The organism is Mycobacterium sp. E1386, assembly GCF_001672745.1.
GTDB lineage: Bacteria > Actinomycetota > Actinomycetes > Mycobacteriales > Mycobacteriaceae > Mycobacterium.
This window is the reverse complement of record NZ_LZKH01000017.1, coordinates 57672-106603: the sequence shown is the minus strand read 5'-3', so window position 1 is coordinate 106603 and position 48932 is coordinate 57672. Positions and strand designations below refer to the sequence as shown.

The 48932-nt window shown below is 68.2% G+C and carries 45 protein-coding genes, 2 pseudogenes and 1 riboswitch (1 of these 48 only partly in view); of the genes and pseudogenes, 27 read left to right on the top strand and 20 right to left on the bottom strand.

Going from position 1 to position 48932, the window contains the following annotated elements; all coding sequences use genetic code 11:
• Positions 1-40: 40 nt before the first annotated feature.
• Positions 41-190: pseudogene (locus A5709_RS27145) on the top strand (MFS transporter); the annotation flags it as partial.
• Here the strand turns inward: A5709_RS27145 and A5709_RS02175 are convergent.
• Together A5709_RS02175 and bfr are read right to left on the bottom strand one after the other, a co-directional pair.
• Positions 184-639 (bottom strand): annotated as a pseudogene (locus tag A5709_RS02175) (MFS transporter); the annotation flags it as partial. The pseudogenes A5709_RS27145 and A5709_RS02175 sit on opposite strands and share 7 nt — an antisense overlap.
• Before the next feature lie 83 nt (positions 640-722).
• The gene (gene bfr, locus A5709_RS02170) at positions 723-1202 is read right to left on the bottom strand and encodes a bacterioferritin (protein ID WP_055405255.1); all 480 of its coding nucleotides are present in this window, start codon (positions 1200-1202) and stop codon (positions 723-725) included.
• Positions 1203-1560: 358 nt separating this feature from the next.
• Here bfr and A5709_RS27140 point away from each other — a divergent pair, with 358 nt between their 5' ends.
• Positions 1561-1746 carry a bacterioferritin-associated ferredoxin gene (locus tag A5709_RS27140; protein WP_066954279.1) on the top strand — a complete coding sequence of 62 codons (186 nt, stop codon included), beginning with the start codon at positions 1561-1563 and terminating at the stop codon, positions 1744-1746.
• Here A5709_RS27140 and A5709_RS02165 read toward each other — a convergent pair.
• From A5709_RS02165 to A5709_RS02150, 4 genes are read right to left on the bottom strand one after another with little or no spacing between them, the layout of a single operon-like run.
• Positions 1743-2498 carry an enoyl-CoA hydratase/isomerase family protein gene (locus A5709_RS02165; protein WP_067950492.1) on the bottom strand — a complete coding sequence of 252 codons (756 nt, stop codon included), beginning with the start codon at positions 2496-2498 and terminating at the stop codon, positions 1743-1745. The genes A5709_RS27140 and A5709_RS02165 overlap by 4 nt on opposite strands.
• 18 nt (positions 2499-2516) lie before the next feature.
• Positions 2517-2960 (bottom strand): TIGR03618 family F420-dependent PPOX class oxidoreductase, encoded by a 444-nt coding sequence (locus tag A5709_RS02160; RefSeq protein WP_067950490.1) that lies wholly within the window; start codon positions 2958-2960, stop codon positions 2517-2519.
• Positions 2957-3667 carry an EthD domain-containing protein gene (locus A5709_RS02155; RefSeq protein ID WP_067950488.1) on the bottom strand — a complete coding sequence of 237 codons (711 nt, stop codon included), beginning with the start codon at positions 3665-3667 and terminating at the stop codon, positions 2957-2959. The genes A5709_RS02160 and A5709_RS02155 overlap by 4 nt, the downstream gene beginning before the upstream one ends.
• 27 nt (positions 3668-3694) lie before the next feature.
• Entirely contained in the window at positions 3695-4630 is a 936-nt protein-coding gene (locus A5709_RS02150; protein ID WP_067950486.1) for a hydrogen peroxide-inducible genes activator, read from the bottom strand.
• A gap of 102 nt (positions 4631-4732) precedes the next feature.
• On the opposite strand from A5709_RS02150, the gene A5709_RS02145 reads away from it, so the two are divergent.
• From A5709_RS02145 to A5709_RS02135, 3 genes are read left to right on the top strand one after another with little or no spacing between them, the layout of a single operon-like run.
• Positions 4733-5320 (top strand): peroxiredoxin, encoded by a 588-nt coding sequence (locus tag A5709_RS02145; RefSeq protein ID WP_067950484.1) that lies wholly within the window; start codon positions 4733-4735, stop codon positions 5318-5320.
• A gap of 28 nt (positions 5321-5348) precedes the next feature.
• Complete coding sequence (locus A5709_RS02140; RefSeq protein WP_068010186.1) at positions 5349-5885, top strand: alkyl hydroperoxide reductase; 537 nt, start codon at positions 5349-5351, stop codon at positions 5883-5885.
• Between the two features lie 4 nt (positions 5886-5889).
• On the top strand, positions 5890-7197 hold the full coding sequence (locus A5709_RS02135; RefSeq protein WP_068117613.1) for an alpha-amylase family glycosyl hydrolase: 1308 nt from the start codon (positions 5890-5892) through the stop codon (positions 7195-7197).
• Here A5709_RS02135 and A5709_RS02130 read toward each other — a convergent pair.
• Positions 7183-7620, bottom strand: a complete 438-nt coding sequence (locus A5709_RS02130) for a DUF1810 domain-containing protein (RefSeq protein WP_068117610.1) — start codon at positions 7618-7620, stop codon at positions 7183-7185. The two genes, A5709_RS02135 and A5709_RS02130, sit on opposite strands and share 15 nt — an antisense overlap.
• Positions 7621-7639: 19 nt before the next feature.
• Here A5709_RS02130 and A5709_RS02125 point away from each other — a divergent pair, with 19 nt between their 5' ends.
• Positions 7640-8902 carry an alpha-hydroxy acid oxidase gene (locus tag A5709_RS02125; RefSeq protein WP_068117607.1) on the top strand — a complete coding sequence of 421 codons (1263 nt, stop codon included), beginning with the start codon at positions 7640-7642 and terminating at the stop codon, positions 8900-8902.
• Between the two features lie 5 nt (positions 8903-8907).
• Here A5709_RS02125 and A5709_RS02120 read toward each other — a convergent pair whose 3' ends face one another.
• Complete coding sequence (locus tag A5709_RS02120) at positions 8908-10146, bottom strand: phytanoyl-CoA dioxygenase family protein (RefSeq protein ID WP_068010176.1); 1239 nt, start codon at positions 10144-10146, stop codon at positions 8908-8910.
• A 23-nt stretch (positions 10147-10169) separates the two neighbouring features.
• On the opposite strand from A5709_RS02120, the gene lon reads away from it, so the two are divergent.
• The 7 genes from lon to A5709_RS02085 all read left to right on the top strand — a co-directional run bounded on the left by lon (position 10170) and on the right by A5709_RS02085 (position 16720).
• A complete protein-coding gene (gene lon / locus A5709_RS02115) occupies positions 10170-12491 on the top strand; it encodes an endopeptidase La (protein WP_068010171.1) in 2322 nt (773 codons plus the stop codon).
• A gap of 248 nt (positions 12492-12739) precedes the next feature.
• Positions 12740-13228, top strand: coding sequence for a hypothetical protein (locus A5709_RS28635; protein WP_231986827.1), 489 nt, complete (start codon positions 12740-12742; stop codon positions 13226-13228).
• A 79-nt stretch (positions 13229-13307) separates the two neighbouring features.
• Entirely contained in the window at positions 13308-13694 is a 387-nt protein-coding gene (locus A5709_RS02105; protein WP_067950469.1) for a nitroreductase family deazaflavin-dependent oxidoreductase, read from the top strand.
• A gap of 10 nt (positions 13695-13704) precedes the next feature.
• Entirely contained in the window at positions 13705-14037 is a 333-nt protein-coding gene (locus A5709_RS02100; protein WP_068010170.1) for a TfoX/Sxy family protein, read from the top strand.
• 43 nt (positions 14038-14080) lie between these two features.
• A complete protein-coding gene (locus A5709_RS02095) occupies positions 14081-14716 on the top strand; it encodes an endonuclease (RefSeq protein ID WP_068010167.1) in 636 nt (211 codons plus the stop codon).
• Complete coding sequence (locus A5709_RS02090; RefSeq protein ID WP_067950463.1) at positions 14713-15438, top strand: DUF72 domain-containing protein; 726 nt, start codon at positions 14713-14715, stop codon at positions 15436-15438. Before A5709_RS02095 ends, A5709_RS02090 begins: the two co-directional genes overlap by 4 nt.
• Before the next feature lie 49 nt (positions 15439-15487).
• Entirely contained in the window at positions 15488-16720 is a 1233-nt protein-coding gene (locus A5709_RS02085; RefSeq protein WP_068010165.1) for an NAD(P)/FAD-dependent oxidoreductase, read from the top strand.
• On the opposite strand, the gene A5709_RS02080 is transcribed toward A5709_RS02085, so the two are convergent.
• From A5709_RS02080 to A5709_RS02070, 3 genes are all read right to left on the bottom strand, one after another.
• Complete coding sequence (locus tag A5709_RS02080) at positions 16709-18820, bottom strand: NAD-dependent epimerase/dehydratase family protein (protein ID WP_068010163.1); 2112 nt, start codon at positions 18818-18820, stop codon at positions 16709-16711. The two genes, A5709_RS02085 and A5709_RS02080, sit on opposite strands and share 12 nt — an antisense overlap.
• 110 nt (positions 18821-18930) lie before the next feature.
• Entirely contained in the window at positions 18931-20415 is a 1485-nt protein-coding gene (locus A5709_RS02075; protein ID WP_068010161.1) for an acetyl-CoA acetyltransferase, read from the bottom strand.
• A gap of 60 nt (positions 20416-20475) precedes the next feature.
• The gene (locus A5709_RS02070; RefSeq protein ID WP_068010159.1) at positions 20476-22875 is read right to left on the bottom strand and encodes a CoA transferase; all 2400 of its coding nucleotides are present in this window, start codon (positions 22873-22875) and stop codon (positions 20476-20478) included.
• A gap of 158 nt (positions 22876-23033) precedes the next feature.
• On the opposite strand from A5709_RS02070, the gene A5709_RS02065 reads away from it, so the two are divergent.
• From A5709_RS02065 to A5709_RS02055, 3 genes are all read left to right on the top strand, one after another.
• Positions 23034-23951: an undecaprenyl-diphosphate phosphatase gene (locus tag A5709_RS02065; protein ID WP_067950454.1), complete on the top strand. Its 918-nt coding sequence runs from the start codon at positions 23034-23036 to the stop codon at positions 23949-23951.
• A 163-nt stretch (positions 23952-24114) separates the two neighbouring features.
• Positions 24115-25728: an alkaline phosphatase family protein gene (locus tag A5709_RS02060; RefSeq protein ID WP_067950452.1), complete on the top strand. Its 1614-nt coding sequence runs from the start codon at positions 24115-24117 to the stop codon at positions 25726-25728.
• 57 nt (positions 25729-25785) lie between these two features.
• Complete coding sequence (locus A5709_RS02055; protein ID WP_067950450.1) at positions 25786-26283, top strand: DUF427 domain-containing protein; 498 nt, start codon at positions 25786-25788, stop codon at positions 26281-26283.
• 8 nt (positions 26284-26291) lie between these two features.
• On the opposite strand, the gene A5709_RS02050 is transcribed toward A5709_RS02055, so the two are convergent.
• Entirely contained in the window at positions 26292-26801 is a 510-nt protein-coding gene (locus A5709_RS02050) for a GNAT family N-acetyltransferase (protein ID WP_067950448.1), read from the bottom strand.
• A 71-nt stretch (positions 26802-26872) separates the two neighbouring features.
• Here A5709_RS02050 and A5709_RS02045 point away from each other — a divergent pair, with 71 nt between their 5' ends.
• From A5709_RS02045 to A5709_RS02035, 3 genes are all read left to right on the top strand, one after another.
• Entirely contained in the window at positions 26873-27721 is an 849-nt protein-coding gene (locus A5709_RS02045; protein WP_068117606.1) for an SDR family oxidoreductase, read from the top strand.
• A gap of 74 nt (positions 27722-27795) precedes the next feature.
• On the top strand, positions 27796-30189 hold the full coding sequence (locus tag A5709_RS02040) for a phosphoketolase (protein WP_068117602.1): 2394 nt from the start codon (positions 27796-27798) through the stop codon (positions 30187-30189).
• 203 nt (positions 30190-30392) lie between these two features.
• Positions 30393-31157, top strand: a complete 765-nt coding sequence (locus A5709_RS02035) for a CPBP family intramembrane glutamic endopeptidase (protein ID WP_068117598.1) — start codon at positions 30393-30395, stop codon at positions 31155-31157.
• A gap of 6 nt (positions 31158-31163) precedes the next feature.
• On the opposite strand, the gene A5709_RS02030 is transcribed toward A5709_RS02035, so the two are convergent.
• The 5 genes from A5709_RS02030 to A5709_RS02010 form a co-directional block, all read right to left on the bottom strand.
• Complete coding sequence (locus A5709_RS02030) at positions 31164-32192, bottom strand: zinc-binding alcohol dehydrogenase family protein (protein ID WP_067950439.1); 1029 nt, start codon at positions 32190-32192, stop codon at positions 31164-31166.
• A 46-nt stretch (positions 32193-32238) separates the two neighbouring features.
• On the bottom strand, positions 32239-32538 hold the full coding sequence (locus A5709_RS02025; protein WP_067950437.1) for a GlsB/YeaQ/YmgE family stress response membrane protein: 300 nt from the start codon (positions 32536-32538) through the stop codon (positions 32239-32241).
• A 135-nt stretch (positions 32539-32673) separates the two neighbouring features.
• Positions 32674-33735, bottom strand: coding sequence for an alanine and proline-rich secreted protein Apa (locus A5709_RS02020; protein WP_068010156.1), 1062 nt, complete (start codon positions 33733-33735; stop codon positions 32674-32676).
• A 120-nt stretch (positions 33736-33855) separates the two neighbouring features.
• Entirely contained in the window at positions 33856-34962 is a 1107-nt protein-coding gene (locus A5709_RS02015) for a sulfate/molybdate ABC transporter ATP-binding protein (RefSeq protein WP_068117596.1), read from the bottom strand.
• Positions 34959-35768, bottom strand: a complete 810-nt coding sequence (locus tag A5709_RS02010) for an ABC transporter permease (RefSeq protein WP_156767941.1) — start codon at positions 35766-35768, stop codon at positions 34959-34961. Before A5709_RS02010 ends, A5709_RS02015 begins: the two co-directional genes overlap by 4 nt.
• 135 nt (positions 35769-35903) lie before the next feature.
• Between A5709_RS02010 and A5709_RS02005 the strand changes: the two genes are divergently transcribed.
• On the top strand, positions 35904-38573 hold the full coding sequence (locus tag A5709_RS02005; RefSeq protein ID WP_068117590.1) for an adenylate/guanylate cyclase domain-containing protein: 2670 nt from the start codon (positions 35904-35906) through the stop codon (positions 38571-38573).
• Here the strand turns inward: A5709_RS02005 and modA are convergent.
• Complete coding sequence (gene modA / locus A5709_RS02000; RefSeq protein WP_068010149.1) at positions 38570-39331, bottom strand: molybdate ABC transporter substrate-binding protein; 762 nt, start codon at positions 39329-39331, stop codon at positions 38570-38572. The genes A5709_RS02005 and modA overlap by 4 nt on opposite strands.
• 254 nt (positions 39332-39585) lie before the next feature.
• Between modA and A5709_RS01995 the strand changes: the two genes are divergently transcribed.
• From A5709_RS01995 to A5709_RS01980, 4 genes are all read left to right on the top strand, one after another.
• Positions 39586-40263 carry an SDR family oxidoreductase gene (locus A5709_RS01995; RefSeq protein ID WP_067950502.1) on the top strand — a complete coding sequence of 226 codons (678 nt, stop codon included), beginning with the start codon at positions 39586-39588 and terminating at the stop codon, positions 40261-40263.
• A 59-nt stretch (positions 40264-40322) separates the two neighbouring features.
• Positions 40323-41240 carry an LLM class F420-dependent oxidoreductase gene (locus tag A5709_RS01990; protein WP_067950424.1) on the top strand — a complete coding sequence of 306 codons (918 nt, stop codon included), beginning with the start codon at positions 40323-40325 and terminating at the stop codon, positions 41238-41240.
• 116 nt (positions 41241-41356) lie between these two features.
• On the top strand, positions 41357-41737 hold the full coding sequence (locus A5709_RS01985) for a DUF4189 domain-containing protein (protein WP_067950422.1): 381 nt from the start codon (positions 41357-41359) through the stop codon (positions 41735-41737).
• Between the two features lie 199 nt (positions 41738-41936).
• Positions 41937-43325: an NAD(P)/FAD-dependent oxidoreductase gene (locus tag A5709_RS01980; protein WP_067950420.1), complete on the top strand. Its 1389-nt coding sequence runs from the start codon at positions 41937-41939 to the stop codon at positions 43323-43325.
• Here A5709_RS01980 and A5709_RS01975 read toward each other — a convergent pair.
• Positions 43322-43969, bottom strand: a complete 648-nt coding sequence (locus tag A5709_RS01975; RefSeq protein ID WP_067950418.1) for an urease accessory protein UreD — start codon at positions 43967-43969, stop codon at positions 43322-43324. The two genes, A5709_RS01980 and A5709_RS01975, sit on opposite strands and share 4 nt — an antisense overlap.
• The gene (gene ureG / locus A5709_RS01970; protein WP_068010145.1) at positions 43969-44646 is read right to left on the bottom strand and encodes an urease accessory protein UreG; all 678 of its coding nucleotides are present in this window, start codon (positions 44644-44646) and stop codon (positions 43969-43971) included. The genes A5709_RS01975 and ureG overlap by 1 nt, the downstream gene beginning before the upstream one ends.
• Positions 44647-44832: 186 nt before the next feature.
• Positions 44833-44896: riboswitch (guanidine-III (ykkC-III) riboswitch) on the top strand.
• A 114-nt stretch (positions 44897-45010) separates the two neighbouring features.
• On the opposite strand from ureG, the gene A5709_RS01965 reads away from it, so the two are divergent.
• From A5709_RS01965 to A5709_RS29135, 3 genes are all read left to right on the top strand, one after another.
• Entirely contained in the window at positions 45011-46174 is a 1164-nt protein-coding gene (locus A5709_RS01965; RefSeq protein WP_067950415.1) for an agmatinase family protein, read from the top strand.
• Positions 46175-46864: 690 nt separating this feature from the next.
• On the top strand, positions 46865-48241 hold the full coding sequence (locus tag A5709_RS29140) for a PPE family protein (protein ID WP_068117588.1): 1377 nt from the start codon (positions 46865-46867) through the stop codon (positions 48239-48241).
• Positions 48238-48932 carry the 5' portion of a PPE family protein gene (locus A5709_RS29135; protein WP_082973747.1) on the top strand. Its footprint extends 685 nt past the window's final position, so the window shows 695 of its 1380 coding nt (coding positions 1-695); the start codon lies at positions 48238-48240; its stop codon lies off the right edge, out of view. The genes A5709_RS29140 and A5709_RS29135 overlap by 4 nt, the downstream gene beginning before the upstream one ends.

Here is a 48932-nt window from a genome sequence, read left to right as displayed (position 1 = left end):
CGCGTCACGCGCGCTGCAGGGCATCGGCGGCGGCGGGCTGATGGTGACCGCGATGGCGCTGATCGGCGAGGTGATCCCGCTGCGGGACCGTGGCCGCTATCAGGGCGCGATGGGCGCGGTATTCGGCGTCACCACCGTGATCGGTCCCTTGCTCGGCGGCTACTTCACCGACCACTTCACCTGGCGCTGGGCGTTCTGGATCACCTCGCCGATCAGCGCCATCGCGGTCACCATCAGCCCGCCGCCGCCGATGCCCTGCAGCGCGCGTGACGCGACCAACATGCCCATCGAGCTCGAGAGCCCGCACAGCACCGACCCGGTGACGAAGAACACGACGGCCGCCTGGAAAACGCGCTTGCGGCCGAACAGGTCACCGAACTTGCCGACGAGGGCGGTGATGATGGTCGAGGCGAGCAGGTAGCTGGTGACGACCCACGATTGATGGCCTGCGCCACCGAGATTGGCGACGATGGTGGGCAACGCTGTCGCCACGATCGTTTGGTCCAGCGCGGCCATCAGCATGCCGAGCAGGATCGCCACGAAGATGAAGTTGCGTCGCTGCGGGTCGACCGCGACGTCCCCGGGTCCCGAATCCGAAGTGCGGCCGGCCGGAGCCGCCGCTGGTGTCGCCTTCGTCATGCCCGCCTTTCCACGGCTTTCGATGGTAGTGAGTGCCCACGGTCAACCCGTGGCAACCAAAACCCGCGAAAGGCGTGGGCGCGTCAGCTCGGCGGGCGCGAAACGCACTGCGCGGAGTAGAGCTCCACGCCGAGCTTGTCCATCAGCTCCAGCTGCGTCTCGAGGTAATCGATGTGCTTTTCCTCATCGGCCACGATCTCTTCCAGCAGGTTGGCGCTCGTGGTGTCCTGCTTCTCGCGGCACATGATGATGCCGGGCTTCAGCCGGTCCATCACCTCGTACTCGATGGCCAGGTCGGCCTCGAACTGCTCGCGCAGCGTCTGGCCGATGCGCAGCGAGAAGAGACGCTGGTAGTTCGGCAGCCCATCGAGCAGCAGGATGCGATCGGTGATCGCCTCCGCGTGCCGCATCTCGTCGAAGGACTCGGCCCGGGTGTGCTCGGCAAGCTCGGTGAACCCCCAGTTGTCCTGCATCTTCGAGTGCAGGAAATATTGGTTGATCGCGGTGAGCTCGCCGGTCAACTGCTCGTTGAGCAGGCGCAAAACATCCGGATCCCCTTGCATGATCACTCCCCTACGGTGACGTGAAACGGTGGTCATTTCGTGGCTCCGGGCCGGGTGCGCTGGGCTGAACACACCGTGCCGGGCCGTACCCGCACTTTGCCACGACGCGTGGCGATCTTCCAGCAAGGTATGGCTGTGCTCAGTGTGTGTCGCTCGCGGCCCGGGTGCGGCACGTTGCTAGCGGGTAAGGTTAGACTGCGCTAACGAACTTAGGTTAGACTCAACTAATAACGGTCTGGGTTCGGTACTACTTCTTCAAATCCCGATAAACCCGGGATGCCGAGAGGGAGGACAAAGTGCGCTCGCTTGGCCACGCCGCCGACGAAGGGGATGTCGCCCGCATGCAGGGGATGCACTGATGTATGTGTGCCTGTGTGTCGGCGTCACCAACCACACGGTGTCCGAAGTGGTTGCGCGCGGTGCCTCCACCTCCAAAGAGGTCGCGGCCGCATGCGGTGCCGGTGGCGATTGCGGACGTTGTAAGAGGACACTGCGGGCCATCATCGCCGCGTCGGCGAATCTCGAGACCGCTCCGTCGCTTTAGCCCCGGGCTTTGTTGAAGTCCGCCAGGGCCGCCGCGTTGGCCTGTGCGCCCATCAATTCGGCGAAGTGAGCGTTTTCCCGCGCGGTGGCTGCCGCGATTTCCGGCCGCACCGGTTCGATCATCGTGTGCTTGACCGCCATCAAGCTTGAAATGGGGCGGCTGGCAAGGGTTTCCGCGTGCCGACGGGCTTCGGGCAACAGATCCTCGGGGTCGCAGACCCGCCAGACCAGGCCCATCCGCAGCGCCTCCTCAGCGTCGACCCATTCCGAGGACATCAACAGCCAGGCGGCATTCTGCCGGCCCACCAGCTGCGGCAGCAGGTACGACGAGGCCGCTTCCGGGGCCACCCCCAGGCTGGTGAACGGACACTTGAGGCGGGCCGTCGATGACATGAAGGCAAGATCGGCGTAGCCGAGGATCGTGGCGCCGATGCCCACGCCCACACCGTTGACCGCGCAGATGAGCGGCTTGGGGAACGCGCTGAGGGCGTCGATCAGCCCGACGAAACCGTGCTTGCCCGGGGCGAAATCCGGATCGGTGATGCGGGCCTGCATCTCGGCGAGGTCAGTACCGGCGCTGAAGCCGCGGCCCGCGCCGGTCAGCAGCACCACCGCGACCTCGGGGTCGTCGGCGGCGGCCAACAGCGCCTCGGCGGTCGCGTCGTACAGGGCTTCGTTGAATGCGTTCAGCGCCTCGGGCCGGTTCAGCGTGAGGGTGCGCACCCGGTTTTCGTCATCGATCTGCAGCGTCACCGCTGCAGCCTAACGACGTCAGCCGTTGCTGTAGACGCGGGTGGGCGCGATCAGCACGACGGCGCGCCGCTCCCGGGCCATCACGCGGTCGTATTCGTCCCAGTCGTCATGCGTGCCGCCCGCGGCGGTGAAGACGTCGCGGAGCAAGAGCCGCAGCTGGTCGTCCGTGGTCAGCCAGGGCTGCGTGTCCTCGGGGCCGGCCAGCTCGGCGCGGCCCTCGACCGTCGCCCACTGCCAGCCCTTGCGAAAGGTGACCGCCAGTTGCGGCCGTGCGCGCAGGTTGGCCAGCTTGACCTTGCCGTAGGTGGTGAACCCCAACACCTCCTGGCCGCTTTCCGGATGCGGCAACAGGCCGACGTTGACCAGCGAAGCCTGCACCGTTCCGTCGGCCCGAACGGTGGACACCACCGCCAGGCCGTTTTCCGCCGCGGCCAGGCCGACGGCATCACGCAGAGATGTCATGTGGGTTCCTCGATGAACGGTGTCTTGAATACGTAGCGGCTGGTGGGGACGGTGTCGATGTTCTCGTTGGCGCCGAACGCCGTGGTGCTGGCGACCATTCGGCCCAGTCGGTCCTGCAAGTCGTCGTCGTCGGCGGCACCGAAAAACGCCTTGAGATCGGTGATCGCCTCCTGCGGGAACAACTCCTCGACGATGCCCGCGATTCCCGGTCCGTCCGGGGTGAGGGCGCGCACCACCCAGTTCTGGGTGTAGCCGAAGGTCGACTGCGTCTCGATCGCCACCGAGGTGTGGTCTCGCTGCCACCGGGCCAGCCAGGTCTCCTGGTCCAGGCCGGCGGGCCGGCGCAGCAGCGCAATGTTGGCTAAACCCGCTGTGCGCGAACCGGATTCGGTTACCGGCGCTTTGAGCGGAACCGATTCGGTTACCAGGTAGGCGGCGAGCTGTTCGCATTCGGCCTCCAGCAGGGTCAGCGCTGCGGACATCTGCTCGCCGTAGCACTGCTGGGTCCACATGCTCACCACCGCCGCGACCGGCGGATCCAGCGTCGTGAGCGTCATCAGCGAGTGGCGCACGGCGTCGTCGCGGACGTTGACCGACAACCCCGGCAGGCCCAATTCCAACAAGGCGTCGGCGACGGGGCCGCGCTGGCGGGCGCACCACCCCTCGTCCGAATCGGCACGCATGAGGACGGCGATGACCTTTTCCATAGGCAGAACCTACCCGCGGCGGCCGCGCTATTTGATCAGCCGGACGGGATGTTCGTCGCTGATCAATCTGCCGATCATGTCGGCCAATTGCCGGTAGGACTCGTCACGACCGCTCGACGAGCGGTACACCAGCCCGATGCGCCGTCCCGGGCGCGGCGCGGCGAACTGCGCTAGGCCCAGGCGGCTTCTCGTCGCCTCGACCGGCACCGCGCTCTGCGGGATAAGCGTCACCCCCAGGCCGCCGGTCACGCACTGCACCGCGGTGGCCAGTGACGCCGCCCGCGTATTGGCCAGCTCCGGTCGAACGCCCGCCTTGTGGCACACGTCCAGCGCCTGATCGCGCAGGCAGTGTCCCTCGTCCAGCAGCAGCAGGGGCAGATCGGCCAGTGCCGTCGCCGGAACTCGCCGCTTTCCCGACAGCGGATGTCCGGGCGGGAGCGCGAGGACGAAATCCTCGTCGTAGATCGGGATCGCGGTGACACCGCCGCTGTCGGCGGGCAGGGCGATGAGGGCCGCATCGAGTGCGCCCTCGCGCAATACCGTCATCAGCCGTTCGGTCTGGTCTTCGGTCACCCGCAAGGTCATTCCGGGGAACTGCTCGGTCAGGCCGGCCAGCACGGTCGGCAGGACGTAGGGCGCGACCGTCGGGATCAGTCCCAGTCGCATGCCGCCCCGCAGCGGATCGGACGAACCCGCGGCGGCGGCGGTGAACGCGTCCACCGCCTCGATGACGGCCTGGGCGCGCGGCAACAGCTCCGCGCCCTCCGCCGTCAAGAGGACACGCCGCGTCGAGCGCTCGACCAGCTGGGTGCCGAGCCCGGTCTCCAGCGCCGCGAGCGCCTGCGACAACGTGGACTGGCTGACTCCGAGAGTGGTTGCGGCGCCGCTGAACTGGCGCTTTTCGGCGACGGCGGCGAACGCGCGGAGGCCGGCGATCGTCGGCTGATAAATCTTATCGGGCATGCCTATAAGTGTAGTGGGAAATATCACCTTTACTTCAGACCGGCCGAGCGGGCAGCATTGGCAGAGAAAGCTATTCTTGAGTGAATCCAAATTAGGAGAGCCATGCCTTTGCTGACCATCGGCGACCAGTTTCCCGCCTATGAGCTCACCGCGCTGATCGCGGGCGACTTGTCCAAGGTCGACGCCAAGCAGCCCGAGGACTACTTCACCACTGTCACCAACGAGGACCACGACGGGAAGTGGCGCGTTGTGTTCTTCTGGCCCAAGGACTTCACCTTCGTGTGCCCGACCGAGATCGCCGCGTTCGGCAAGCTCAACGACGAGTTCGCCGACCGCGACGCGCAGGTCCTGGGCGTCTCGATCGACAGCGAATTCGTGCACTTCAACTGGCGCGCGCAGCACGAGGACCTGAAGAAGCTGCCGTTTCCGATGCTCTCGGACATCAAGCGTGAGCTGAGCCTGGCCACCGGCGTTCTCAACGCCGACGGTGTGGCCGACCGGGCGACCTTCCTGGTGGACCCCAACAACGAGATCCAGTTCGTGTCGGTCACCGCCGGATCGGTGGGGCGCAACGTCGAGGAAGTGTTGCGGGTCCTCGATGCGTTGCAGTCCGACGAGCTGTGCGCCTGCAACTGGCGCAAGGGCGACCCGACGCTGAACGCCGCCGAGCTGCTCAAGGCCTCGGCTTAGTCACGTAGGGTCTGATCAGGGAGGCGAGATGAGCGTAGAAAACCTCAAGGAAGCGCTGCCCGAGTACGCCAAGGACCTCAAGCTCAACCTCGGCTCGATCACGCGCACGACCGAGCTCAACGAGGAGCAGCTGTGGGGCACCCTGCTGGCGAGCGCCGCGGCGACGCGAAACGCTCAGGTAATCAGCGAGATCGGTGCCGAGGCGGCCGACATCCTGTCCGCCGAGGCGTACAACGCGGCGCTGGGAGCCGCATCGATCATGGGCATGAACAACGTGTTCTACCGTGGCCGGGGCTTCCTCGACGGCAAGTACGACGACCTGCGTGCGGGATTGCGGATGAACATTATCGCCAATCCCGGCGTGGAGAAGGCGAACTTCGAGCTGTGGTCGTTCGCGGTGTCGTCGATCAACGGATGCCCGGACTGCGTGGCCTCCCACGAGCACACGCTGCGCGAGGCGGGAGTCGCCCGGGAGACCATCCAGGAGGCGCTGAAGGCCGCGGCCATCATTTCCGGCGTGGCACAAGCGATTGTCGCCGCCCAGACGCTGGCCACCGTCGGCTGACGCAGTGACGGCACCGGCCTGGGTAGAACACGCGATCTGGTGGCAGGTCTATCCGCTGGGGTTCGTCGGCGCCTTTCCTTCGTCGGAGCCGCCGCGGCCGGAAGAACACCGGCTGCGGCGGCTCGTCGACTGGTTCGACCACGCCATCGCGCTGGGCGCGTCCGGCGTTGCGCTGGGCCCGATCTTCGCCTCGCGCACCCACGGTTACGACACCACCGACCACTACCGCATCGATCCGCGGCTCGGGGACGACGATGATTTCGACCATCTCGTCGCCGAGGCCCGTGGCCGCGGCCTGCGCATCCTGCTCGACGGCGTGTTCAATCACGTCGGCCTGGACTTCCCCCGCTACCAGCAGGCGCCGAACGATGAGGCGGCCGCGCGCTGGTTTCGGGGGCGTCCGGGACGATTCCACACGTTCGAGGGCCACTCGGAACTGATCACGCTCAACCACGACAACCCCGAAGTGGTCGACTACACCGCGGACGTGATGGCGCACTGGCTGGAACGCGGCGCCGACGGCTGGCGACTCGACGCGGCTTACACGGTGCCGGAACGGTTTTGGGCGTCAACGCTGCCACGGGTGCGCGAGCGCTTTCCCGACGCCTGGTTCGTGGGTGAGCTCATCCACGGCGACTACGCCGCCGTCGTACGGGCCGCCACCTTCGACTCGGCCACCCAATACGAGCTGTGGAAGGCCATCTGGAGCGCTCTCAACGACGGCAACTTCTTCGAGCTGGACTGGGCGCTGCAGCGGCATGGTGAGTTCCTGGCCGGCTTCGTCCCGCTCACTTTCATCGGCAACCACGACGTCACCCGCATCGCCAGCCGGCTCGACCGCCCCGAGCACGTGGCCCATGCGCTGGTGACCATGCTCACCGTCGGCGGGGTCCCCAGCATCTACGCGGGCGACGAACTCGGATTCCGCGGCGTCAAGGAGGAACGCTACGGCGGGGACGACGCGGTGCGTCCCGAGTTCGCCTCTCCCCCAGTGCAATTGGATGCGTTTGGTGCCGAGATGTGGGCGTTGCACCAGTTCCTGGTCGGGTTGCGCCGTCGTCACCCGTGGCTGCACCGGGCGTCGACCACCGCGCTACGGCTGGAAAACCGGCATTACCTCTACGAGACCCGCAGTGGCGACGACGCGCTGCTGGTCGCGCTCAACATCGACGACGCGCCGATGCGGGTGGCGCTCTCGGAACTGGGCACGTCACACAAGCGGGTCGTCGGCGGGTCATCGGCCCCGCCGGAAGAGGTGGTGGACGCGCTGGTCGTGGAACCGCACGGCTGGCGAATTTTAAGCCCCGCCTAGGCGTTCCACAGTCAGCTGGTCCTGCCCGCCGTCGTAGTACTTGTCGAGGACCGCGAGGAAATCCTCGTTGTCGTCCGCGGCGCGGGCGAACAGCGTCATCGACGAGCGCAGCTTCAGGTCGTCGGGCGAGCCGAAGATGTCGGCGACCGATCGGTCCCGCACCGCGTGGACCAGCCGAGTGCACTCACGCAATCGCGGCCCGAGCACTTCGTGCCGAAGGTAGGCGCGGGCCTCCTCGAGCGAGGAGATGCCGTAGTGCACCGCGGTCGGGCTGCCGCCCAACCCGCGTAACTGAGGGAAGACGAACCACATCCAGTGACTGCGTTTACGACCGGAGCGCAGCTCGTCGACCACGTTGCGGTACACCGGGGCCTGCGCGTCGACGAAGCGCTGGAGGTCGAACGGGTCACTCGCCGATTCCATGTGACTACGGTTGCACACTGTGGAATCCAAAAGACGGAAGGCCGTCAAACGACGAGTGCCCACGGTTCGCGACCTCGCGCCGCTGATCCAGTTCAAGCGACCGCAGTTCGACGCGACCAAGCGCCGCCTCGACGCCGCGCACACCATCGAAGATCTGCGACGCATCGCCAAACGCCGCACGCCCAAGGCGGCGTTCGATTACACGGACGGCGCCGCCGAAGACGAGCTTTCCATCCAGCGCGCCCGGCAGGCGTTCCGCGACATCGAGTTTCACCCGACAATCCTGCGGGACGTCAGCAACGTCACCGCCGGCTGGAATGTGCTGGGCCAGCCGGTGGTCCTGCCATTCGGCATCGCGCCCACCGGCTTCACCCGACTGATGCACACCGAGGGCGAGATCGCGGGCGCGGCGGCGGCGGCCAAGGCGGGCATTCCCTTCTCGCTGTCCACCCTGGGCACCTGCGCGATCGAGGACCTGGTGACCGCTGTTCCCCAGGGCAGGAAGTGGTTTCAGCTGTACATGTGGCGCGACCGGGAACGCTCGATGGCACTGGTCCAGCGCGCCGCGGATGCCGGCTTCGACACCCTGCTGGCCACCGTCGACGTCCCGGTCTCGGGCGCTCGGCTGCGCGACAACCGCAACGGGATGACGATCCCGCCGACGCTGACACTGCGCACCGTCCTGGACGCGGTACCGCACCCGAAATGGTGGTTCGACCTGTTGACCACCGAGCCGCTGGCGTTCGCGTCGCTGGATCGCTGGCCGGGGACCGTCGCCGAGTATCTGAGCACCATGTTCGACCCCAGCCTCACCTTCGATGACCTGGAGTGGATCAAGGCCCAGTGGCCCGGCAAGTTGGTGGTCAAGGGCATCCAGACGCTCGAGGACGCCCGCGCCGTCGTCGACCGCGGCGCCGACGGCCTCGTGTTGTCCAATCACGGTGGTCGGCAACTGGATCGGGCGCCGGTGCCCTTCCACCTCCTGCCGACGGTCGCGCGTGAACTGGGCAAGGACACCGAAATCCTGGTCGACACCGGCATCATGTCGGGCGCCGACATCGTCGCGGCGATCGCCCTGGGTGCGCGGTGCACGCTCGTCGGGCGGGCCTACCTGTACGGGCTGATGGCCGGCGGCGAGGCCGGTGTCACCCGCGCGATCGACATCCTCGCCGACGGGGTGATCCGCACGATGCGACTGCTGGGTGTCACCTGCCTCGAGGAGCTGTCCCCCAGGCACGTGACCCAACTACAACGCCTGGGGCCCATCCAGCCGCCCGCGTGACCGCGTTACTGCAGGCGGGCGACGCGTTCCGTGCGGTTGCGCACCAGGTCGTTGAATGCCTCGCCGGGCCCGACGTGTTCGAAGAGCTGCGGCGGATAGTGAGTGACATACATCGTGCGGCGGCCCCCGGTGGCGGTCGGCCGGGGTGAGGCGTGCATCAGGTCCTGGACATGGACGGTCACGTCGCCGGGGGCGGTGTCGATGCTGACCACCGGTACCCCTTGGAGCCGATGTTCCCAGCGGTAGTGAATCGCCTGGCCGTGGCTGCCCGGCACCACCTGAAGGTTGCCGGTCGAGGCGTCCGAGCCGGTCAGCTGGATGCCGACGCTCACCGCGGGGCACATGAGGGCGTGTCCACCCATGCCGCAGTCCTGATGCCAGGGGATGTTGGACAGCCCACTGGTGTTTCCGGGCACCTTGAGCAGCACCGCGCTGCCTTCCATCCGGTCGGGTGCGGGCCGCAGCGCGGGATCGATGAGGGTGCCCAGCCTGCGAATCCTCGGGTCGTTTTCCAAGGCGGCGAGGACGGGTGAGCGCAGCGTCGCGTAGACCAACCGGCACAGCGCGCTGCCGCCGTCCTCGTCGGTGACCCACCACGAACGGTCGTCCCCCGGCCGGGCCTCGGCCGCGAGGCGGTCGACTTCGCGGTTGGCGGCCCGCATCTCGTCGGTGGCGAAGACACCCCTGACGTGCAGGTAGCCCATGGTTTGCAGCTGTGCGGTCAACTCGGCGTCGTTCTCGTCCAGCGTGAACGTGGCGAGCGGGTCACGCCCCGCCAAGTCGGCGCGGGCCGGATCGTAGGGCGGCACCCCGGCATGCAGGTACCGCAGGACCGGGTCCCAGTCGGCCAGCTGGTCGAAGCCACCCCGCTCAAAGGACAATTCGTCGCTGAGCAGGAGGTTGATCGCCGTGCGGATTTGGCCAACCATGTCGTCCCAGGCCCGTCGGGACAGCCGGACGACGGCGTCTCCGGTGCGCTGCCCCTCGCCGACGCGGATCGTCGAGCCCTCGACGGCATAGGTGACCGCCTCGTCGCCGACGAGGAAGGTGATGGCGCCCGCTGAGGCGAGGTCTCTGGCCGCGGATTCGAGGACATCCGGGTCGAGGGCGGTCGGGGCGGTGCGCGTCAGCGGCACGAGCCGATTATCCAAGACCGCCAACGTGATAGCCACCACATTCCGCCGGCTGACCCGCGGCGGAGCGTCCGGGGGGAACAAACCGACGCCCGCCTGGGTTGAGCGCATCAGACTCAGTTTTTGGAGGATTGATGGCTGAAGCCAAATCGATGCCGGTGCTGTTTGTCACCGACACCATCGTGTTGCCCGGAATGGTCGTTCCCGTCGCGCTCGACGAGGCCGCGCGGGCGGCGATCGACGCTGCTCAGGCGAGTGAATCCGGGCAGCTGCTGATCGCGCCCCGGCTGGACGACCGGTACCCGTCGCACGGTGTGATCGCCAAGATTTTGCAGGTCGGACGCATCGCAGGCGGCGGCACAGCGGCCGTCGTGCGCGGTGAGCGCCGGGCGCAGATCGGGGCGGGAGCGTCCGGGCCCGGTGCTGCGCTGTGGGTCGAGGTGACCGAGGTTCCCGACGTCGAGCCGACCGACGAAGTCAAGGCGCTGACGGCCGAATACAAGAAGCTGCTGCTGGCCATGCTGCAACGGCGCGAGGCCTGGGAGATCGTCGACTATGTCAACAGGCTGACCGACCCGTCGGCGCTGGCGGACACCTCCGGCTACGCCTCCTACCTCTCCAGCGAGCAGAAGCGGCAACTGGTCGAGACCGAGGATGTCGCCGAGCGGCTGCGGGTGCTGATCGACTGGACCAGCGACCACCTCGCCGAGGTCGAGGTCAACGACAAGATCGCCGAGGACGTGCGCGAGGGCATGGAGAAGACGCAGAAGGAGTTCCTGCTGCGCCAACAGCTGGCCGCCATCCGCAAGGAATTGGGTGAGGGCGAGCCCGACGGCTCCGATGATTACCGCGCCCGCGTCGAGGCCGCCGAGCTGCCCGAAAAGGTGCGCGAGGCCGCGCTGCGCGAGGTCGGCAAGCTGGAACGGTCCAGCGACCAAAGCCCGGAAAGCGGCTGGATCCGCACCTGGCTGGACACCGTGCTCGACCTGCCCTGGAACTCACACACCGACGACTCGACCGACCTGAAGGCCGCGCGCGGGGTGTTGGACGCCGACCACCACGGGCTGGACGACGTCAAGGACCGCATCGTCGAATACCTGGCCGTGCGGGCCCGCCGCGCCCAACGGGGGCTGCAGGTCGTCGGCGGCCGCGGCTCCGGCGCGGTGATGGTGCTGGCCGGTCCCCCCGGCGTCGGCAAGACGTCGCTGGGTGAGAGCGTCGCCCGGGCGCTGGGCCGCAAGTTCGTGCGCGTCGCCCTGGGCGGTGTGCGCGACGAGGCCGAGATCCGCGGGCACCGGCGGACCTACGTAGGCGCGCTGCCGGGCCGGATCGTGCGGGCCATCGGTGAGGCCGGCTCGATGAACCCCGTTGTGCTGCTGGACGAGATCGACAAAGTCGGTTCCGACTACCGGGGCGACCCGAGCGCGGCGCTGCTCGAGGTGCTCGACCCGGCGCAGAACCACACGTTCCGCGACCACTACCTCGACCTGGACCTGGATCTGTCCGACGTGGTGTTCCTGGCCACCGCGAACGTGATCGAGAACATCCCCTCGGCCCTGCTGGACCGGATGGAGCTGGTGCAGATCGACGGCTACACCGAGGACGACAAGGTCGCCATCGCGCGGGATTACCTGCTGCCCCGGCAGCGGGACCGGGCGGCGCTGACCGCGGACGAGGTCACGCTGACCGACGCCGCTCTGCGCAAGATCGCCGCCGACTACACCCGGGAGCCCGGCGTGCGCCAGTTCGAGCGGCTGCTGGCCAAGGCGCTGCGCAAGGTGACCACCAAGCTGGCGGAGACCCCCGATCCGATCACCATCGACGAGCCGGATCTGGTCGAATACCTCGGCCGTCCGCGGTTCACTCCGGAATCGGCCGAACGCACGGCGGTGCCCGGAGTGGCCACCGGTCTGGCCGTCACCGGCCTCGGCGGTGACGTGCTCTACATCGAAGCCGGCGCGACGGACGGTGAGGCGGGTTTGCAGCTCACCGGTCAGCTGGGTGACGTGATGAAGGAGTCGGCGCAGATCGCGCTGTCCTACGTGCGCTCCCACGCTGCCGAGTTGGGTGTCGACCCCAAGGCCCTCGACCGGCGGATCCACGTGCACGTGCCCGCGGGTGCCGTGCCCAAGGACGGCCCGTCGGCCGGAGTCACCATGGTGACCGCGCTGGTCTCGATGGCCACCGGACGTCAGGTGCGCTCCGATGTCGGCATGACCGGTGAGGTCACGCTGAACGGGCGGGTGTTGCCGATCGGCGGTGTGAAGCAAAAGCTGCTGGCGGCCCAGCGGGCCGGCCTGGCGACGGTCTTCATCCCGGCGCGCAACGAGCCGGACCTGGACGACGTGCCCGCCGAGGTGCTCGACGCGCTGACGGTCAAACCGATGACCGATGTCGCCGAGATCGTCGCGCAGGCACTCGAGCCGGTGGCCGAGACCGTTACGGTCGCTGCTTGACCTGAGCTTGGCCGGGACGCGTAGCAAATTGGCTCGCGTCCCGGCCAAGCACGTTGGGCCGCCTGTCCTCCGCCCTGACCTGGCCTGATGCCGGCGCTTTGGGAGAAAAGGTTTTCAGCCTCCGTGCCTCGGGTATCAGGGGGTTGGAGGTTCGACTGCCCGATGAGGGCGGTGGGGTGAGCGAATCACCAAGTCAATTGGTTCAGCTGCTGTTCAGGCAGCCAACTGCTCGACAAGGGGGTTCACTTATGAATCTGAGCAAAATCACAGCCGGCGCTCTCATGGCCGGAAGTATCACGTCCGCGGCGCTCGGCATCGGCGCCGGTATCGCACAAGCCGGTCCGGACGGTCCGAATGTGCCAAATCCGAACATTCCGGGTCCGAATGTGCCAGGAGGCGACCGGGACGTACCGGGTCCGGGTCAACACGTGCCGGGACAGCCGATTTGTAACCCGGGCGCGCCGGGCGTCAACTGCAACCAGCCGGGCAGCCCGCTTCCTCCGGGACAGAACGGGTTCCCGCCGCCGGGGCACTACAACGACCCGGTTCGCTACGGGCTCCCGGCCACGTGGGTTCCGCCAGTGGGTGACCCCGACGGCACGCAGCTTCCCGTCGTGTTCAACCCGCAGCTGGGTCAGTGGGGCGTCAACACGTCGACTGGTTTCCAGGTGTTCACGCCCGCAGGCGGGACCTCTGGTTCAGGCCAGGTCAGCGGCGGGGTCAACCCCGGGACCTAAAACGGCGTAACGAGGCAGCCGCCCCTTCGGGGGCGGCTGTTTTCGTTGCACTGTGACATGGCGCCGAGGTCGGCGTTGAATGGGAGCCGTGACTCTCAAACGCCAAGTCGTCCACCGCGTGCAGCGCCTGCTGGTCAACCCGGTGGGCCGGCAGATGCCCGGGATCATCCTGGAAACCACCGGCCGCAAGAGCGGTAAGCCGCGGCGCACCGCCGTCGGCGGACGCTTGGTCGACAACCAATTCTGGATGGTCTCCGAACACGGCGAGCACTCCGACTACGTCCACAACATCAAGGCCAATCCCGCCGTGCGGGTGCGCATCGGCGGTCGATGGCGCAGCGGCACCGCTCATCTGCTGCCAGACGACGATCCGCTGCAGCGGCTCGGCGATCTCCCGCGGCTCAACAGCGCGGTGGTGCGCCTGATGGGCAGCGACCTGCTGACCATCCGGGTGGATCTGGACTGACGCGCCGCGCATGGCTTACGACGAGGACCTGGCCAACGAGATCCGCGAATTCGTCGCCTCCGAGCGCGGCATCGAAGAGAAACGCATGTTCGGCGGGCTCGCGTTCCTGGTGAACGGCAACATGTCCGTGGCCGTCAGCGGCCAGGGTGGTCTGCTGGTCCGGGTGCCGGCGGATGAGCTCGACAACGTGCTGCGGCGCGCTCACGTCGGCCCAATGGTGATGGCGGGCCGCGACGTTCGCGGCTGGGTACGGGTGGAGCCCGCGGGGTTGCGGACCAAACGACAGCTCGAGGGCTGGGTGGCCCGCGGCGTCGGCTACGCGCGCAGCCTGCCGCCCAAGTGACCGGCGCGGTTTGCTAGCACTCGGCGCGGGTACGTGACCAGGTGTGTCCGAACGCCAGCAACTGGTGCGACGGCTGCTCGACGTCGCCGGGACGACCTACGCCGCCGAGGCGCGAATCAAGCTCGCCGACAAGCCGATGCCGCTGTTTCAGCTGCTGGTCATCTGCATGCTGGCCAGCAAGCCGATCGATGCCGCCATCGCCATGGGCGCCGGGCGCGAACTTTTCAAGGCGGGGCTGCGCACGCCGAAGGCGGTGCTTGACTGCGATCGGCGGACCATGATCGACGCCTTCGGCCGCGCCCACTACGTGCGCTACGACGAAAGTTCGGCCACCCGGCTCACCGACATGGCCGAACGCGTGCGCGACGAGTATTCCGGCGATCTGCGGGAACTCGCCGACCGCAGTGAACGCGACGTCGCCGCCGCGAAACGGTTACTCAAGGGGTTCAACGGAATCGGCGATACCGGAGCCGACATATACCTGCGCGAGGTGCAGGACGTGTGGACCTGGGTGCGGCCGTATTTCGACGCCCGCGCCACCGCCGCGGCCAAAAAGTTGGGTCTGCCCACCCAGCCCGAGAAGCTGGGAGCCCTTGCGCCGCAAGGCAATGCGCGACTTGCGGCCGCACTCATCAGGACATCGCTGGACGACGAATTGCGCCGGCAGGTGAGCGCTTGACCGTGCGGATCGGTACCTCCGGGTGGTCCTACAACCATTGGGCCGACGTGCTGTACCCGCCTGGCCTGCCCACCGGGCGCAGGCTGGCCCGCTACATCGAGGTGTTCGACACCGTCGAACTGAACGCGAGTTTCTACCGCTGGCCGAAGGATTCGACCTTCGCGGGATGGCGTCAACAGTTGCCGGACGGCTTCAGGATGTCGGTCAAGGCGCATCGAGGACTGACGCACTACCGCCGTCTGGCGTCCGCCGGGCCGTGGATCGAGCGCTTCGAGCGCTGTTGGGAACTGTTGGGTGATCGCGCCGGGGTGCTGCTGGTTCAATTGCATCCCGAGCTGCAGCGTGACGACGCGCGCCTGGATGCCTTCCTGGGTAGCGTGCCGGCGTCGATCCGGGTGGCCGTCGAGCTGCGACATCCGTCCTGGAATGACGAGGCCGTCTTCGACCTGCTGGCCCGCCGTCGCGCCGCCTACGTAGTCATGAGCGGCGCCGGGCTGGCGTGCCTGCCGCGGGCGACCACCGATCTGGTGTACATCCGGATGCACGGTCCCGATCAGGACGAGATCTATGCCGGCAGCTACTCGACCGATGAGTTGCGGCGGTGGGCGGACCGGATCGCCGCGTGGCAGGACGACGGCAAGGACGTATGGATGTATTTCAACAACGACCTGGGCGGCCACGCGGTGCGCAATGCGCTGACCTTGCAAGACCTCTTGCGGTAAGCCGGCGCGCGTAGGCTGGGCATGTCGACTGCAGGACGGAGTCACAATCATGGCCAGCCCTACAACATTCGTCATCATCGGCGGTGGACTTGCTGGAGCAAAAGCGGTGGAAGCGTTGCGCGACAGTGGCTTTGACGGACAAATCACCTTATTTGCAGATGAGAAGCGTCTGCCCTACGAGCGACCCCCGCTTTCCAAGGAGTATCTGGCCGGCAAGAAGTCGCTGACCGATTTCACCGTGCAGAACTCCGACTGGTATCGCGACCACAATGTCGACTTGAGACTAGGTTCGCGGGTGTCGGCCGTGAACGCGGGCGACCATGCCGTCGCGCTTCCCGACGGCACCACGATGCGATACGACAAGCTGCTGCTGGCGACGGGATCGGCGTCCCGGCGACCGCCGATACCCGGATCCGATGCCGACGCTGTCCACTATCTGCGCACCTACGACGATGCTGTGTCACTGGATTCGGTTCTTACCGAAGGGTCTTCGCTGGCGGTGGTGGGGGCCGGCTGGATCGGCCTGGAGGTGGCCGCCGCCGCCCGCCAGCGTGGCGCCGATGTGACCGTCGTCGAGACGGCGAAGCAACCGCTGGTGGCCGCGCTCGGCGAAACGGTGGGCGAGGTGTTCGCCCGGCTTCATCGCGATCACGGGGTGAAGTTACGGCTCGAGGCGCAGGTCGAGGAGATCACCACGACCGGCGGCAAAGCCACCGGACTGAAGATGCGTGACGGGTCGACGGTGTCCGCTGATGCCGTGTTGGTGGCCGTCGGGGCCAAGCCGAACGTCGAACTCGCCGAACAAGCCGGGCTCGCCATGGGAGACGGGGGCGTGCTGGTCGATGCGTCACTGCGCACCAGCGATCCGGACATCTACGCGGTCGGCGACATCGCCGCCGCAGCGCACCCCCTGTTCGGCGGCCGGATCCGCACGGAGCACTGGGCCAATGCGCTCAAGCAGCCCGTGGTGGCGGCGGCCGGGATGCTCGGCAGCCCAGGGGAATACGCTGAGCTGCCCTATTTCTTCACCGATCAGTACGACCTCGGGATGGAGTATGTGGGGCACGCGCCCGGCTTCGAGCGCGTGGTGTTCCGGGGCGACGTTCCCGGACGCGAATTCGTCGCGTTTTGGCTCGACGGCGACAACCGGGTACTGGCCGGGATGAACGTCAACATCTGGGATGTGCTCGACGACGTCAAAGCGCTGATCAGGTCCCGGACATCCGTCGACCCCGACAGGCTGGCCGATGTCGAGGTCCCGCTGGCCGAGCTATTGGGCTGACGGTTCGACGGGCACCCATGTCCCGTCGATCACGTCGGGCGGGCGCTGCACCTGTAGCCTTTCCCGTTCGGCGCGGCGGCGTTTGATCCGGAGGCGGGCGTCGCCCGGCATGGTGACCAGCTCGTCACACGTCAGGTAGTACACGTCCTCGACGACGTCGATCAGGTCCGCCGCGACTCGACGGGATCCCAATTCCCGCAACGTCATCCGGAGTTGATGGGTGAATCGCAGAGTGGTGTCGTGGGCCAGCTCGCGGGAGTCGCGAGCGCTGGTGGTCAGCCGCTGGGCCAGCGTCGGCGGCGGCACTTCGGTCGAAGCCGCGTCGGCCACCGCGACTTCTCCGGCCGCGCGCAGCAACATCACCGGATCGTCGGCATACGTCTGGCTGGCCAGCTCGGCCTCCCCCGGCCCACGGTGTGCGACGCGGGCGACGGCCGCATCGACCGCGGCGGCGGTGCTGGGAGACAGCGCGCGGATGCTGGCGAGGTTGCCTTCCCGGGCGAGCGCACACAGCGGCGGGTCGGCCCGCAGGACCGCGGCGAGCTCGGCGGTCTCGGTCGCGACCACGGTGCTGTCCATGATCATGTCCACTCCGGGTACGCTGCGCGCCGCCTTGCTGCGTTCCAGCGCCGCCGCCGTGACGCCGGAATCGATCAGCCACAACGCAGTGAGGATCCAGCCTTGGTGAATGCGGTCCCGCAGCAAGCGAATCCGTACTTCCAGGCCGGCGTCGGGCAGCGATCCCAACTGTGCGGCGTCGAGGTGTTCGGTTTCGGCCGCCGCGCCGTAGGCACGCGTATCGGACTTGAGGTGGCGCAACAGGGCCAGCGATCGTCCCGCGACGACGGCTTTGGCGACGTAGCCGAGGGCGCCGCCCGCCAGCGCGGGCTCACCGAACGGTAGGGGGTCTCCGACGTGCGGCCTGCCGACGAGGGCGTTGCGGGCGACGGCATCCTGATCCCAGCCGGGCAGCTGCGCGGCCGCGACCATGTTGACCGAAACCCCGACATAGGCCCGATGACCGAACACGGCGATGGCCCTGTTCCCCCACTCCTCGCCCACCACGCCGCCCAGCGCCAGCACGTGACTGAGCGCCCGGTTCGCGGTGCGCAATCCGCTCAGCTGGACATCCAAGGTGATCGGGGTGAGCGGCCCCGGCAGCGGCTCGCCGAGGTTGCCCGCACTGAAAATTGGGAAGCGCGGATCGACCCGGTCGTCGAATTCGCCCTCGACACCCTCGGGCGCCGCGCTGTGCTCCTCGCCGGAGGGGGCGGGGCGTGGGGCGACCTCGACCGGGAGCGCCAGTTGGCGCCCGTGGTCGGTGGCACCCGCGGCGGTGATCTGACGGCCGACGAGGCCGCGCGCGGTGTCGGCCACTGCCTCGAGCGCCTGCCAGCCGAACTCGAATGCCCAATCCTCCTGTACCGCAGCAATATCCATGTCCGGGATGAGCTGCGGCCAGCTGCGCACCCGATTCAACCGGGACCGCGGGTCGGCGGATCGCAGCATCCGCCACGCCGTGATCACGTTGACGGTGCCCGGGGAGGCGAGGTCCACCACACCGGAGCGGTCGGTGTTGAGCGCCGAGACCAGGAAGCGCACAAGATCGTCGACGTGCAGCACCCGCATCGGCTCCGCCGAAACCTTGGTGCGCAGCAGCGTGGCCACGGTGCGGCACACCATCCAGTCGAGCTGCCGGCCCACCGGCGGGGCGATCCGGACGACCAGGCTGGGCCCCCAACTGGTGGACACCAGTTCCTCGGCCGGCTTGTACAGTTCCGGCCGCCCCGCGGCCTGGGACACGAACAGCAGCCGTGCGCCGGCGCGGGCGGCCACATCGGTCACGTGCGCGAGGCCCTCGATATCGGCGCTGCCGGGCGCGGTGGTGTCGATGGGGGCCAGGTGGATCACCGCGTCGGCTTCCTCGGTGAGCTCTTGCAGGGCCCGGTTGCGCAGCGACGCGCAAACAAGGTCGACGTTGCGGTCCAGGCAGGGATGCGGCCGCTCAGCAATGCCGCTGACCGTGTGCCCGGCAGCGATCAACTGCCGTGCAACCAGCCGCCCAAGTGCGCCGGTGGCGTCGGTAACCAGGATCTGCACCTGGGTCTCACCTCCCCGACCTCAAACTAAACAATAGGCAAGACGGCACGACCTACGCGACCGTTACGGGGCAAACGGCGCCATGAGCTGGCGGGAATGTTATCGCCGGGTTATTGCAGCGTGGCGCTGCCGTCCGGGGCGACGGCAACCTTGGCGCCCCCGATGTCTTCACGCACGGTTACCTGCGCCGCCGCGCTGTCGGTGATCACAGCGAGGGTCCGCGACCCATCGGGCGTGCGCACGGCCAAGAACGCCTTTTCCGGTCGCCCCTCGCGATCGAACGGCGTCGTCCACGCTTCCACCGTCCCGACGCCCTCCCATTCCACCAAGGCGTCCCGGGTGGGCTCTCGGTCGACGACCGGTTGCACGTCCTCCCAACGGAACTCATCGGGCGGCTCGGTGCTGTACACGCCGAAGCTGTGCTTGGTCAGGAAGCCGCCGTTGGCGGTGATCAGGCCGCGCCGCCCGGGATTAGCCGCCAGCAACTCCGCCATAGTGGCGATCGAGTGCATCACGTAGTTGCTCCAGGGGCCGCCTGCGAACGTCAGACCGCCGGTGACGGTGAGCGGGCGGGCGGGATCGTCGACCGGCAGGCCCAGTTCTGCCGCCGCCACCTGAACGGCCGAGGGAAAGCAGGAATACAGGTCGACGTAGTCGACTTCGTCGATGCCCATGCCCGCCAGCTCCAGCGCCCGGCCACCGGCGAGCCGGATGGCCGGAGACCGGTGCAGCTCGTCCCGCTCGGCGATGGCGGAGGTGTCATGCGCGTCGGTGCCGGCATGCGGAAAGATCCAGCGGTCGGCCGGGATCTGCAGGCGCCTCGCCTGCTCCACCGAGGTCAAGACGAGCGCGGCGCCCTGATCGACCATGTTGTTGGAGTTCATCAGCTTGGTGTACGGCCAGCTGATCATCCTGTTCTGCGGGCCGGGCTCGCAGATCTCTTCGGCGCTCACCGGTTTGCGGATCCACGCGTGCGGATTGTCGACCGCAACGGCGTTGAAGCGGGCCCACAGCTCGCCGATGCGCTTGCGGTGGTGTTCAACCGATTCGCCGTTCGCAATCCGCAGGGCCTGCTCGAACAGCGGGTAGACGAACGCTGGCCGGTCCAGCCGAATCCTGATTTCCGCGTCGCCGGCCATCGGGACGTCGGCGCCGCTGACCTCGGCCATCGGGACGGAGTCGTCCTGAACGGTCCACTCGAGCTTGCCGCCCTTGGCCCGCAGGCCCCGACGGGTGCGCCAGGTCTCGGCACCGGCCAGCAGCACCACCTGGGCGCTGCCCCGCTGGATGTCCAAGCAGGCCTGGTTGACCAGCGACTGCGGCACGTTGCCACCGACGGGGCTGTACAACGTGGTGAAGTCCGTCGCGCCGATCCGCTGGCCGAGCAGCAGCCCGGGGTCCCGGTAGTGCGCCGACAGGATGTTCACCACGCGGATGGAATCCACGGCCTCGATCACGGCCGAATCGGCGGCTTGCCGGGCGGCGGTCGCCATCAGGTCCACCGGCTCGACGGACCGCTTCTCCGGATCGATCTCGTCGCGGTGGTTGACCTGGCCGTAGCCGATCAACACCGGCGTCCTGGGGTGCACGGTCATGACAGTGAATTTAGCGTGGCTATCGATCCGGGTGGTCGCGCGGGCCGGATTCCCCGCGCGTCAGGGCGGCCCGAACAGCGCGCCGTCGGCGACGAGCCGGTCGATCTCCGGGTCGCCCATGCCCAGTACCTTCCGGCAGATCTCGACGGTGTCCTGGCCTGGCAGTGGCGCCGGGCGCTGCGGGGCCGGCGGGATGTGCTGGAACGGCGCGGGGCCCGTCTCGGCCGGCAGCGGACGCTCGATGAGGGGGTGCAGCATCTCGGCATAGAGTTTTCGCTCGACCAGCTGGGGGTCCTCCAAGATGTCCGGCGGCCGGTTCATCGGCCCGGCCGCAACGCCGGAGGATTGCAGCAGCTGGGCGGCCCGTACCGGTGTGCGGGTGCGGGTCCACGCCGACACCAATTCAACCAGCTCTCGCCGATTGGCCAGCCGCGCCTCACCGGTCGCGAAGCGCGGATCGTCCGCCCATTCCGGGTGATGGAAAACACCTGCGGCGCAACGCCATTCGTCATCGGATTCGATCGATATGACGCACCACTCGTCGTCGCCCGCGCACGGACAGACGGCGTGCAGGCTGGTGGTCTCGGAGATTCTCGGGACGCCCGCGGCCAGGGCGGCCTGGGTGACGTACAAGGTGTCGAGTTGGTTGATCACGGCTTCGGCTTGCGAGATGTGCACGTGCGACCCGCCGCCCGTCCGGTGGCGGTGGATCAGCGCGGCCAGCGCCGCGATCGCGGTGATCCGCCCGACGACGTGGTCGGGGAAGATGGTCGTCGCATCGTAAAAGGCATGCCGCCCAGTGTGGTTCCGATTCTCCGGTTCGTCGGCCGTCCACAACCGCGTGACACCGGTCGCGGCGCGGACCAGCGGCCCGTAGCCCATGCGGGTGCTCCATGGGCCTTGGTCGCCGTAGGCGCTGCTCTCGGCAAGCACGATCCGCGGGTTGACGGCACGCAGATCGTGGTAGGAAAAGCCAAGCGCGGTAAGCGTTCCCGGCTTGAAGTTGGCGAAGACGGTGTCGGACTCCGCGACGAGCCGAGTGAAGATCCCCTTGCCCGCGGGGCTGCGCAGATCCAGACCCATCGCCAGGTTGTTGCGATGCGTCCAGGCGAACGACTCGCTCATGGCGTCTCCGGCACGGGCCTGCCGCAACCCGTCCGGGTATTCGGCGCTTTCGATTTTGATGACCTCGGCGCCGAGGTCGCCGAAGAGCCGGCTCAACTCGCCGCCGGCGACGATGATGCCCAGATCCAAGATGCGAAGTCCCGCAAACGGATAGTCGCCGACGCGGCCCGAGGGCGATTGCACGACCGCCGGGTTCCCCCGCCAGCCCGGTCCGTCCCGCCCCGCGGCCGGGGCCGGGCTGCGGAAACCCGCGTGCAGTCCATCGACGACGAAGTAACCGGTGGGCACGCGGGTGCGCACCCCCGGGACCAACTCGACGTCGGTGACCGCGCCCACCGCCTGAAAGTGCTCGGAATCCATCACCCACGACGGCGTCAGCACGGCGGCGATCGGCACGCCATGAGCCTGCCCCGCGGCAACCAGATCCTTCATGGTCTGTTCGGCGAACAGCGCCTGGACCAACTCGCTGATCTGCGGCCACGCGGCGAAGCGCGCCCCGATCACGTCGTATTTCGGGTCCTGGAAGTCGGCCGGCTCGCCCAGCCAGCGCCGCAGGCCTCGCCATTGGCGCGGCGCCATCACGCACAGCCGGACGTAACCGTCCTTGCAGGGGTAAATCGGGTACGCGTCCTGGTTCTTCGGGCGCCCCCGCCACTGCCCGGTGCGGCGGATGCCGGCCGCGACCTGCCCATGCGCGCCGAACGCCGGATCGAGCGACATGACCACAGCATCGAAACGCGAGAAGTCGATGTATTCGCCGGTGCCACAACGCAATCGGTTGTAATACGCGACGAGGGTTGCCCAGGCCGCCTGGGCGGCGGCGGTGGCCGACGCGATACCGTCCGGCGGCAACACCGGGGTGCCGGTGGTGGGACCCGAGCGTGACAGCGAGCCGGACATCGCGTACAACACCGGATCGGTGGCCCGCCACAGCGACCGCGGCCCCGTGGCGCCGAAGTCGGTGATCGAGAGCACGACCAGATGCGGGTGCTGGGCGGCCAGCTCCTCCACCGACGTCCCGAAGGTCGGGGCCTCCCCATAGAAGCCGTCGTCGACGACGATGTCGGCCTGGGCGGCCAGGTCGAGGAACACGCCGCAGTCGTCCTCGTCGAACGGGTCCAGCACCACGCTGCGCTTGTTGGCGTTGTGCACGGCAAACGGGATGCTCGCGCCGGCCAGCATCGGCGGCGAATCACGCGCCGGGCTTCCGGTAGGGGGTTCGACCTTGAGCACGTCGGCGCCCAAGTCGGCGAACAGGCGCGTCACCGCGTCGCCGTTACCGCTCGACAAGTCGAGGACGCGCACGGCGTCAAGCAGCCCGTCGGACATCAGCACACCGTACCCGCCGGTGCGGTGGCCGGCCCGGCGGACGGTCCCCCCACCAGCCAAAAAGCCAACTGGGCAAGCTGATTGGGAGGGCGGACTCGCGGTCGGCTATCGTCACAGGCCGATCGGCGAAGCCACGGGCGAACGATCCGACGGAGGCATCTGATATGAGCGCGCACTTGACCTACATCGAGGCGGTGGTGGTCGGCGCGTTCCAGGGCGTCACCGAGCTGTTCCCGGTTTCCAGCCTCGGGCATGCGGTGCTGGTGCCCGCGGTGGTCGGCGGCCGGTGGGCCGAAGACCTGAGCGTCTCGGCCCCCCAATCGCCCTACCTGGCGTTCATCGTCGGCCTGCATGTGGCCACGGCCGCCGCGCTGCTGGTGTTCTTCTGGCGGGACTGGCTGCGCATCGTGGCCGGATTTGTGTCGTCATTGCGGCATCGCCGGATCAACACCCCCGACGAGCGGCTCGCCTGGCTCATCGTGGGGGCCACGATTCCGGTCGGCCTGGCGGGGCTGGTCCTGGAAAAAACGTTCCGCACCACACTCGGCAGGCCCGTCCCGGCGGCGATTTTCCTGCTGCTCAACGGCATCGCGCTGTACGCGGGCGAGGTGCTGCGCCGGCGGGTAGCGCCCGCGGCCGACCACGAGCGGCCGGTGGGTGAACAACCCCTGCACACCGGGGAGGCCGTCGACAACCGCCTGGCCCAACTCCCCTTGCGCCGTGGCATCCTGATCGGCGCCGCGCAGATCCTGGCGCTGCTGCCCGGCATCAGCCGTTCGGGCATCACCATGGTGGCCGGCCTGTGGCGCGGCCTGTCCCACGAGGACGCCGCCCGGTTCTCCTTTTTGTTGGCGACGCCGATCATCCTGGCCGCCGGCTTGTACAAGATCCCGGAGTTGTTCGGGCCCCAAGCGAGCGGGATAGGGGGCCAGGTGCTGGCCGGTAGCGTCGCCTCCTTCGTGTGCGCCTACCTCGCCGTGCGGTTCCTGACGCAGTACTTCCAAACCCGCACCCTCACGCCGTTCGCCATCTACTGCGCCCTGGCCGGCGGCGCCAGCCTGGTGTGGCTCGCCGTCAGCTGACGCGCAACGGCTTACACGATTTCTTCTGCCATCTCTTCACCGACTCGGTCACCAAACGGCAACTGCTGCGTATCGATTCGTGCAACGGCTAGGTGCGCAGCAGTGACGTAGCTCACGATCTACGGAGCAACGCGCGGCGCCGTACCACCGGGGGGATGCCTGAATGTTCTGTCGCCTTTGCCGGGCGGCCGGCGCCGCGATCGGGGCCGGCATGCTGGTGCTGTCGGCGTTCACCGCACCCAGAGCGACCGCCGCCGCTCCGATGAGCCCGAATCTGTTGGTCAACCCGGGCGCCGAGCTCGGGGACCCCTCACTGTCGGGATACAGCGGAGTATCGATCCCCGGCTGGACCGTGACCGGCACGCCGACGGTGATCAAATACAACACCCTGGTCCGGCTGCCCTCGCCCCTCGGGTCGCCGGGGCCGACCATGCCGAAGTTCCTGGCGTTTCCGTCCGCCCAGCACGGCCCACCCGACGGCGGTGCGCAGTACTTCGGCGGCGGAAACGTGGCGACGTCCACAATCTCACAAATCGTCGATCTCAGCGGCGCGGCGGCGGCCATCAACAACGGCAACGTGCCCTTCACGCTGAGTGGTTGGCTCGGCGGCAACCGGCTGGAACTGTCCGAGGCGTCGGTCACCGCTGACTTCTTGGGGCCCGGCCAATCACCTTTGGGCACAGCCAAAATCGGGCCGGTCTCGATACTGCAGCGCGGCTTCCAGACCGAACTGGTCGAACGCGACACCACGGGAACCATTCCCGCGGGCACAACCCGCGCGCGGGTGACCGTGACCTTCAAGGACACCCACTGGGCGGGCGGCGCCTACAACCACTCGTATGCCGACAACATTTCCTTCACGGTCGGCGTCCCTTTGCCCGCCCCGCCGCTACCCGCGCCGCCGAACTCCACCGTCGGCCCCCTCGATCACGTGTTCCTGGTCTACATGGAGAACCACGGCGTCAAAGACGTTGTCGGCAGCCCGAATGCGCCCTACATCAACAGCCTCATCAACACCTACGGATACGGGTCCAACTACTACGCCCTGACCCACCCGAGCAACCCGAACTATTTCCCCGTCCTCGGTGGGTCCGACTTCGGCGCGAACTACGACTGCGCGATGAACTGTTTCGACGCACCGAACCTGGCCGACACGCTCGAGGCGGCGAACAAGACGTGGGCCGGCTACGAGCAGTCCATGCCCACCCCGTGTGCCACCGCGTCGAGTGGGGGCTACTCCCCCGGTGAGCTCCCGTTCCTCGCCTTCCACGACATCGTGTCCAACGCCGCCCGGTGCCAGGCGCATGTGTTGCCGCTGCCACGGATGGCTACGGATCTCGCGTCGGCCAACACCACCCCGAACTTCGTGTGGTTCGCCGCGGACGAGGACCACAACATGGAAGGCCCCGTCAACGTACGCTTCATCGGCAGCGAACTGACGTTCCACCAATACAACATCAAGGCCGGCGACCAGTTCCTGCAGCAGGTGCTGCCGACGATCGTGAATTCGCCCGCGTTCCAGACCCAACGCAGCGCGATCTTCATCACCTGGGACGAGGACTACAACAACCTGTCGTTGACGATCGGCAACGAGGGCAACCACGTGCCCATGATCGTCATCCCATCGCCGAACTCCGGTATGCGCCAGGGTCATTTCGTCGCGGCCACCCATAACGACCACTACAGCCTGCTGCGCACCATCGAAGACGCCCTGCACCTTCCCCGCCTCACCAACAACGACAAATTCGCGCAGCCGATGAATGAATACTGGCCATAGACCGGCCGCCCCTAGCCTGGCCGGAGGTACGAAGTAACCGACGAGTCGAGGCAACGCATGAGCCACTCCGAATCTGAAGCCGCCGCACCACGCCGCGAGTCGGTGTGGGACTACCCGCGCCCGCCCCGCGTCGAGCCGTTCACCGGTCGCATCACCGTCGAGTTGGGTGGTGAAGTCATCGCATCCACCCGTCGGGCCTGGCGGGTGCTCGAGACCAGTCATCCGCCGACGTATTACCTCCCGCGTGACGCGTTCGCCGAGGGGGCGCTGCGTGAGACGTCCGGCAGCTCCTGGTGTGAATTCAAAGGCCGGGCAACCTATTACGATCTGCTGGGCGGCGGCGTCGTCGCGCCGAAATCGGCTTGGAGCTATGTGAGTCCGACGCCCGGATTCGAAGCCATCGCCGGGGCGGTCGCGGTGATGGCCGCCAATGTCGACCGTTGCACGGTCAACGGAGAGGTCGTCGTGCCCCAACCCGGCGGCTTCTACGGCGGCTGGATCACCAGCTGGGTGACCGGCCCGTTCAAAGGCATCCCCGGCTCGACGGGTTGGTGATCGCGCCGCTACACCGGCTCTATCCGGTAACGGACCAAGCGCCGCGTGTCAGTGCCGAAATCCGCTGCGCGGCAAGACCCGTCGGGCCGCCACCCGTCACGCCCGTAAAAGCTCAGCGCGCGGGTGTTGCCCTCCAGCGCCCACAGCACGGCGCCTCGCGCACCGACTCGCCGCAACCGCTCCCGGGCGGCCACCATCAGCGAGCGCCCCACCCCCGCACCCAGATGGTCCGGGTCGACATACAGCGCCATCAGCTCACCAAAGTTCGGTAGGTCGTTTTCACGACATAGGCCCGTGGTGGCGAAGCCGCGGATCGCGGACCCCTCGACCGCGACCAAGGTGGACGGCATCCGCAACCCCACGCGGCCGAAGGTGTACCGGTCGACCAACGCCTCCGGGGTGAGGTTGTCCAGGTAGGCGCGGCCGATGAGCCCCCGGTAGGCCGACTGCCACGACCGCACGTGTAAACAGGCCACCTCGTAGGCGTCCGCCGGGACCGCCGCCCGCACCTGGGTCATCGTTGCAGTATTCGACGATCTGGGGTCAGATTGCCTAGTTGACACCCGTCAAGACTCCGGAGGGTACGAAAATGGCAGACACGGCGTCCGTCGGGCTGAAGGTCCGCGGCAAGGTAATCGTGATCACCGGCGGCGCCCGCGGCATCGGGTTGGCCACCGCGACCGCGTTGCACAATCTGGGCGCCAAAGTGGCAATCGGTGACATCGACGAGGTGCGGGTGAAGGAATCCGGCTCCGCGCTGGGCCTGGACGTGTACGGCATGCTCGACGTCACCGACCCGCACTCGTTCGCGGACTTCCTGGACGAGGTCGAGCGCCAACTCGGCCCGATCGACGTGCTGGTCAACAACGCCGGCATCATGCCGCTCGGCCGGATGGTCGACGAGCCGGACGCCGTCACCCGGCGCGTCCTCGACATCAACGTCTACGGCGTCATCCTGGGCAGCAAGCTGGCGGCCCAGCGCATGGTCCCCCGCCGGTCCGGACACGTCATCAACGTCGCCTCACTCGCCGGGGAGACCTACATCGCCGGGGCCGCCACCTACTGCGCCAGCAAGCATGCGGTGATCGGCTTCACCGATACCGCCCGGCTGGAATGCCGCAAGGCGGGCGTCAAGTTCTCGGTCGTCATGCCGACGTTCGTGAACACCGAGTTGATCGCCGGCACCTCGGGCGCCAAGGGCATCAAGAACGCCGAGCCGGCCGACATCGCGGAGGCGATCGTCAAACTGGTGGCTCATCCCCGGCCGCGGGTGCGGGTCACGAAGACCGCCGGCGCGATCATCGCGTCGCAGAAGTTCATGCCCCGCGCGCTGTCCGAAGGGCTGAACCGCGCGCTCGGCGGCGAGCACGTCTTCACCGACGACGTCGACGCCGAGAAGCGCAGGGCCTACGAGTCGCGGGCTCGCGGCGAGGAGTAGTCGGCGATCGCGAGCGCGGCGGAGTCGGCGATCGCGTCGGGCGCCGTTCACCGCGGGCGCGGACAATCGGCGGAGTGAGCCTACAAACCCAGACAACCGCTCCCCTTGCCGACGACCAACTCGACCTGATCAACGCATACTGGCGCGCCGCCAACTATCTGTCGGTCGGACAGATCTACCTGCTGGACAACCCGCTGCTGACCGAACCGCTGGCGGCCGAGCACGTCAAACCGCGGCTGCTGGGCCACTGGGGAACCACCCCGGCGCTGAACCTGATCTATGCGCACCTGAACCGAGTCATCCGCGACCGCGACGCCAGCGTCATCTACGTTACCGGGCCCGGCCACGGCGGCCCCGCGCTGGTCGCCAACGCCTATCTCGAGGGCACCTACAGCGAGGTGTACACCGGCATCGAGGAGGACGCCGAAGGGCTGCGAAAGCTGTTCCGGCAGTTCTCTTTTCCCGGCGGCATTCCTAGTCACGTCGCCGCCCAGACGCCCGGCTCCATCCACGAGGGCGGTGAGCTCGGCTATGCGCTGGTGCACGCCTACGGCGCCGCGTTCGACAACCCGGATCTCGTCGTGGCCTGCGTGATCGGCGACGGCGAGGCCGAGACCGGGCCGCTGGCCGCCAGCTGGCATTCGAACAAATTCCTCAACCCGGTCACGGACGGGGCGGTGCTGCCCATCCTGCAGCTTAACGGCTACAAGATCGCCAACCCGACCGTGCTGGCGCGCATCCCTCACGCCGAACTCGAGGCGCTGCTGCGTGGCTATGGCTACCGGCCCATCACGGTCGCCGGTGACGACCCGGCCAACGTGCACCAGCAGCTCGCCGCCGCGCTCGACGACGCCTTCGACGACATCGCGGCCATCCAAAGCGCCACCCGCAGCGGCAACGCGACGCAGCGGCCCGTCTGGCCGATGATCGTGCTGCGCACACCCAAGGGCTGGACCGGCCCGAAGGTGGTGGACGGCAAGAAGGTCGAGGGCACCTGGCGCGCGCATCAGGTCCCGCTGGCCGAGACGCACGACAATCCCCAGCATCGGGCGCAGCTCGAGGAGTGGCTGCGCAGCTACCGGCCGGAGGAGCTGTTCGACGGCAACGGCAAGCTGCGCGCCGAGCTGCGGGCAGTGGCGCCCGTGGGCGATCGCCGGATGAGCGCCAATCCGCATGCCAACGGCGGCCTGCTGCTGCACGACCTCGACCTGCCGGACTTCCGTGACTACGCGGTCACGGTGTCGCAGCCGGCGACGCAAACCCACGAGGCCACCCGGGTGCTGGGCACCTTCCTGCGGGACGTGATCGCGCGCAACCGCGACCGGTTCCGGCTGATGGGCCCCGACGAGACGGCCTCCAACCGGCTGGACGCCGTCTACGGGTCGACGGCCAAGGTGTGGCTCTCGGAGCTCGGGCCCGACGACGAGAACCTCGCGCCCGACGGCCGCGTCATGGAGGTGCTCTCCGAGCACCTGTGCCAGGGCTGGTTGGAGGGCTACCTGCTGACCGGCCGGCACGGCCTGTTCAACTGCTACGAGGCGTTCGTCCACATCGTCGACTCGATGCTCAACCAGCACGCCAAGTGGCTGGCCACCAGCCTGGAGCTGCCGTGGCGGCGACCGATCGCGTCGCTGAACTACCTGCTGTCGTCGCACGTGTGGCGCCAGGATCACAACGGCGCGTCCCACCAAGATCCCGGCTTCATCGACCTGGTGGCGAACAAGCGGGCCGAATTGACCCGGGTGTATCTGCCGCCGGACGGCAACACGCTGCTGTCGGTGGCCGACCATTGCCTGCGCAGCCGCGACTACATCAACGTCATCGTCGCCGGCAAGCAGCCGGCGCTGGCCTACCTGGACATGGACCAGGCCATCGCGCACTGCGCACGCGGCGTGGGGATCTGGCCGTGGGCGAGCACCGCCACCGGCGAACCCGATGTGGTGCTGGCCTGCGCCGGGGACATCCCGACGCTGGAGACGCTGGCTGCCGCCGACATCCTGCGCCGCGAACTGCCGGAGCTGGCGGTCCGGGTGGTCAACGTCGTCGACCTGATGCGGTTGCAGCCGGATTCCGAGCACCCGCATGGCCTGCCGGACAAGGAGTTCGACGCGCTGTTCACCCGCGACAAGCCGGTCATCTTCGCCTACCACGGCTACCCCTGGCTGATTCACCGGCTCACCTACCGCCGCACCAACCACCCGCACATCCACGTGCGCGGGTTCAAGGAGCGGGGAACCACCACGACGCCGTTCGACATGGTGATGCTGAACGATCTGGATCGCTTCCATTTGGTGATGGACGTCATCGACCGGGTCGACGGGCTGGCCAGCCGCGCCGCCGAGCTGCGCCAGCGGATGGTCGACGCCCGGCTCGCCGCGCGCATCTACACCCGTGAGCATGGCGAGGATGACCCGCAAATCGCCGGCTGGACCTGGGAGTCGAGCGAGCAGAACGAACGTAGTGAGTGATGGGAGCGAGACGACCCATCGACCTGGGAGTCGAGCGAGCAGAACGAACGTAGTGAGTGATGGGAGCGAGACGACCCATCGACCTGGGAGTCGAGCTGATTCGCGCCGAGATTGCCGTCACGGTTGCCCTTCGGGGCCTACCACGACCGTGACGGCAATCTCGTTGAACCGTCGCGGCGGCCGCCGATCGGTAAGCTGGTTGAATGCTTGACGCCGCCGAGACACCCGACATTCACCATCCGGTGATCTCGCAGCTCTCGGCGCTGCACCGGGCTCGCATCCACCTCGACATCGCCGTCGTCGTCGCGGTCTTGGTGCTGACCAACCTCGTCGCGCACTTCACCACCCCGTGGGCCGGCATCGCCGTGGTTCCTGCCGCGGCCGTCGGCCTGGTTTTCCTGATGCGGGCCAACGGTCTGGACTGGGCCGATCTGGGCTTGGGGCGCGAACACTGGAAGTCGGGGCTGGGCTACGCGGTGGCCGCGGTGCTGGTCGTGGCCGCGGTGATCGCGGTGGGGGTGCTGCTCCCCGTGACCCGGCCGATGTTTCTGAACCACCGCTATGCGACGGTCTCCGGCGCGCTGATCGCCTCGATGGTCATCATCCCGCTGCAGACCGTGATCCCGGAGGAGCTGGCGTTCCGCGGCGTGCTGCACGGCGCGCTGCATCGGGCGTGGGGGTTCCGCGGCGTCGCACTGGCGGGGTCGTTGCTTTTCGGGCTGTGGCACGTCGCGACGTCGCTCGGGCTTACCAGCAGCAATGTCGGCTTCACCCGGATTCTCGGCGGTGGTGTCGTCGGGATGCTGGCCGGGGTGACCGGCGCGGTGTTGGCCACCGGTGCCGCGGGATTCGTCTTCAGCTGGCTGCGCCGTCGCAGCGGCAGCCTGATCGCGCCGATCGCGCTGCACTGGTCGCTGAACGGCCTCGGGGCGCTGGCCGCCGCCCTGGTCTGGCACCTGACGGCCTGAGGCCGGTCACACCAGCAGCACCGCCGCACCGGCGATACGGCCGGCGCTGAGATCGGCTAGCGCACGATCCGCTTGGTCCAACGGGTATTCCGGCGTGGTCACCTCGATGTGGTGCTGGCCCGCGAAGTCGAGGAACGCCCGCGCATCGGCCCGGGTGTTCGAGGTGACCGAGCGGACCTGGCGTTCCTGGAACAGATGGCGCTGGTAGTTGAGCACCGGGATATCGGACAGGTGGATGCCCGCGATCGCCAGAGTGCCGCCGCGGTCCAACGCTTCCAGCGCGGGCAGCACCAGCTCCCCGACCGGGGCGAACAGGATGGCCGCATCCAGCGGGACCGGTGGCGGGTCGGCCGCGCCCTGCGCCGACGCCGCGCCCAGCTGCATCGCCAGTTCACGCGCCTCGGCTCCACGCGTCATCACGTGCACCTCCGCGCCCTGCGCCAACGCGACCTGCGCGGTGATGTGGGCGCTGCCGCCGAAGCCGTACAGACCCAGCCGTCCGCCCGGCGGCAGGTCGGCGCGGAGCAGGGAGCGATAGCCGATGATGCCGGCACACAGTAACGGCGCCAACTCGCTGTCGCTGTAACCGCCGGGCAGCGGATGCGCGAAAGCGGCTGGCACCGTAGCGAATTCGGCGTAGCCACCGTCGGCGTCCCAGCCGGTGTAACGGGATTGCGGGCACAGGTTCTCGTCGCCGCGGCGGCAGTACTTGCACACGCCGCAGGTGTGGCGCAGCCAGGCGATCCCCACCCGGTCTCCCACCTCAAACCCGTCGCCCGCGTCGGGACCGACCTCGACGACTTCGCCCACCACCTCGTGGCCGGGTGTGACATGGTCGCGGTGTACGGGCAGGTCGCCCTCGGTGACGTGCAGGTCGGTGCGGCACACCCCGCAGGCCCGCACGGCGACCAGCAACTCCGCCGGCCCCGGGCGCGGCACGTCGGCGGTGGTTTGCTCGAGCGGGCCGGTGTCCATCGGTCCGGGCCGGCGCACCCGCCACGCGCGCATGGTCGTGGTGGTCAGCGGTGGAACCATTCGTCCATCATGCCGCTAACCACCACGGCCGCAACGTACTAACTGATCAGGTCCGTCGCACCATGCCGACGATCCAGAGCAGGATCAGCGACCCCAGCAGCGCGGTGAGGAACGTGAAGATCAGACCACCACCTGCGGTGTTGACGAAGAAGCTCAGGATGAAGCCGCCGATCAAGGCGCCGATTATGCCGATCACGATGTCCATCAGGATGCCGGCACCGCTGCCCCTGATGATCTTGCTGGCGAGCGCACCCGCCAGACCACCGATGATGATGTATCCAATGATGCCGACGCTCGTGAACGTCGTTGAGCGGGCCAGATATTCGGTAGCTGCCATGACGGTCATGCGGGTCTCCTTGCAATCGCTGGCAAAGCCCAGCGAGTTGCTGGGCCATCACTTCGGTATACCCGCTTTGCGTAACGAAAAAGGATCCGATTCGGAGACGGTTGGCGCATCATCGCGGCGCGCCGAGGGGCCGCGTCAGGTCGATTGCGTCCGCGGTGGTGCCGGCGCCGGGGTGGGGCTGACCTCTCCCGCGGGTGCCGGCGCCGGAGCCGGCGAGGGCGCCGGGGCTCCTGGAGCCGGAGCTGGCGCCGGTGCTGCTGGGGCCGGAGCCGGCGCGGGTTGGGCCCCCGGGGCCGGCGGGGCACCAGCCGCCGCGGCGGGCGGGCCCGCCCAGGGCTGGATCGACTCGGCGAGCGCCTTGGCCGCGCCCTTGTCGACGGGGTCGTTCGCCGTGCCGAGCCACACCACGAACCAGCGTTGCGGCGGGCCGCCGTTCGGCGTGTTCGCCGCGGGCAGTCCGACGACGCCGGTCCAAATCTGGCCGTTGGGCTTGGAGGCGTCGCTGAACTTGACCTCGTAGTACGACGCGCTGCCGGTGACGCCATTGGCCCCGGTGAGCGGGGTGCTTTCCTGGTTGATTCGGGTGCCCGGATACGGCAGGAAGAACTCACCCATGTCCGAGCCCAGCCGCACCGCGGCCTTCGTGTTGTTGGCTTCGGCACTGGCGTAAAGCTTTTGGTCCAGCCGGCCCATCACGATGCGGGTGTCGTTGGCGACCGGTGGGGGCTGGTCGGGCAGCGGCGGCTGCCCCGTCGTCTTACTGAGCAGCGCCGAGCCGTAGTCGAGGTGGGAGGCGTCCGACTCCACCCAGCCGGGAGGAAGGATGTAGCTGAAGCCGCCTACGGCGTTGGCGATCCGCCCGGCGTTCGGGTCGGCGGGCGGCGGGGGCGGCGGCGCGTTCGGGTCGACGGGCGGCGGCGGCGGTGGCACGGGCGCGTTGGGATCGACCGGTGCCGGAGGGGCGCCGGGCGCCGGAGCAGCCGGCGGTGGAGTGGTTGCGGGAGCCGCCGGGCCTGCGGCGGGAGCCGGGGCGGGGGCGGTCGTCGTCGCCGGCGGGACCGGAGTCGGGACTTCCGGGTCGGCGTTCGAGGTCGCCGGCAAAGCGATCGTGACGGCGCTGGCACTGGTCACCGTGGCTATCGCCAGCGTCGCCCACAGGCCTTTGCGACGTGTCGAGTTGGGTTCCACCTGGTCCATGGCGACGAACCTACCGTGTTACCGCTGTGACGCAAGGAGCCTTGCGGACAATTGCGATGCCGTTTTGCCGATGTTGCCGATGTGCAACCCACCGGGCGGCCACGCGCTCGGTCCCGTCCCTCAGTACGCCGCCGGATAGAGCGCCACCTCATGGGCTTTGACGGAGAACCACACCTGCTGCCCGGGCGCCAGCCGCAGCTCCGACGCGGCGTCGACGGTGATCTCCGCGGCCAGCCCGGGGGCGCCGTCGGGCTGCTGCTCGCCGCGCACCAGCACCGCCGACCCGCGAATGTCCATCTCCGCCACCGTCACTTCGACGGTGTTGCGTGGGCTGCCGTGTGGCAGCTCCCGATAGACCGCCACCGCCGTCGGCGGGAAGACCGCGATCGCGTTGCGTCCCTCAGCGAGCTCGTCGCCTCCCTCAACGGCGGGGGCCGCGTGCCAGCGGGCGCCCGAGCGCGCGTGCAGCGAGCGGTCGGGGCCGATGGTCCCGTTGACCAGGTTGATGCCGGCGATGCGCGCCCCGAAGTGGCTGCGCGGCGTCGTCAGCACGTCGGCGACCGGGCCGATCTCGGAGACCTTGCCGTCCTCGAGCACCAGCACCCGGTCGGCCAGGGTGAACACGTCGAGCAGGTCGTGCGTGATCAGCACGACAGCGCAGCCGGTGCGGCCGACCGCGCCGCGCAACACCGCGCGGATCCCGGCGGCCGCGGCGACGTCGAGGCCCGCCAGTGGCTCGTCGAGCAGCAGCACGTCGGGTTCGGCGGCCAGCGCCCGCGCGATCGCCACCCGCTGGGCCTGACCGCCGGACAGCTGGCGCGCCTTCCGGTCCGCCAGCGGCTCGGCCTCCACCTCGCGCAGCCAGCGCAGCGCTGTTGCCCTCTCCGCGGCCCGGGCCGGGCGGAGCCGGCCACGACGGCTGTGCGGCCCGAACGCCACGTTGGCGGCAACGCTCATGTGCGGGAACAACAATGGGTCCTGCAGCAGCAGGCCGACGCGGCGGTCATGGGTCGCCACGTCCACCCCGGACTCGGTGTCGGTCAGCACCCGGCCCCCCAACCGCACCATCCCGCGGTCCGGGCGAATCAGCCCGGCGATGACGTGCAGCGCGGTCGACTTGCCGGCGCCGTTGGGTCCCAGGACCGCCAGCACTTCGCCCGCCGGTACGGAGAATTCGACGTCCAGGCGGCGCTCCGCCACCACGGCGCGCAGGTGCAATTCGCTCATGGCCCGGTCTGCCTCGTCTCGGTGCCGGTCAGCCGGCGGGCGCCCAACCCCAACACAACCACGGCGGCCACGGCCACCAGCAGGATCGACAACGCCACCGCCGCGTCGGCGTCGGTGACGCGCTGCAGGTAGATCTCCAGCGGCAGCGTGCGGGTGACTCCTTGCCGCGACCCTGCGAACGTCAGGGTCGCGCCGAACTCCCCCAGCGAGCGGGCGAACGCCAAGACCGTGCCCGACGTCAGGCCCGGCAGCAGCAGCGGGAGGGTGACCCGCCACCAGACGGTGCTGGGACGCGCCCCGAGGGTCGCCGCGACGACCTCGAAGTCGGCGCCGGCGGTGCGTGCGGCCCCCTCCAGGGAAATAACCAGGAACGGCAGCGAGACGAACGTCTGCGCCAGCACCACCGCGGTGGTGCTGAACGCGATGCTGATGCCGGCGGCGTCGAGGTACCGGCCGAGCAATCCGAGCCGGCCGAACGCGTAGAGCAACGCGATCCCACCCACCACCGGCGGCAGCACCAACGGCAGCAGGATCAACGGCCGCAACAGCCGCACCGGCCGCGCCGTGCTGCGGGCCAGCACCAACGCCATCGGCACGCCGAGCAGCACACACAGCAGGGTGCTGGCCGCGGCGGTCTTGAGGCTGAGCAACAGCGCCGTCCGGGACGACGGGCTGGTGATCAACGACCAGAAATTCGGCCAGTCGACCTTGATCGCGATGGCCAGCAACGGCAGCACCACGAACACCGTCCCCACCGCGGCGGGTAGGTATACCCACCGCGGCAGATCCGGAGGGCGCTCGCTGATACGTACACCCCTAACAGGGATCGGGAGATCTGGACCGCCTCAACCTAGCGCCGGACGTATAGCCAATCGGGTAACGCGCGGGAGTTTCCGCCGATGAGCCAGTTCGGAGCACGTCTGTTGTGAGATTCTGCTGAGATGCCCGCTCCTTCGGGTGTCGTGACGTTCCTGTTCACCGACATTGAGGGTTCGACCCGTCGGTGGGAGGCCGACGCCGACGGGATGCGGGTGGCGCTGGCCGCCCACGACATGGTGTTGCGAACGGCAATCGAGGCGCACGGCGGTTGGTTGTTCAAGCACACCGGCGACGGCGTCTGCGCGGCGTTCGCGTCACCGCGCTCAGCGGTCGACGCAGCGGTGGCCGCTCAGCGCGACCTGGAGTTGCCGGTGCGGATGGGGCTGGCGACGGGCGAAGCCGAGCTGCGCGAGGGTGACTACTTCGGCACGGTGCTCAACCGCGCCGCACGGGTGATGGCGGCCGGTCACGGCGGGCAGATCCTGTTGGCCGACTCGACCGCGGGTCTGCTCAGCGGAGTCGACCTCGTCAATCTGGGGTCGCGACGGTTGCGGGACGTGCCGATGCCGGTCGGGGTGTTTCAAGTACGGGCAGCGGGACTACGTGCCGAGTTTCCGCCGTTGCGGGCGCTCGACACGCCTCCGGGAAACCTGCGGCCCGCGACCACCAGCTTGATCGGACGGGAGGTTGAGGTCGCCGACGTCGAGGCGGCGGTCAAGGCGCATCGGATGGTCACGCTGACCGGCGTGGGTGGGGTCGGCAAGACCCGCCTCGCGACGGAAGTCGCCGCGCGACTGGCAGATGTGTTCCCCGACGGGGTTTGGCTATTCGAGCTGGCCGCGGTCACCGATCCGGCGGCGGTGCCCGACGCGGTTGCCGCGGTGCTCGGCATCACCCAGCAACCGGGCAAGACCGTCACCGAATCGGTGGCCGCGGCACTGGAGGGCAGGGTACGGCTGTTGGTGCTCGACAACTGCGAGCACGTTCTCGACGCCGCCGCTGACCTGATCGAGGCCATCGTGGCGCGCTCGGCGGCCGTACGAATCCTCGCCACCAGTCGCGAAGGACTCGGAGTCCCCGACGAGCAGGTGCGGCCGGTGCGCTCGCTGGACGCGGCGGCGGGCGTCGATTCTGCGGCGGTGACCCTGTTCGTCGAACGCGCCCAAGGCATTTCGCCGGGCTTCTCGCTGGCCGACGGCGGTGAGGCCGGCGCGGTCATCGAGATCTGTCGGCGCCTTGACGGGATTCCCTTGGCCATCGAGCTGGCCGCCTCACGGATGGCGTCGATGACCGCCGGCGAAATGCGCGATCGCCTCGATCACCGGTTCAGGCTGCTGGTCGGCTCGCGTCGGGGCCTGGAACGTCATCACACGCTGCGCCACGCGGTGGCCTGGTCCTACGACCTTCTCGACGACACCGAAAAGACTGTGCTGCAACGCTGTTCGGTTTTCGCGGGCGGTTTCGACGTGCAAAGCGCGTGCGCGGTGGCCGGATCGCAAGAGCCCGACGAGTACGCCATCCTGGAGGTATTCGACGCCCTGGTGCGCAAGTCGCTGCTCGTGACGGACAAGTCCGCGGCGCGCACCCGCTTTTCGATGCTGGAAACCATCCGCCAGTTCGCCGAGGAACAACTCATCGCATCGGGTGAGGCAGACGCGGTCCGGACCGCGCACGCCCATTACTTCGCCGGACGGGAAGCCGACCTCATGGCGCTGTGGGACAGCCCGCGACAGCGCGAGGCGTACGGCTGGCTCACGGTCGAGCTGGCCAACCTGCGCATCGCCTTTCGTTGGGCCGCCGACCACGGCGACCTGGATGCGGGCGCCGCCATCGCCGCGTATGCGGGCTTGCTTGGTCCGTTTCTCGAGAACTACGAACCCATCGCCTGGGCCGAAGAAATGGTCGGACCCCTTCATGCCGTCGAACACCCGCGGCTGGCAGCGGTATGCGTGGGGGCATCGCTGTCCGTTCTTGTCGGCCGGTACCAAGAAGCTGTGGGCTACAGCGAAATCGGTCAGACGGTTATCGCCGCCGCAGGCGACAAAGTGTCGTACTTCGGCGAGGCGTTTCTCGGCAGTGCGTATTTGTTCGTCGGGCAGCCCGAACGGTACCTCGAGCTGTGTCGCGCCCAGGTGAGGCGCAGCGGCGACGCCAACACGTTCGGGAGGGCGAACCTGGCTTTCGCTTTGGCCGTCTGCGGTTCGGCCGACGAGGCGACGGCAATCGCCGACAGCCTCATCGATGCCGCCGAAGCGAACGGAAATCCATGGGTGCTTGCTTACGTACTTTTCGTGTACGGGTACGCCGTCCGGGCCACCGATCCGGGTCGCGCCCTGGCGGCGCTGCGCCGTAGCCTGCTCGTCGCGCGGGACAGCGGCAACCGGTTCTACGAGACCCAATTCCCATACTGGGCCGCCGGACTCATGGCCGAGCAAGGGGACCCCTGGGCGGCCTTGGATCATCTCGCCGTGGCCATTCGCAGTAACCACGAGTCGGGCAACATCGGCATGATGTACAACGCGCTCGCTGTCTTCGCCGTGTTCCTCAACCGGCTAGGACGCTACGAACCGGCTTCCATCATCGCCGGGCTTGCGGCGGTCAGTGCGATGGCGGCAACGACCTTGCCCGAACTCGGAGAAATGATCGCCGATCTTCGCAAGGTCCTCGGCGACCAAAGCTACGAATCGCTCGCCCGCAAGGGCGAGGTGATGACCACGGCCGACATCGTGACCTACGCCTATGCCCAAATCGACAAGATCCGAACCGATTTCGAACGGCCCGCTGAATTCTAGGGTTTGGCGAAGCCCGACTGGGCCAAAATGTTTTGACCGATTTCACCGGTCACCACGGCCACGAACCGTTGCGCCAACGCCGACTGCGGAGCATTCTTCAGCACCGCGATCGGATAGACGTTCACCGCGCCGGCGGCCTCCGGGAAGCTGACGCGGGTCACCTTGTTCCCGGCGCTCTGGGCGTCGGTGACGTACACCAGCCCGGCGTCCGCCTGGCCGGTGGTGACCTTGTTGAGGACGTCCGTCACGCTGGGTTCCTCGCTCACCGGGTTGAGGTGGACGCCGGTGCTGACTTCGACCCGCTGGGTCGCCGCTCCGCACGGCACCGGCACCTGGCAGACCACCACCCCCAGCCCCGGCCTCGCGAGGTCGGCGAAGGCGCCGATCTTCTTGGGGTTGCCCGGGGCGGTGACGATCACCAGCGTGTTCGACGCGAAGTTCGTCGCGCTGCCGGACAGCAGGCCGGCCTTGGCAACCGTGTCCATCTGCGCGGTGTCCGCCGAGGCGAAGACGTCGGCGATCGCACCCTGCGTCAACTGGATGGCCAGTTCCGACGATCCCGCGAATTCGAAGTCGACGTTGCTGCCCGCATTTTGGGCTCTGAACTGCGCACTGATCTGAGTGAACGCGGGCTTGAGCGAGGCGGCGGCGAAGACCACCACTTTGCCGGATGCGGAGGGCGGTCTCGAACCGCACCCGGACAGGCCCATCGCCAGCACCATCGACACCACACCGGCCAGGATCCCGATCCGCCGCATGCATGCACCCTAGCCCGCCGACGATGCGGACCAATTACGGGCTTAATCGCGCAAAAAAGTGCCCGCCGAATAGTTACGCAAATGATCCGCGCGTCGCGGCGTCAACAATTTCGCCGACTAGCTACTGTCCAGTAACATCTAGGCAGATTGATGCCATAACGCGCTGAGATCCCAGGCAGATCCCCCCGGCGGTCCCTGTGGATGGCCACACGGAACTGCCCGGGTCTGGGTTCAACGTTGAACACGAGGAGGTCATGGCAGTGGAAGTACTGGTCACCGGCGGAGACACCGAACTGGGGCGCACAGTGGCCGAAGGCTTCCGCGATGCCGGTCACAAGGTGACGCTCGTGGGCGCGCGGCGCAGCGACCTGGAGATCGCCGCCAAGGAATTGGATGTGGACGCGATCGTCTGCGACACCACCGACCCGGCGAGCCTGACCGAGGCCCGTGCCTCGTTCCCCCATCATCTGGACACCATCGTCAACGTGCCGGCGCCCTCATGGGAAGCCGGCGACCCACGCACCTACTCGATCGCCGACACGGCCACCGCGTGGCGAAACGCCTTGGACGCCACCGTGCTGTCGGCGGTTCTGACGGTGCAGACCGTCGGCGATCACCTGCGCTCGGGTGGCTCCATCATCAGCGTGGTGCCCGAGAACCCGCCGGCCGGAAGCGTCGACGCCGCCATCAAAGCGACCCTGTCGAATTGGGTCGCGGGGCAGGCCGGCATCTTCGGCACCCGTGGGATCACGGTCAACGCCGTGGCCAGCGGGCGCAGCGCCCAGCCCGGCTATGACGGCCTTTCTCGCACGCCCCCGTCGGTCGCCGGCGAAGTGGCGCGGTTGGCGTTGTTCTTGACCACCCCGGCGGCTCGCCACATTACCGGCCAGACGCTGCACGTCAGCCACGGCGCGCTCGCCCAATTCGGCTGAGGGCGTAATCCGCGGCCGAGCCGTATCGTCCCGCTCGGCGTCGCACTACGGTAGATCGCGTGGCTATTCGACTCGGTCTGCAGATTCCCAACTTCTCCTACGGCACCGGGGTGGAACAACTCTTCCCCACTGTTCTGGCTCAGGCCCGCGAGGCCGAATCGGCTGGCTTCGACTCGGTTTTCGTGATGGACCACTTCTACCAACTCCCCATGCTGGGTGACCCCGACCAGCCGATGCTGGAGGCCTACACCGCCCTCGGCGCGCTGGCCACCGGCACCGAACGAGTTCAGTTGGGCACCTTGGTAACCGGCAACACCTACCGCAACCCGGCCCTACTGGCGAAGACCATCACCACCCTCGACGTGGTGAGCCAGGGCCGCGCGATCCTGGGCATCGGCACCGGCTGGTTCGAACTCGAACACGACCAGCTGGGTTTCGAATTCGGCACCTTCACGGACAGGTTCAACCGGCTCGAGGAGGCGCTGCAGATCATCCTGCCGATGATCAAGGGCGAGCGGCCTACCTTCTCCGGCAAGTGGTACCAGGTGCGCGAGGCGCTCGCGAATCCGCGCTTCCGTGACCACATTCCGCTGATGATCGGCGGCAGCGGTGAGAAGAAGACGATCCCGCTGGCGGCGCGCCATTTCGATCATCTCAATGTGATCGCCGGATTCGACGAGCTGCCAGGGAAATTGGACGTCGTGCGGCGGCGCTGCGAGGACATCGGCCGGGACCCCGCGACGTTGGAAACCAGCACGCTGACCACGGTGCTGGTCGACGAGAACGCGAAACCCGATCAGATTCCGGCCGAAATGCAGCAGCGCATGGTGGTCGGCGGTCCCGATTCGGTCGCCGACCAGATCAAGACCAAAGTGGTGGACGCGGGCATCGACGGCGTGATCATCAATCTGCCCTTCTACACCCCCGGCGTGATCAGCGCCGTCGGCGAGGCGCTGCGCCCGGTCGTCGGCCTCTAGCCGCCGACGCCGCCACTTTGGGGTCGCGGATTGGTGCCGCCGCGGTAATACTTCGATGTAGCAGCGTCGACCTGCGCCACAACGGCGCAGCGCAGAGGTAAGGGGCCGGGACGGCCATGAAGAAAAGAGCCCTGGCGGCGGTCGCGGCCGGCGTGGCGTTCGCCGCGCCCCCGATCGCGCATGCCGACAACAACTGGATCGCCATGGCGATCTCGGACTCCACCGGCCGCATCAACATCGCCGACGGAGCGGCCAGCCAGGGCGCGGCCGAGAAGGCGGTGATGGAGACCTGCCGCAAGAGCATCAGCGACTGCCGACTGCTGGCCAGCGGGCAGGGCGGGTGCGTGGCGCTCGTTTTGAATGCGGCCAAATCCCGATACTTCGGCGGCTGGGGTCCGACCCGCGAAGAAGCCGAAGCGCAGGCGCTCGAGCGTGCCCCCGGCGGCACGATCCAAGCGGGCCACGACCACTGTGCGGGTGAGGGCTCCAGCCAGTGACGCCGCCCGCGCGCCGATAGCTGCCAACCCTGATAACTGCGCCACACCGCTGGACGCTCACCAGGGATTTCGCCCGCGGACACCTTTAGTGTTGCAAACAACACATGGGTATCAACTAGGTTTCCGGGTACCCGCCTGACTAGCGTTGTGGCTAACTGCAGTCGCGTGTCCAAAAGCCCCCGTCAGGAGCAGCGGAAACATGAGCCCCCCACCAGAAACCACAGCTGGAACCGAACGTCGCCACCAGGTGGTCATCATCGGTTCGGGATTCGGCGGGCTCAATGCGGCAAAGAAGCTCAAGCACGCCGACGTCGACATCAAGCTGATCGCGCGCACCACCCACCACCTGTTCCAGCCGTTGCTGTACCAGGTGGCGACGGGCATCGTGTCCGAAGGCGACATCGCCCCGCCCACCCGCGTCGTCCTGCGCAGGCAGCGCAACGTCCAGGTGCTGTTGGGTGACGTCACGCATATCGACCTGGCCGGCAAGTACGTGGTATCCGATTTGCTCGGCCACACCTACGAAACCCCTTACGACAGCTTGATTATCGCCGCGGGCGCCGGACAGTCGTATTTCGGTAACGACCACTTCGCCGAGTTCGCCCCCGGCATGAAGTCGATCGACGACGCACTGGAGGTGCGCGGACGGATCCTGAGCGCGTTCGAACAGGCCGAGCGGTCGCGTGACCCCGAACGACGCGCCAAGCTGCTGACGTTCACCGTGATCGGCGCCGGGCCCACCGGTGTCGAAATGGCCGGGCAGATCGCGGAATTGGCGGCCCACACGCTGAAGGGCTCGTTCCGTGGCATTGACTCCACCAAGGCGCGAGTGATCCTGCTCGACGCGGCCCCCGCCGTGTTGCCGCCGTTCGGCGACAAATTGGGCGCGCGGGCGCGCGCCCGGCTGGAGAAGATGGGTGTGGAGATCCAGTTGGGGGCGATGGTCACCGACGTCGACCGCAACGGCATCACGGTCAAGGACTCCGACGGCACCATCCGGCGCATCGAGTCCGCCTGCAAGGTGTGGTCGGCGGGCGTGCAGGCCAGCGGCCTGGGCCAAGACCTCGCCGAACAGTCATCGGTGGAACTCGACCGCGCCGGGCGGGTCAAGGTGCTGCCCGACCTGTCCGTCCCGGGGCACCCGAACGTGTTCGTGATCGGCGACATGGCCGCCGTCGAAGGCGTTCCGGGCGTGGCGCAGGGCGCGATCCAGGGCGCCAAGTATGTCGCCGGCACGATCAAAGCCGAACTGGGCGGCGCCGATCCGGCGGAGCGCGAGCCGTTCCAGTACTTCGACAAGGGCTCGATGGCCACCGTTTCGCGGTTTTCCGCGGTGGCCAAGGTCGGTCCGCTGGAATTCAGCGGCTTCATCGCCTGGCTGATGTGGCTGGTGCTGCACCTGGTCTATTTGGTCGGGTTCAAGACCAAGGTCAGCACGTTGCTGTCGTGGACGGTGACCTTCCTGAGCACGCGGCGCGGCCAGCTGACCATCACCGAGCAGCAGGCCTTCGCCCGCACCCGTCTCGAACAGCTGGCGGTGCTCGCCGCGGAGACCAAGCGCCCAGCGACCGCCAGGCGGGCGAGCTAACCGGCCAGCCGGTCGGCTTGCCACGTGCTGAGTAGTCCGCCGCCGGCCAACATCAGCACGGTCGAGCCGGAATCGATCGCGGTGTTCGGGAAAGCCGTTTCGGGGTAACGCAATTCGTGAATCGAGGCGCGCGGCGCCGAAATGATGTCGTCGCCGGACGATCCGGCGCCCAGCTCCACCCGGTGGCGTAGCAGGGGGCGGTCATCGCAGTCGGCGTGTAACGACCCGGACCAAAACCCCTGGTGCTCTTCGCATCTGCCGACCTGCACGCGCTCGCGGAAGCGCACCTGGGCCCCGTCGTGCAAGGAGAAGGCGGCGCTGGACACATGGCGGGCGTCGGCGGCGACCACGGTCGGCTCCAGGTCGATATCGAGGCTGCCGGTCGCCTGTATCTCCCAATGGGCATGAGAAGTCGGGACATTCGCGCCGGGCAACGCGACCGTGGCGGCGGCGCTGCGGAGCCTGAGCCGGGCGCCGCGTTCGACGATGACGCGAAGGTCGATGCTGTCGCCGCCCAGCGGCGTGGCCGCCGCCGACACCAGATGGACCGTGTCGGGCGAGGTGCGGCGGGCCGCCACACCCCCGCCACATTCGATGCGTGGCAGCCGGTTCGCATACGCGACCACCAGGACCCGGGATCGCATCACACGTTGGCCGCCTCGCGCAATTGCGTGCGGACCCACGCCAGCACCTGCGTCGCCGCCGGGTCGTCGGTGAGCGACTGCAGGACGGTGGGCCGGCCATCGCGCACCGCGGCGGCGTCATCGGCCATCACCTGCAGGTCCGCCCCGACCAGTGGTGCCAGGTCAGTCTTGTTGACTACCAACAGATCCGAGTAGGTGACCCCGGGCCCACCCTTGCGGGGCACCTTGTCGCCACCGGCCACGTCGACGACGAAGATCTGCACGTCGACCAAGCCCGAGGAGAAGGTGGCGGTCAGGTTGTCGCCTCCGGATTCGACCAGGATCAGGTCCAGCGGCTCGTGCGCGGCGATCAGGTCGTCGATCGCATCGAGGTTGGCGGTGATGTCGTCGCGGATCGCGGTGTGCGGGCAGCCGCCGGTTTGCACCGCGGCGATCCGGTCGTCCGGCAACACCGCGTGCCTGCGCAGGAAGTCGGCGTCCTCGGTGGTGTAGATGTCGTTGGTCAGCACCGCCAGCGACAGCTCGTCGCGGAGCTGCCGGCACAGCGCGGCGACCAGCGCGGTCTTGCCGGACCCGACCGGGCCGCCGACGCCGACGCGCAGCGGCTCCCCCGGTTGCCGGACCCGTCGCGGCCGCTCGAGGGGTGGATGCGGGTGGCCGTGTGAATGTGTTGGCATCTCGTGTCTTTCAGCGGACTGATGGAAGCGGTTGGCGCGCGGGCGCGTTGGTAGGCAGCGTATCGACCACATCATGGCCAAGTCGTGCGAGTGGTCCTGCGACCGCCCAGTCGTTGCCAGGAAAGTCACAGCTGTCTGCCGGGTACGTCAAAGTTGTAGACGAAGGTCGAACAGGTACGTTGTATGGCGGCGGCCGAAACGGCCGCCCGGACGAGTTCGCCGTACCCGGAGAGCGACAAGACGGTGACCGCGGGATGCCTGGCGTGCCGGTCAACCGAAAACGGTCTGCGAACTTCTCCTCCGTTTAGTTTCGGTCGTCGGGGCATCCTCCGCCGTGAATTGAAACTCGACGAGAGGATTTTCGATGTTCAACCCGTTCGCCGGCCAGGCCGACATTCCCAACCGTGAGGGTGCGTGGGCGCAGCAAGCCGAAGCGGAGCTGTCCACGCGCCGTCACCGCGAAGAGATCGACCGCTGCCTCAGCCACGGGCTTGAAGCCGCCCCCACCATCAACGACCGCACCCTGTCGACATTCGCCCGCGGCGAGCTCCCCCACTTCGCCGGGGAACGCGGGACGTTCCTCAAGGCCCCGTTCCTGGAGGATGTGAACGACGTCGCCGACGCCGAGGTGGCCGTCTTCGGAGCGCCGCTGGACGCCGGGACGACCTACCGCCCGGGCACCCGGTTCGGGCCAATGGGCATTCGCCGCTCCACCAACCTGTTCGGCACCTATTGCTACGAGCTGGGAGTCGACCTACGGGAACAGCTCAACATCGTCGACATCGGCGACGTGGTCACGATCCCCGCCAACATCGAGAAGTCGTTCGACCAGATCAGCCAGGCGATGGCCCACGTGGTCTCCAAGGGCGTGTTCCCGGTGGTGCTCGGCGGCGACCACTCGATCGGCTTCCCGACCGTGCGGGGTCTGGCCCCCTACCTGGACGGCAACGTCGGGATCATCCACTTCGACCGCCACGTCGACACCCAGGAAACCGACCTCGACGAGCGGATGCACACCACCCCGTGGTTCCACGCCACCAACATCAAGAACGCCCCGGCCACCAACCTGGTGCAGATCGGCATCGGCGGATGGCAGGCTCCGCGCGCCGGCGTCCAGGTGGGCCGCCAGCGCGGCAGCACCGTCATCACCGTCGGTGACGTCGAACGCGTCGGGATCGAAAAGGTCGCCGAGATCGCGCTGGAGACGGCGTGGAAGGACGCCAAGGCGGTGTACCTGTCGTTCGACATCGATGTCATCGACGCGGGATTCGTGCCCGGCACCGGCTGGCCCGAGCCCGGCGGCCTGCTACCGCGCGAGGCGCTCAACCTGATCCGGATGATCTCCGAACCCGGACTGAACGGCATCGAGGTGGTGGAGTGCTCACCGCCGTATGACTGGGCGGAACAGACCGCGCTGATGAGCAGCCGCGTCATCCTGGACAGCCTGGCGGTCATGGTGCGGGCGGGCAAGCTCGGCAAGAAGCCGGCCGCGCTCAAGCGGCACGCCTGGGGCCCGTTCGCCGACTGACGAGGTGGGTTATGAAATCCGCCTGTCGGGCTGTCTACTTGCGGTCTCCACCCAGCGCCCGCGCTTAGGAGATTAGTCCCGGTCAAACCGCCGGGTAACGACACCGAGGCCAACAGTTGGTCGTTGCTAGTTGGTCACATAGCAAATACTGCTGTCTGCTGCCATTTGGGCCGCCGCGCGCCGAATCCCTATGCGCGGTCCGTCCTCCTCGGACCGGCGGGGAGGCTGCGGCATTGGCGATGCCACTACACCGCGCCGGGACAATCGGGCGACGCCTCGCACCAAAGTCAATGTGGATAAGGAGCTCTCGCCACTAGGTTGCGCCCGGCCGGTCCCGCACTCCCCGTCCGGAGGCGCGGATGCTCACCGTCGCCCGGGGCGCCCGGCCCGGCCGGGCCCCATGCGGCACCGGGCCTCTGACAACTATTTCGACGGCCGAAAATCGACTTTCAGCAAATTCCCAGGAGTTAACCATGGTTGTTACAGGTGCAACTAAGAATATTAGGTAGTTGTACGGCGACGAGACGGCGGAGCGTCTCTCGGCGCCGCGGTGCGGCGACGCGAACAACTCGGCGTCGCGCCACTCGTGCGCAAGCCATGGCGCACGAAACCGGATCGCCAAGCCAGCGCCCCGTCCGGGCCCGCGGCGTTTGAGCTGGCGCCTGGTCGGCTGGTTACGGGGGTTTTGTAGTGGATTTTGCGGCGTTACCGCCCGAGGTCAACTCCGGGCGGATGTATGCGGGCGCGGGGGTTGGGCCCCTGGTGTCGGCGGCCGCGGCGTGGGACGCGCTGGCGGCGGAATTGGGCTCGGCGGCGGCGGCCTATCGGGCGATCGTGTCGGAGCTGACGGGTGGTCCGTGGGTGGGCCCGTCGTCGGGGTCGATGGCGGCCGCTGCGGCGCCCTATGTGTCGTGGATGAACACCACGGCCGCGCAGGCCCAGCAGACCGCCAGCCAGCTGGGTGCGGCGGTGGCGGCTTACGAGGCGGCGTTCGCGGCCACCGTGCCGCCCCCGCAGATCGAGGTGAACCGGGCGTTGTTGGCGTCGCTGGTGGCCACCAACCTCCTTGGGCAGAACACCCCGGCGATCGCGGCCACCGAGGCGCAGTACGCCGAGATGTGGGCCCAGGACGCCGCGGCGATGTACGGCTACGCCGGCGCCTCGGCGGCGGCCACCCGGCTGACGCCGTTCGCCGCACCGCAGCAGACCACCAACCCGGACGGCACGACGATGCAGGCCGCTTCGGTCAGCCAGGCCGGGCAATCGGCGACCGGGTCCAGCACGCAGTCGGCACTCAACGCCGTCCCCAACATGCTGCAGAACATCTCGGGGGGCTCGATTGTCAGCCCATCGAACCTCGATCCGCACCTGGGCAGCCTGTTCAGCCCCAGCAGCGGACCGACCGGTCTCAACGAATTGACCCAGAACATCGGGAACTGGGCCCTGGTCATCAGTGGGCCCTTGTTCACGGCTTCCGGCATCACGCCGCTGATGGGCGGCCTCTACGGGCTGGCGCTGCCCTCGACGGCGGCCGCGGCGGCCGACGTGTCGCCGGCGGACGCCGGCATGGGCACCCTGGCGAATTCGCCGGCCGCGGGCTCCCTTGGCAATGCCGGGGTTTCGGCGGGTCTGGGCGAATCCGCCACCGTCGGCAAGTTGTCGGTACCGCAAACGTGGGCCGACTCCCCCGCCATCCGGCTCGCGAGTAGCGCGTCGCCGCTGTCCACGGCCGGGCTGGGCGGCGCGCCGCAGGCCGAGGTCTCGGCGCCCGGCGGCTTCTTCGGCGGTATCCCGCCGGTGGGCAGCTTGGTCAACGCGCCCAGGGGCGAGCAGTCGCGCGCACGCGCCGGCGCCGGCCAAAAAGTCTTCCCGGCAACCCCCGGGGAGGCGGGCGCCGACGAGCGCGCGGCGGTCATGCCCGCGGCGCCGCAACGGACGCGCAAGCATGTCGCCAGCGCACTGAGCGAGCGCGAACGCGAAGAGCTCGACAAGCTGCGCAAGGAGATCGCCGAGGTGGCGACCGAACGCGACGCGGCAGCCCGCCTGATCAAGGAGGCGATGCTGTGACACTGGATTTTGCGGCCCTGCCTCCCGAGGTCAATTCCGCCCGTATGTACGCGGGCGCGGGATCGGCGCCATTGGTCACGGCCGCGACGGCCTGGGAAAAGCTGGCTTCCGAGCTGAGTTCGGCGGCGACCTCGTATCGCGCCGTGGCGGCGCAGCTGACAAGCGGGCCGTGGGTGGGTCCGTCGTCGGCCGCGATGGCGGCCGCGGTGGCGCCCTATGTGTCGTGGATGAACACCACGGCCGCGCAGGCCCAGCAGACGGCCAGCCAGCTGGGTGCGGCGGTGGCGGCTTACGAGGCGGCGTTCGCGGCCACCGTGCCGCCGCCGCAGATCGAGGTCAACCGGGCGCTGTTGGCGTCGCTGGTGTCGACCAACCTGTTGGGGCAGAACACCCCGGCGATCGCGGCCACCGAGGCGCAGTACTCCGAGATGTGGGCCCAGGACGCCGCGGCGATGTACGGCTACGCCGGCGCCTCGGCGGCGGCCACCCGGCTGACGCCGTTCGCCGCACCGCAGCAGACCACCAACCCGGACGGGACGACCAACCAAAACTCCACGGTCATGAAGGCCGCCGCCACCGGCGGTTCCAACACCACGTCAACGCTGTCGAACATCCCCAACCTGCTGCAATCTTCGTCGACGGGCGCCCCGACCTCGCCGGGCGCATCGGCCCCGTCCGCCGGATCGGGTTC

What these genes read in the sequence shown, in the direction of transcription:
- bfr (WP_055405255.1), bottom strand. Translation starts at nt 1,202, where the DNA reads ATGCAAGGGGATCCGGATGTTTTGCGCCTGCTCAACGAGCAGTTGACC.
- A5709_RS27140 (WP_066954279.1), top strand. Translation starts at nt 1,561, where the DNA reads ATGTATGTGTGCCTGTGTGTCGGCGTCACCAACCACACGGTGTCCGAA.
- A5709_RS02160 (WP_067950490.1), bottom strand. Translation starts at nt 2,960, where the DNA reads ATGACATCTCTGCGTGATGCCGTCGGCCTGGCCGCGGCGGAAAACGGC.
- A5709_RS02155 (WP_067950488.1), bottom strand. Translation starts at nt 3,667, where the DNA reads ATGGAAAAGGTCATCGCCGTCCTCATGCGTGCCGATTCGGACGAGGGG.
- A5709_RS02150 (WP_067950486.1), bottom strand. Translation starts at nt 4,630, where the DNA reads ATGCCCGATAAGATTTATCAGCCGACGATCGCCGGCCTCCGCGCGTTC.
- A5709_RS02145 (WP_067950484.1), top strand. Translation starts at nt 4,733, where the DNA reads ATGCCTTTGCTGACCATCGGCGACCAGTTTCCCGCCTATGAGCTCACC.
- A5709_RS02140 (WP_068010186.1), top strand. Translation starts at nt 5,349, where the DNA reads ATGAGCGTAGAAAACCTCAAGGAAGCGCTGCCCGAGTACGCCAAGGAC.
- A5709_RS02130 (WP_068117610.1), bottom strand. Translation starts at nt 7,620, where the DNA reads ATGGAATCGGCGAGTGACCCGTTCGACCTCCAGCGCTTCGTCGACGCG.
- A5709_RS02120 (WP_068010176.1), bottom strand. Translation starts at nt 10,146, where the DNA reads ATGCGCTCAACCCAGGCGGGCGTCGGTTTGTTCCCCCCGGACGCTCCG.
- lon (WP_068010171.1), top strand. Translation starts at nt 10,170, where the DNA reads ATGGCTGAAGCCAAATCGATGCCGGTGCTGTTTGTCACCGACACCATC.
- A5709_RS28635 (WP_231986827.1), top strand. Translation starts at nt 12,740, where the DNA reads ATGAATCTGAGCAAAATCACAGCCGGCGCTCTCATGGCCGGAAGTATC.
- A5709_RS02105 (WP_067950469.1), top strand. Translation starts at nt 13,308, where the DNA reads ATGGGAGCCGTGACTCTCAAACGCCAAGTCGTCCACCGCGTGCAGCGC.
- A5709_RS02100 (WP_068010170.1), top strand. Translation starts at nt 13,705, where the DNA reads ATGGCTTACGACGAGGACCTGGCCAACGAGATCCGCGAATTCGTCGCC.
- A5709_RS02085 (WP_068010165.1), top strand. Translation starts at nt 15,488, where the DNA reads ATGGCCAGCCCTACAACATTCGTCATCATCGGCGGTGGACTTGCTGGA.
- A5709_RS02075 (WP_068010161.1), bottom strand. Translation starts at nt 20,415, where the DNA reads ATGACCGTGCACCCCAGGACGCCGGTGTTGATCGGCTACGGCCAGGTC.
- A5709_RS02065 (WP_067950454.1), top strand. Translation starts at nt 23,034, where the DNA reads ATGAGCGCGCACTTGACCTACATCGAGGCGGTGGTGGTCGGCGCGTTC.
- A5709_RS02060 (WP_067950452.1), top strand. Translation starts at nt 24,115, where the DNA reads ATGTTCTGTCGCCTTTGCCGGGCGGCCGGCGCCGCGATCGGGGCCGGC.
- A5709_RS02055 (WP_067950450.1), top strand. Translation starts at nt 25,786, where the DNA reads ATGAGCCACTCCGAATCTGAAGCCGCCGCACCACGCCGCGAGTCGGTG.
- A5709_RS02050 (WP_067950448.1), bottom strand. Translation starts at nt 26,801, where the DNA reads ATGACCCAGGTGCGGGCGGCGGTCCCGGCGGACGCCTACGAGGTGGCC.
- A5709_RS02045 (WP_068117606.1), top strand. Translation starts at nt 26,873, where the DNA reads ATGGCAGACACGGCGTCCGTCGGGCTGAAGGTCCGCGGCAAGGTAATC.
- A5709_RS02035 (WP_068117598.1), top strand. Translation starts at nt 30,393, where the DNA reads ATGCTTGACGCCGCCGAGACACCCGACATTCACCATCCGGTGATCTCG.
- A5709_RS02030 (WP_067950439.1), bottom strand. Translation starts at nt 32,192, where the DNA reads ATGGTTCCACCGCTGACCACCACGACCATGCGCGCGTGGCGGGTGCGC.
- A5709_RS02025 (WP_067950437.1), bottom strand. Translation starts at nt 32,538, where the DNA reads ATGACCGTCATGGCAGCTACCGAATATCTGGCCCGCTCAACGACGTTC.
- A5709_RS02020 (WP_068010156.1), bottom strand. Translation starts at nt 33,735, where the DNA reads ATGGACCAGGTGGAACCCAACTCGACACGTCGCAAAGGCCTGTGGGCG.
- A5709_RS02015 (WP_068117596.1), bottom strand. Translation starts at nt 34,962, where the DNA reads ATGAGCGAATTGCACCTGCGCGCCGTGGTGGCGGAGCGCCGCCTGGAC.
- A5709_RS02005 (WP_068117590.1), top strand. Translation starts at nt 35,904, where the DNA reads ATGCCCGCTCCTTCGGGTGTCGTGACGTTCCTGTTCACCGACATTGAG.
- modA (WP_068010149.1), bottom strand. Translation starts at nt 39,331, where the DNA reads ATGCGGCGGATCGGGATCCTGGCCGGTGTGGTGTCGATGGTGCTGGCG.
- A5709_RS01995 (WP_067950502.1), top strand. Translation starts at nt 39,586, where the DNA reads ATGGCAGTGGAAGTACTGGTCACCGGCGGAGACACCGAACTGGGGCGC.
- A5709_RS01985 (WP_067950422.1), top strand. Translation starts at nt 41,357, where the DNA reads ATGAAGAAAAGAGCCCTGGCGGCGGTCGCGGCCGGCGTGGCGTTCGCC.
- A5709_RS01980 (WP_067950420.1), top strand. Translation starts at nt 41,937, where the DNA reads ATGAGCCCCCCACCAGAAACCACAGCTGGAACCGAACGTCGCCACCAG.
- A5709_RS01975 (WP_067950418.1), bottom strand. Translation starts at nt 43,969, where the DNA reads ATGCGATCCCGGGTCCTGGTGGTCGCGTATGCGAACCGGCTGCCACGC.
- ureG (WP_068010145.1), bottom strand. Translation starts at nt 44,646, where the DNA reads ATGCCAACACATTCACACGGCCACCCGCATCCACCCCTCGAGCGGCCG.
- A5709_RS01965 (WP_067950415.1), top strand. Translation starts at nt 45,011, where the DNA reads ATGTTCAACCCGTTCGCCGGCCAGGCCGACATTCCCAACCGTGAGGGT.